The sequence below is a fragment of the Pseudomonas sp. XK-1 genome, assembly GCF_038069885.1.
In the GTDB taxonomy this organism is placed as follows: domain Bacteria; phylum Pseudomonadota; class Gammaproteobacteria; order Pseudomonadales; family Pseudomonadaceae; genus Aquipseudomonas.
Genome location: NZ_JBBPES010000001.1, coordinates 169,202 through 226,872 on the forward strand (window position 1 = coordinate 169,202; position 57,671 = coordinate 226,872).

General features: G+C 64.8%; 43 protein-coding genes (2 of these 43 running past the window's edge). 19 read left to right on the top strand and 24 right to left on the bottom strand.

Annotated features, from left to right (window positions below):
* Window positions 1-1,069: the 3' end of an acetyl-CoA hydrolase/transferase C-terminal domain-containing protein gene (locus WMW70_RS00765; protein ID WP_341435619.1), read on the top strand. It extends 1,079 nt beyond the left edge of the window; only the last 1,069 of its 2,148 coding nucleotides appear in the window; the start codon falls outside the window, past its left edge; its stop codon occupies window positions 1,067-1,069.
* Here WMW70_RS00765 and WMW70_RS00770 read toward each other — a convergent pair.
* Together WMW70_RS00770 and rep are read right to left on the bottom strand one after the other, a co-directional pair.
* A complete protein-coding gene (locus tag WMW70_RS00770) occupies window positions 1,053-1,625 on the bottom strand; it encodes a xanthine phosphoribosyltransferase (protein ID WP_341435620.1) in 573 nt (190 codons plus the stop codon). The two genes, WMW70_RS00765 and WMW70_RS00770, sit on opposite strands and share 17 nt — an antisense overlap.
* Window positions 1,626-1,682: 57 nt before the next feature.
* A complete protein-coding gene (gene rep / locus WMW70_RS00775) occupies window positions 1,683-3,692 on the bottom strand; it encodes a DNA helicase Rep (protein WP_341435621.1) in 2,010 nt (669 codons plus the stop codon).
* Between the two features lie 174 nt (window positions 3,693-3,866).
* On the opposite strand from rep, the gene WMW70_RS00780 reads away from it, so the two are divergent.
* Entirely contained in the window at window positions 3,867-5,528 is a 1,662-nt protein-coding gene (locus tag WMW70_RS00780; protein WP_341435622.1) for a putative bifunctional diguanylate cyclase/phosphodiesterase, read from the top strand.
* Between the two features lie 278 nt (window positions 5,529-5,806).
* Entirely contained in the window at window positions 5,807-7,477 is a 1,671-nt protein-coding gene (locus WMW70_RS00785) for a putative bifunctional diguanylate cyclase/phosphodiesterase (RefSeq protein ID WP_341435623.1), read from the top strand.
* Window positions 7,478-7,487: 10 nt separating this feature from the next.
* Here the strand turns inward: WMW70_RS00785 and pbpG are convergent, their stop codons facing one another.
* Window positions 7,488-8,387, bottom strand: coding sequence for a D-alanyl-D-alanine endopeptidase (pbpG, locus tag WMW70_RS00790; RefSeq protein WP_341435624.1), 900 nt, complete (start codon window positions 8,385-8,387; stop codon window positions 7,488-7,490).
* Window positions 8,388-8,542: 155 nt separating this feature from the next.
* Here pbpG and chrA point away from each other — a divergent pair, with 155 nt between their 5' ends.
* Entirely contained in the window at window positions 8,543-9,901 is a 1,359-nt protein-coding gene (chrA, locus tag WMW70_RS00795) for a chromate efflux transporter (RefSeq protein ID WP_341435625.1), read from the top strand.
* Window positions 9,902-9,904: 3 nt separating this feature from the next.
* Here the strand turns inward: chrA and WMW70_RS00800 are convergent, their stop codons facing one another.
* From WMW70_RS00800 to dibA, 6 genes are all read right to left on the bottom strand, one after another.
* Window positions 9,905-11,566 carry a diguanylate cyclase gene (locus WMW70_RS00800; RefSeq protein ID WP_341435626.1) on the bottom strand — a complete coding sequence of 554 codons (1,662 nt, stop codon included), beginning with the start codon at window positions 11,564-11,566 and terminating at the stop codon, window positions 9,905-9,907.
* Window positions 11,559-11,945: a response regulator gene (locus WMW70_RS00805; RefSeq protein ID WP_341435627.1), complete on the bottom strand. Its 387-nt coding sequence runs from the start codon at window positions 11,943-11,945 to the stop codon at window positions 11,559-11,561. The genes WMW70_RS00800 and WMW70_RS00805 overlap by 8 nt, the downstream gene beginning before the upstream one ends.
* Before the next feature lie 150 nt (window positions 11,946-12,095).
* Window positions 12,096-14,009 carry an ATP-binding protein gene (locus WMW70_RS00810; RefSeq protein WP_341435628.1) on the bottom strand — a complete coding sequence of 638 codons (1,914 nt, stop codon included), beginning with the start codon at window positions 14,007-14,009 and terminating at the stop codon, window positions 12,096-12,098.
* The gene (locus WMW70_RS00815; protein ID WP_341435629.1) at window positions 14,006-19,174 is read right to left on the bottom strand and encodes a PAS domain S-box protein; all 5,169 of its coding nucleotides are present in this window, start codon (window positions 19,172-19,174) and stop codon (window positions 14,006-14,008) included. Before WMW70_RS00815 ends, WMW70_RS00810 begins: the two co-directional genes overlap by 4 nt.
* A 39-nt stretch (window positions 19,175-19,213) precedes the next feature.
* A complete protein-coding gene (locus tag WMW70_RS00820) occupies window positions 19,214-20,341 on the bottom strand; it encodes a response regulator (RefSeq protein WP_341435630.1) in 1,128 nt (375 codons plus the stop codon).
* A 3-nt stretch (window positions 20,342-20,344) separates the two neighbouring features.
* A complete protein-coding gene (gene dibA / locus WMW70_RS00825) occupies window positions 20,345-22,648 on the bottom strand; it encodes a phosphodiesterase DibA (RefSeq protein ID WP_341435631.1) in 2,304 nt (767 codons plus the stop codon).
* 165 nt (window positions 22,649-22,813) lie between these two features.
* Between dibA and desA the strand changes: the two genes are divergently transcribed.
* The 7 genes from desA (at window position 22,814) to WMW70_RS00860 (ending at window position 28,371) form a co-directional block, all read left to right on the top strand.
* Window positions 22,814-24,001 carry a delta-9 fatty acid desaturase DesA gene (gene desA, locus WMW70_RS00830; RefSeq protein WP_341435632.1) on the top strand — a complete coding sequence of 396 codons (1,188 nt, stop codon included), beginning with the start codon at window positions 22,814-22,816 and terminating at the stop codon, window positions 23,999-24,001.
* A gap of 98 nt (window positions 24,002-24,099) precedes the next feature.
* A complete protein-coding gene (locus WMW70_RS00835; protein ID WP_341435633.1) occupies window positions 24,100-25,071 on the top strand; it encodes a GGDEF domain-containing protein in 972 nt (323 codons plus the stop codon).
* 487 nt (window positions 25,072-25,558) lie between these two features.
* Window positions 25,559-26,812, top strand: coding sequence for an OprD family porin (locus WMW70_RS00840; protein WP_341435634.1), 1,254 nt, complete (start codon window positions 25,559-25,561; stop codon window positions 26,810-26,812).
* Window positions 26,813-26,988: 176 nt separating this feature from the next.
* Entirely contained in the window at window positions 26,989-27,315 is a 327-nt protein-coding gene (locus WMW70_RS00845) for an ArsR/SmtB family transcription factor (RefSeq protein WP_341435635.1), read from the top strand.
* Window positions 27,312-27,743: a YeeE/YedE family protein gene (locus WMW70_RS00850; protein WP_341435636.1), complete on the top strand. Its 432-nt coding sequence runs from the start codon at window positions 27,312-27,314 to the stop codon at window positions 27,741-27,743. Before WMW70_RS00845 ends, WMW70_RS00850 begins: the two co-directional genes overlap by 4 nt.
* A 2-nt stretch (window positions 27,744-27,745) precedes the next feature.
* Window positions 27,746-28,165 carry a DUF6691 family protein gene (locus WMW70_RS00855; protein ID WP_341435637.1) on the top strand — a complete coding sequence of 140 codons (420 nt, stop codon included), beginning with the start codon at window positions 27,746-27,748 and terminating at the stop codon, window positions 28,163-28,165.
* A gap of 14 nt (window positions 28,166-28,179) precedes the next feature.
* Window positions 28,180-28,371, top strand: a complete 192-nt coding sequence (locus WMW70_RS00860; protein ID WP_341435638.1) for a YgaP family membrane protein — start codon at window positions 28,180-28,182, stop codon at window positions 28,369-28,371.
* Here WMW70_RS00860 and mgtE read toward each other — a convergent pair.
* Window positions 28,368-30,014: a magnesium transporter gene (gene mgtE / locus WMW70_RS00865; protein ID WP_341435639.1), complete on the bottom strand. Its 1,647-nt coding sequence runs from the start codon at window positions 30,012-30,014 to the stop codon at window positions 28,368-28,370. The genes WMW70_RS00860 and mgtE overlap by 4 nt on opposite strands.
* 87 nt (window positions 30,015-30,101) lie before the next feature.
* Window positions 30,102-31,208: an agmatine deiminase gene (gene aguA, locus WMW70_RS00870; protein WP_341435640.1), complete on the bottom strand. Its 1,107-nt coding sequence runs from the start codon at window positions 31,206-31,208 to the stop codon at window positions 30,102-30,104.
* 440 nt (window positions 31,209-31,648) lie between these two features.
* Here aguA and WMW70_RS00875 point away from each other — a divergent pair, with 440 nt between their 5' ends.
* Window positions 31,649-33,358 (top strand): amidase, encoded by a 1,710-nt coding sequence (locus tag WMW70_RS00875; RefSeq protein WP_341435641.1) that lies wholly within the window; start codon window positions 31,649-31,651, stop codon window positions 33,356-33,358.
* 227 nt (window positions 33,359-33,585) lie between these two features.
* Here WMW70_RS00875 and rmf read toward each other — a convergent pair whose 3' ends face one another.
* From rmf to WMW70_RS00890, 3 genes are all read right to left on the bottom strand, one after another.
* Window positions 33,586-33,792 (bottom strand): ribosome modulation factor, encoded by a 207-nt coding sequence (gene rmf / locus WMW70_RS00880; protein WP_341435642.1) that lies wholly within the window; start codon window positions 33,790-33,792, stop codon window positions 33,586-33,588.
* Between the two features lie 151 nt (window positions 33,793-33,943).
* The gene (gene gshA, locus WMW70_RS00885) at window positions 33,944-35,524 is read right to left on the bottom strand and encodes a glutamate--cysteine ligase (RefSeq protein ID WP_341435643.1); all 1,581 of its coding nucleotides are present in this window, start codon (window positions 35,522-35,524) and stop codon (window positions 33,944-33,946) included.
* Window positions 35,525-35,805: 281 nt separating this feature from the next.
* Window positions 35,806-38,133, bottom strand: coding sequence for a Tex family protein (locus tag WMW70_RS00890; protein WP_341435644.1), 2,328 nt, complete (start codon window positions 38,131-38,133; stop codon window positions 35,806-35,808).
* Window positions 38,134-38,445: 312 nt separating this feature from the next.
* Between WMW70_RS00890 and ompR the strand changes: the two genes are divergently transcribed.
* The 3 genes from ompR to WMW70_RS00905 all read left to right on the top strand — a co-directional run bounded on the left by ompR (window position 38,446) and on the right by WMW70_RS00905 (window position 44,407).
* The gene (ompR, locus tag WMW70_RS00895) at window positions 38,446-39,180 is read left to right on the top strand and encodes an osmolarity response regulator transcription factor OmpR (protein ID WP_341435645.1); all 735 of its coding nucleotides are present in this window, start codon (window positions 38,446-38,448) and stop codon (window positions 39,178-39,180) included.
* 6 nt (window positions 39,181-39,186) lie between these two features.
* Window positions 39,187-40,500: an ATP-binding protein gene (locus tag WMW70_RS00900; RefSeq protein WP_341435646.1), complete on the top strand. Its 1,314-nt coding sequence runs from the start codon at window positions 39,187-39,189 to the stop codon at window positions 40,498-40,500.
* 100 nt (window positions 40,501-40,600) lie between these two features.
* Entirely contained in the window at window positions 40,601-44,407 is a 3,807-nt protein-coding gene (locus WMW70_RS00905) for a bifunctional diguanylate cyclase/phosphodiesterase (protein WP_341435647.1), read from the top strand.
* A 70-nt stretch (window positions 44,408-44,477) separates the two neighbouring features.
* Here WMW70_RS00905 and rimK read toward each other — a convergent pair whose 3' ends face one another.
* Both rimK and rimB read right to left on the bottom strand, forming a co-directional pair.
* A complete protein-coding gene (rimK, locus tag WMW70_RS00910; RefSeq protein WP_341435648.1) occupies window positions 44,478-45,383 on the bottom strand; it encodes a 30S ribosomal protein S6--L-glutamate ligase in 906 nt (301 codons plus the stop codon).
* Window positions 45,380-45,847: a retropepsin-like aspartic endopeptidase RimB gene (gene rimB / locus WMW70_RS00915; protein WP_445942086.1), complete on the bottom strand. Its 468-nt coding sequence runs from the start codon at window positions 45,845-45,847 to the stop codon at window positions 45,380-45,382. The genes rimK and rimB overlap by 4 nt, the downstream gene beginning before the upstream one ends.
* A gap of 99 nt (window positions 45,848-45,946) precedes the next feature.
* Here rimB and WMW70_RS00920 point away from each other — a divergent pair, with 99 nt between their 5' ends.
* Complete coding sequence (locus WMW70_RS00920; protein WP_341435649.1) at window positions 45,947-46,378, top strand: RNA-binding S4 domain-containing protein; 432 nt, start codon at window positions 45,947-45,949, stop codon at window positions 46,376-46,378.
* A 60-nt stretch (window positions 46,379-46,438) separates the two neighbouring features.
* On the opposite strand, the gene WMW70_RS00925 is transcribed toward WMW70_RS00920, so the two are convergent.
* Window positions 46,439-47,233 carry a phosphatase PAP2 family protein gene (locus tag WMW70_RS00925; RefSeq protein ID WP_341435650.1) on the bottom strand — a complete coding sequence of 265 codons (795 nt, stop codon included), beginning with the start codon at window positions 47,231-47,233 and terminating at the stop codon, window positions 46,439-46,441.
* Window positions 47,234-47,451: 218 nt separating this feature from the next.
* On the opposite strand from WMW70_RS00925, the gene hslO reads away from it, so the two are divergent.
* Together hslO and WMW70_RS00935 are read left to right on the top strand one after the other, a co-directional pair.
* Entirely contained in the window at window positions 47,452-48,339 is an 888-nt protein-coding gene (gene hslO / locus WMW70_RS00930; protein WP_341435651.1) for an Hsp33 family molecular chaperone HslO, read from the top strand.
* A gap of 161 nt (window positions 48,340-48,500) precedes the next feature.
* On the top strand, window positions 48,501-50,042 hold the full coding sequence (locus tag WMW70_RS00935) for a phosphoenolpyruvate carboxykinase (protein WP_341435652.1): 1,542 nt from the start codon (window positions 48,501-48,503) through the stop codon (window positions 50,040-50,042).
* Between the two features lie 794 nt (window positions 50,043-50,836).
* On the opposite strand, the gene WMW70_RS00940 is transcribed toward WMW70_RS00935, so the two are convergent.
* From WMW70_RS00940 to WMW70_RS00950, 3 genes are all read right to left on the bottom strand, one after another.
* A complete protein-coding gene (locus WMW70_RS00940) occupies window positions 50,837-51,238 on the bottom strand; it encodes a hypothetical protein (RefSeq protein WP_341435653.1) in 402 nt (133 codons plus the stop codon).
* Window positions 51,235-52,311, bottom strand: coding sequence for a flavin-containing monooxygenase (locus WMW70_RS00945; RefSeq protein WP_341435654.1), 1,077 nt, complete (start codon window positions 52,309-52,311; stop codon window positions 51,235-51,237). The genes WMW70_RS00940 and WMW70_RS00945 overlap by 4 nt, the downstream gene beginning before the upstream one ends.
* 135 nt (window positions 52,312-52,446) lie before the next feature.
* Window positions 52,447-52,797 (bottom strand): ArsR/SmtB family transcription factor, encoded by a 351-nt coding sequence (locus WMW70_RS00950; protein WP_341435655.1) that lies wholly within the window; start codon window positions 52,795-52,797, stop codon window positions 52,447-52,449.
* Between the two features lie 417 nt (window positions 52,798-53,214).
* Here WMW70_RS00950 and WMW70_RS00955 point away from each other — a divergent pair, with 417 nt between their 5' ends.
* The gene (locus tag WMW70_RS00955; RefSeq protein WP_341435656.1) at window positions 53,215-55,143 is read left to right on the top strand and encodes a RecQ family ATP-dependent DNA helicase; all 1,929 of its coding nucleotides are present in this window, start codon (window positions 53,215-53,217) and stop codon (window positions 55,141-55,143) included.
* A gap of 55 nt (window positions 55,144-55,198) precedes the next feature.
* Here WMW70_RS00955 and WMW70_RS00960 read toward each other — a convergent pair whose 3' ends face one another.
* The 4 genes in view from WMW70_RS00960 to WMW70_RS00975 are tightly spaced (at most 39 nt apart) and all read right to left on the bottom strand, a layout consistent with a single transcriptional unit that may run on beyond the window.
* Complete coding sequence (locus WMW70_RS00960; RefSeq protein ID WP_341435657.1) at window positions 55,199-55,636, bottom strand: nucleoside deaminase; 438 nt, start codon at window positions 55,634-55,636, stop codon at window positions 55,199-55,201.
* 39 nt (window positions 55,637-55,675) lie between these two features.
* The gene (locus WMW70_RS00965; protein ID WP_341435658.1) at window positions 55,676-56,293 is read right to left on the bottom strand and encodes an ABC-type transport auxiliary lipoprotein family protein; all 618 of its coding nucleotides are present in this window, start codon (window positions 56,291-56,293) and stop codon (window positions 55,676-55,678) included.
* A complete protein-coding gene (locus WMW70_RS00970) occupies window positions 56,290-57,207 on the bottom strand; it encodes an MlaD family protein (RefSeq protein WP_341435659.1) in 918 nt (305 codons plus the stop codon). Before WMW70_RS00970 ends, WMW70_RS00965 begins: the two co-directional genes overlap by 4 nt.
* Window positions 57,208-57,671: the 3' portion of an ABC transporter ATP-binding protein gene (locus tag WMW70_RS00975; RefSeq protein ID WP_341435660.1), read on the bottom strand. 325 nt of this gene lie beyond the right edge of the window; the window shows 464 of its 789 coding nt (coding positions 326-789); the start codon falls outside the window, past its right edge — the gene reads right to left on this strand; its stop codon occupies window positions 57,208-57,210.

Sequence of the window (57,671 nt, forward strand, 5' to 3'; positions counted from 1 at the left end):
CCTGGCTCCGCAGCTCGACTCCGCAACGCTGCACTGGCTGCAGGGTTGCGGGGTGCTGGCCGAGTCGATCGGCTGGGGTCAGGGACGCTTGTTGCTGCCTGAAGGCGAGTCGATTTCGGCCGATCTGCGCGATCCACACAGCCAGGCCGGTTTGCAGCCGTATCTCGGCCCGGCGCGCGGCGGCGTGGTGGTGCATGGCGGCTTCTTTCTCGGCCCGCAAGCCTTCTACCAGCGCCTGCGCGAACTGAGCGCGGAGCAGTTGGCCCGCTTCGCCATGACCGGCATCGGCTTTATCAACGAGCTGTACGGCGACGCAACGCTCAAGCGCCTGCAACGCCGCGATGCGCGCTTTATCAACACGGCCTTTACCATGACCCTGATGGGGGCCGGGGTGGCCGATCAGCTGGAGGATGGTCGGGTGCTCAGCGGCGTCGGCGGGCAGTACAACTTCGTCGTCCAGGGCCACGCGCTGCCCGGTGCACGCTCAATTCTGTTGCTGCGCAGCTGGCGTGAGGCGGGTGGCAAGGTCAGTTCGAATCTGGTCTGGGACTATGGCCATGTGACCATTCCGCGGCACCTACGCGACATGGTGGTGACCGAGTACGGCATCGCCGACCTGCGCGGCAAGACCGATGCCGAGGTGATCGAGGCGCTGCTCAAGATCAGCGATTCGCGCTTCCAGCCCGATCTGATCGCCCAGGCCCAGCGGGCCGGCAAGCTGCCCAGGGATTTTCGCCTCGATGCGCGCTTCAGCGACAACCGCCCCGAGCGTTTGCAGGCCGTGCAGGCGCGGCACCCGGCGCAGTTTGCGAGCTTTCCCCTGGGCAGCGATTTCACCCGGATCGAGCGCGAACTGTTGCCCGCGCTGAGCTGGCTGAAGAGCCGGGTTAAGGTCGCCCATTGCCTGGAGCTGGCCCGCGCCCTGTTGCGCGCCCCCGCGCCGGCGGCCTATCCCGAACATCTTCAGCGCATGGCCCTGGCGCAGCCGCGGGGCCTGGCCGAGAAGCTCTATCGGCGTCTGCTGTTGGCGGCGCTACGGGTAACAGCAGAGGCTAATCGAGAAAGCTGACCTGGCCGTCTTTCAGCGAATCGATACGCGCCAGCGACTCGACCCGGTAACCCTGGGCATCCAGCTCGGCGCGGCCGCGCTGGAAGGACTTCTCGATCACCACGCCAATACCGGCGATGCTCGCGCCGGCCTGGCCGATCAAGTCGATCAGGGCGCGGGCGGCGTGGCCGTTGGCGAGGAAGTCGTCGATCAGCAGCACATGATCCTGGGCGCTCAGGTGCTTGGCCGAGATGGCCAGGGTGCTTTCGGTCTGCTTGGTGAAGGAAAACACCGTGGAGACATACAGGTCGTCCTTGAGCGTCAGCGACTGGTATTTGCGCGCGAAGATCACCGGCACCCCCAGCTCCAGGCCGGCCATCACCGCCGGGGCAATGCCCGAGGCCTCGATGGTGACGATCTTGGTGATGCCCTGGCCGGCGAAGCGCCGGGCGAACTCATGACCGATCTGCTGCATCAGCTTGGGGTCGATCTGGTGATTGAGAAAGGCATCGACCTTGAGTACCTGCTCCGAGAGCACGGTGCCTTCATCGCGAATCTTCTGTTTTAGCGCTTCCACGCGGTTACCCTCATTGAGTGATGTGCTGCCCGCTCTGCGTCGGGCTACTGAACAAACCTACTTCTTCAACATCGCGCGCATATTGGCCAGTGCCGAGTTGCCGGTGGCGGCCTTGACCTCGGGTGGCGCGTCGTCCAGACCTTCCCAGACCAGGTCCTCGGGCGGCAGCTCATCGAGAAAACGGCTTGGCGAACACTCGATGATCTCGCCGTACTGCTTGCGCTTGGCGGCGAAGGTCATGGTCAGGTTGCGCTTGGCGCGGGTGATGCCGACGTAGGCCAGGCGGCGCTCTTCCTCGACCGTGTCGGCCTCGATGCTGGAGCGGTGGGGGAGGATTTCTTCCTCTACGCCGAGGATGTACACCGACGGATATTCCAGGCCCTTGGAGGCATGCAGGGTCATCATCTGCACACCTTCGGCACCTTCCTCTTCCTCCTGCTGACGCTCGAGCATGTCGCGCAAGACCAGCTTGCCGATGGCGTCCTCGATGGTCATCTCGCCGTCTTCGTCGCGCTCCAGGGTGTTCTTCAGCGCCTCAACGAGGAACCAGACGTTGCCCATGCGCGCGTCGGCGACCTTGTCGCTGGAGGCGTTCTGCCGCAGCCAGTTTTCGTAGTCGATATCCATGACCATGCTGCGGATCGCCGCAATCGGGTCGTTCTGCGCGCACTCCTGGCGCACCCGGTCCATCCACTTGGTGAAGCGTGCCAGGCGTTCGGTATAGCGCGCGTCCAGCTGTTCGCCCAGGCCCATCTCGCCGGCGGCAGCGTACATGCTGATCTTGCGTGCGGTGGCGTAGTTGCCGAGCTTTTCCAATGTGGTGGAGCCGATCTCGCGGCGCGGCACGTTGATCACCCGCAGGAAGGCGTTGTCGTCATCCGGGTTGACCAGCAGGCGGAAGTAGCTCATCAGGTCCTTCACCTCCTGGCGGGCGAAGAAGCTGGTGCCGCCGGACAGGCGATAGGGAATCTGGTGGTGCTGCAACTTCAGCTCCATCAGCTTGGCCTGGTAGTTGCCGCGATAGAGGATGGCGTAATCGCTGTAGGGACGCTGGGTGCGCAGGTGCTCGGTAAGAATTTCCAGGGCCACCCGCTCGCACTCGGCGTCTTCGTTCTTGCAGCGGATCACGCGGATCTCGTCGCCCATGCCCATCTCGCTCCACAGCTGTTTCTCGAACTCATGGGGGTTGTTGGCGATCAGGATGTTGGCGCACTTGAGGATGCGGCTGGTGGAGCGGTAGTTCTGCTCGAGCATCACCACCTTCAGCGAGGGGTAATCCTCCTTCAGCAGCATCAGGTTTTCCGGGCGCGCGCCGCGCCAGGCGTAGATCGACTGGTCATCGTCGCCGACCACGGTGAACTGGTTGCGCATGCCCACCAGCAGCTTCACCAGCAGGTACTGGCTGGCATTGGTGTCCTGGTATTCGTCGACCAGCAGATAGCGGATGCGGTTCTGCCACTTTTCCAGGATGGCCGGATTGTCCTGGAACAGCTTCACCGGCATCAGGATCAGGTCGTCGAAGTCCACCGCGTTGTACGCCTTGAGCGTGCGCTGGTAGTGCAGGTAGACGATGGCGGCGGTCTGTTCCTTGGGGCCCCGCGATTCGGCCAGGGCCTGCTCGGGCAGGATCAGGTCGTTTTTCCAGCTGCCGATGTAGTTCTTGATCTCGTCGATGCCGTCGTCGCCGGCATACTCCTTCTGCATGATGTCGCTGAGCAGCGCCTTGATATCGCCCTCGTCGAAGATCGAGAAGCCCGGCTTGTAGCCCAGCGCCGCGTATTCCTTGCGGATGATGTTCATCCCCAGGTTGTGGAAGGTCGACACCGTCAGGCCGCGCGCCTCGGGGCCTTTGAGCAGGGTGCCGACGCGCTCCTTCATCTCGCGGGCGGCCTTGTTGGTAAAGGTCATGGCGACGATATGGCGGGCCTGGATGCCGCAGTTCTGCACCAGGTGGGCGATCTTGCGGGTAATCACGCTGGTCTTGCCGGAGCCTGCGCCGGCGAGCACCAAAAGAGGGCCGCCGACGTAGTTCACGGCTTCTTGTTGCCGGGGGTTGAGTCGGGACATGGGAACATGAACTGGAGAAAAGGCAGGCGATTCTATCAGGGTTGCGCAGGGCTGCTGAGCAGTCACCGACGAGTGCTAGGTAAAACCGGCTGTACAAAAAAATTATTGCAATGTATTAGGTAAGTGCGTCTATAACTTAAAGTAGTTTATTAAATAGCGAGCGCTGGAGGCCGTGTGTCCTGCCCAACTGATTTCTCGCGACTGCTGATCCTGTCCACCGAACCCCATTGGGTGGCGTTGCTGGACAAGCTGCTAGCCGAACAGGACGAACCTGTCTGGCTGTTTGCCGCCGGCAGTTGGAGTGATGCGCAGAGCCTGTATCAGGGCCGCTTGCCCGATCTGGTGTTCGCTACCCCGGAATGCCTGCCTACCGCCAGCCAATGCCCGCTGCCGCCTATCCTGCTGCTCGACAGTGCGCCGAGCCAGCTGCCCGCCGATATCTGCGACTGGCTGGCGCGCGACAGCCTGAATGGCGAGGTTCTGCGTCGCTGCCTGCATTACAGCCAGCAATTGCTGGCCTTGCAGCGCCTGGCCAAGCAGGACCCGCTGACCGGTATCCCCAACCGCCAGGGCTTCCAGGCGCTGTTGCACAAACGTCTGCAGGCCAACCGTGGCCGTGGCCTGCTGCTCGGTTATCTGGATCTGGACAACTTCAATCATGCCAATGACAGCCTCGGCCATCGGGCCGGCGACGAGCTGATCCAGCAGGTGGTGCAGCGTTTGCAGCAGGTGCTGGGGGCGCGTGATGTGCTGGGCCGTATCGGCGGCGACGAGTTCGCCTTGCTGCTGGATATCAGCGAAGCGCCGACGCGGGTCGATGCCGTGGTGCAGGCACTGATGGAGTCGCTGGGCGAGCCCTACTGGCTGCAGGGCGAGAGCCTGTCGCTGGGCTGCAGCCTGGGCCTGGCTTATAGCCGCGCAGGTGAGGATGCCGATCCGCTGCTGTGGCATGCCCATATGGCGATGCAGCAGGCCAAGAGCCGCCAGGGCTGTACCCATCACCTCTATGACGAGCGCATGTCCAGCGACATTCGCAGCCTGGCCGATATCGAGGCCGAACTGCGCCGCGCCCTGCGCCGCGACGAACTCGAGCTGTTCTACCAGCCGCGGCTGGACCTGGCCAGCGGCGAGGTGGTCGGGCTCGAGGGGCTGGTGCGCTGGCGGCATCCGCAGCGGGGGCTGCTCTACCCCCAGGACTTTATTCCCCTGGCCGAGCAGAGCGGCCTGATCGTGCCGCTCGGCTACTGGGTTATCGCCCGTGCCCTGCATGATGCCCGCTGGCTAAGCGAGCGCGGCCTGAGCCTGCACATGGCGATCAACCTGTCGTTCAGCCAGTTTCAGGACAGCCAGTTGCTACCCACCGTGCAGCGCCTGATTGCCGGCTCCGGGGTGGATGCCCGCTGGCTGGAGTTCGAACTGACGGAAACCGCGGTGATGCAGCGCAGCGACTATGTGCTCAATACCATGCAGACCCTGGGCGAACTGGGTGTGCGTTTCTCCCTGGATGACTTCGGCACCGGCTTTTCCTCCTTCGTGCACCTGGCCAGCCTGCCGATTGCCCTGCTCAAGCTGGACAAGAGTTTTGTCAGCGGCATGCACCTGCGCCCTGAGCAGTGCCGGCTGGTCAACGCCATGATCAACCTGGCGCGCAACCTGGGCCTGGAAGTGGTGGCCGAGGGGGTGGAGAGCGAAGAAGACCTCGACCTATTGCAGCAGTTCGGCTGCGACCAGGTGCAAGGCTATCTAATCAGCAAGGCGCTGCCATTGCGCGAGCTAGAGGGCTTTCTTGCCTTGCGCGGGGCTCAGGCACCGGCGCGCGTGGCGTCCTTGCATTAGCAATTACCGGCTGTTTCCCCCCGACCACGGTCGATATCTCGCCCTACTTATGATGCCGCTCACAGGATGCACCGAAGGTGCTGGCCGGCGGCTGGGCTCCTGGTTAATTTGACTGCTGTGCGGGCTGTTGCGCTTGCACCACGGCCGCGGCCATGCGGCTTGCATCGCACCGACAACAGCCCCTAGGCTTGCGGCGGCCGCTACCCCGGAGCGGGGCGCGGGTCGATCGCAGCGGTCCTTGGAGCTGGGCATTTACCATTTGATCCCGGGGAGGTTGTTTGTCCGCACCGTCAGAACCGTTGCGTTTGCTGTTGCTGGCCGCTGACGCCAGTTGGGCCGCGCAGCTGGACGCCTGCCTGGCGCAGTTGGGGCAGGGCGTATCGGTGATCAGCGCGCCGTCCTGGGCGGCGGCCAGCAGCCTGTTCGAGGATTCGCGCAATGCCCTTCTGCTGACTACGCCGGCCTGTCTGCCGGCGGCACAAGACAGCCACTTGCCGATCATCCTGCTGCTCGATGCCGAGCCTGCCGAAGCCCCGCCAGGGGGCTGCGACTGGCTGGTGCGGGGCCACCTGACGCCTGACGGCTTGCGCCGTTGCCTGCGCTATGCCCGTGAACGCCAGCAGCTGCAGGAGGCCCTGCAGCTGCTGGCCGAGCAGGATGCCCTGACCGGGATTGCCAATCGCCAGGGCTTTCAGACCCTGCTGGCGGCCCGCCTGGCCGAGAGCGACGGGCGCGGGGTGACCCTCGGCCACCTGGACCTGGACAATTTCCGCCATGCCAACGACGCCCTCGGTTACCAGGGCGGCGACAGCCTGATCCTGCAGGTGGTGGCGCGGATCAAGGCCGAGCTGCAGGGCAGTGACCAGCTGGCGCGTCTGGGCAGCGACGAGTTCGCCCTGCTGCTGGACACCCGGCGTGATCCGCAGCGTGTCGAACGCCTGTCCGCACGGCTCACCGAGGCCCTGGGCGAACCCTACTGGGTGGAGGGCGAGAGCCTGCTGATCGGTTGCAGCCTGGGCCTGGCCCATGCCCGAGCGGGCAGCACCGCCGACCCGCTGATGTGGCATGCACATATCGCCATGCAGCAGGCCAAAAGCCAGCAGGGCTGCACCTTCCATATCTATGACGAGCGGATCAACCGCAGTGCGCGCAATCGGGCGGACCTGGAAAGTGAACTGCGCCGCGCCCTGCGTCGCGACGAGCTGGAGCTGCACTACCAGCCACGGCTGTGCCTGGAGAGCGGGCGGATTGTCGGCCTGGAGGCGCTGGTACGCTGGCGGCATAGCGAACATGGCCTGCTCTATCCCAACGAATTCGTGCCCCTGGCCGAGGAGAGCGGGCTGATTGTGCCGCTCGGCTATTGGGTGATTTCCCGTGCCCTGCGCGATATGCAGTGGCTGCGCGGCCGCGGCCTGCCGGCGCTGCATATGGCGATCAACCTGTCGTTCCGCCAGTTTCAGGACAGCCAACTGCTGCCGACCCTGCGCCGCCTGATCGACGAGCGTGGAGTTGATGCGCAGTGGCTGGAGTTCGAACTGACCGAGACCGCGGTGATGCGCCGCAGTGACCAGGTGCAGCAGACCATGCTGGCCCTCGCGCGTCTGGGCGTGCGCTTTTCCCTGGACGACTTCGGCACCGGTTTCTCGTCGTTCGTGCACCTCAACAACCTGCCGATCACCCTGCTGAAGATCGACAAGAGCTTTGTCGGCGGCATGGGCGAGCGCGCGGAAAATCGCCAGCTGGTGCGGGCGATGATCAACCTGGCGCACAACCTCAATCTGCAGGTGGTCGGCGAGGGCGTGGAAAACGCCGAGCAGCTGTCGCTGTTGCGCCAGTTCGGCTGCGATCAGGTGCAGGGCTACCTGATCAGCAAAGCCCTGCCGCTGAGGGAGCTGGCGCGTTTCCTGGTAATGGGTCTGCACCAGCCATTGTTGGGTCTCAAGCTCTGAGAGCCAGCGGTTATTGCGCGGCCTGTCGGCGCTGCGCCAGTTTCTGCTCGCGGTAGCTGATGGCCGCGGGCGGCACGGCTGTGACCTTGCCGGTCTCCAGCCAGCGCTTGATACGGTTGGCGTCGGCCATATGGGTGTACTTGCCGAAGGCATCCAGCACCACGAACGCCACCGGGCGCTGTTTCATGACCGTATTCATCACCAGGCAGCGGCCGGCTTCGTCGGTGTAGCCGGTCTTGCTCAGCTGCACGCTCCAGCCGGGCTTGCGCACCAGGTTGTTGGTGTTGCGGAAACCCAGGCTGTAGTTGGGTTTGCGAAACGCCTGGGTCTTTTCCGAGGTGGTGCTGAACTGGCTGATCAGCGGGTACTGGCGTGCGGCCTTGAGCAGTATCACCAGGTCGCGGGCGCTGGAGACGTTTTGTTCCGACAGCCCGGTCGGTTCGGCAAAGCGCGAGTGCTGCATGCCCAGGGCCTTGGCCTTGGCGTTCATGGCCGCGACAAAGGCTGCGTGGCCGCCCGGATAATGGTGCGCCAGGCTGGCCGCGGCGCGGTTTTCCGAGGCCATCAGGGCCAGCAGCAGCATGTCGCGGCGGCTTAGCTCGCTGCCCACGCGCACGCGGGAGAACACCCCGCGCATGTCCGGGTTGTCGCGAATCATGATTGGCAGCTGCTGATCCAGCGGCAGTTTGGCGTCCAGGGTGACCATGGCGGTCATCAGTTTGGTGACCGAGGCGATGGGGACCACCACATCGGCATTGCGCTCATAGAGCACCTGGTTGGTCTGCAGATCGACTACCAGGGCGCTGCCGGCGGCAAGTTCCTGGGGTTTGTTGGCGGCAAGACTGTTCGATGCAACTACAACGCAGCTGCAGATCAGCAGCAGGTTTGCTAACGAGTGACGGATATTCACGGAAGGCTTCACGGACAGGTTGAGGGAGTAGAGGCGGGCTCTGGATCAAGGATATACGCAATTTGGCATGCCAGCTGCAGCGTCGCAGCGGTGAGTGTCATGCGCACGGCGCTATAGTGTCGCCGCCGTTTCCATCTCGATGAGCCCGTACCTCAATGTCCGACCCGCAATCCGCCGATAAAATCCCGCCAGTGGTCAGCCTGTTCGAGGCCTTCTGCTTCTGGCTGAAGCTCGGCCTGATCAGCTTCGGTGGCCCGGCCGGGCAGATCGCCATCATGCATCAGGAGCTGGTGGAGAAGCGCCGCTGGCTATCCGAACGGCGTTTTCTGCATGCCCTGAATTACTGCATGCTGCTGCCCGGGCCGGAGGCGCAGCAGCTGGCCACCTATATCGGCTGGCTGATGCACCGCACCTGGGGCGGGGTGATCGCCGGGGTGCTGTTCGTGCTGCCGTCGCTGTTTATCCTGATCGGCCTGTCCTGGGTTTATATCGCCTTCGGCGATGTGCCCCTGGTGGCGGGGATCTTCTACGGGATCAAGCCAGCGGTCACCGCCATCGTTATGCAGGCGGCCTGGCGCATTGGCTCGCGAGCCTTGAAGAACAACTGGCTGTGGGGCATTGCCGGGGCGTCCTTTGTCGCCATTTTCGCCCTCAATCTGCCCTTTCCGTTGATTGTGCTTGGCGCAGCGCTGCTGGGTTATCTCGGCGGGCGCTTGCTGCCGGCGCAATTCAGCCTGGGCGGCGGCCATGCGCCGGCCGATAAATCCTTCGGCCCGGCGCTGCTCGACGACGACACGCCGACACCCGAACATGCACGCTTTCGCGCCGGCCGGCTGGTCTGGCTGCTGCTGATTGGTGCGTTGCTGTGGCTGCTGCCCATGGGCCTGCTGAGCGCACTGTACGGCTGGGACGGTACCCTGACGCAGATGGCCTGGTTCTTCACCAAGGCGGCGTTGCTGACCTTCGGCGGGGCCTATGCGGTGCTGCCCTATGTCTACCAGGGGGCCGTCGGTCACTATGGCTGGCTGGCTCCGACACAGATGATCGACGGCCTGGCCCTGGGCGAAACTACGCCGGGGCCGCTGATCATGGTGGTGGCTTTCGTGGCCTTTGTCGGGGCTTATCTGCAGCCGATATTCGCTGGCGATTCAGGCTTTGTCAGCGGTGCAGTGGCAGCGGCGCTGGTCACCTGGTTTACCTTTCTGCCGTCCTTCCTGTTTATCCTCGCCGGCGGCCCGCTGGTGGAATCGACCCATGGCGAACTGAAGTTCACCGCACCGCTGACTGCGATTACCGCGGCGGTGGTCGGGGTGATCCTCAACCTGGCGCTGTTCTTCGGCTACCACGTGCTCTGGCCCGAGGGTTTCGCCGGCCGCTTCGACGGGCCTTCGGCGCTGCTGGCCCTGGCCGCTGCGCTGGCGCTGTTCAGGTTCAAGCGCGGGGTGATCGAAGTGATAGGGGCCTGCGCGGTGCTGGGGCTGGCGCTGCATTGGGGCCTGCCGCGTCTGGTGTAGCCGTTATTCGGCCAGGCGCACCTGATTGCGGCCGCTGTGCTTGGCCTGGTACAGGGCGCGGTCAGCCTGCTCCATCAGCTCGCTGGCAGTCAGGTCCGGTGCCCCGGCGATACCGGCGCTGAGGGTGACGTTGAATTCTCTGTCGCCGGCGCTAAAGCAGATGGCCGAGAACTGCTGGCGAATCTCATCGACGATGCGTTCGGCCTGTGCCGCGGAGCAATCGGGCAGTACCGCCAGGAATTCCTCGCCGCCGTAGCGGCCGAGGCTGTCGATGCGCCGTAGGCGTTGGCGCAACAGGTTGGCCAGGGCGCGGATAACGCTGTCGCCGACCACATGGCCATAGTTGTCGTTGACCTGCTTGAAGTGGTCGATATCGAGCATCACCACGCTGGCAGACTTGCCGCTGCGCAGGCCGCGTTCCTGCTCGAGGGCCACCTGCTCCTTGATGTCGGCGTGCTTGAGCAGGCCGGTCAGGCTGTCGCGCGACAGTGCATTGCTCAGCAGACGGGCGCGCTGGGCGCGGGCGAAGACCGTAGTGATCAGGCTGTTGTCGGAGATCGGCTTGGTGATGAAGTCGTCGCCGGCCTTGACCAGTGCGCCCATCTGCCGAGTGATGGCGGTTTCCGCCGACAGGTAGATGATCGGCACGCGCAGCCAGTCGTCATTGAACCGGATGATCTGCGCCAGTTCCGGGCCGCCATAGTTCGGCATGTTGATGTCGAGCAGCAGCACCTCCGGGTTGAAACTGGCCATGGCGGCGAGGATCTGCTCGGGGTTCTGCAGGGTTTCCACCAGCATGTCGGCACCGCGCAGCACCAGGCTGTAACGGCTGGCCAGGTCGCGGTCGTCGTCGACGATCATGACCCGGTAGGGTTCGCCATTTTGCTGGGCGAAACAGCGCTCCAGACGGTTTTCCAGCTTGGTGATATCCAGCGGTTTGGTGAAGAAGCCCTGGGCCCCAGCGCGGACCGCCTGCAACTGGGTGGCGAAATCGTTCTGGGTGGTCAGTACCAGCAGGGGCAGCGGTTCTTCCAGGCGCTGGTTCAGCGCCGCGGCGTAGTCCAGCCCGGTCTGGTTTTCCTCGGGCAGGTTGACGTCGATGATCAGCGCGTCGGGCAGGTGCTTGGCGATGGCTGCATCAAGCGCCTCGATACGGCTGAAATGCTCGGCCTTGTAGCCGAAGGTGTTGAGGGTCAGGCGAATGTTTTCGCCGATGCTGGATTCGTCTTCGAGGATATAGATGACCCGGGCGCAGGTCGTGCTGGCGAGGCTGGCCAGGCGCGCGCTGGTACCTGCGGGGGCGGCTTCTGGCTCGATTAATTGTGGCTGCTCGGCCAGGCGCTCGAGGCCGTGGATAAAGTCCTGCAGGCGCTGCTGTTTCTGTTGCAGGCTGTCCAGCCATTGCTCGGCCTGTTGCTCCAGCTCCCGGGCCTGCTGGCCCAGGCCGTTGAAGCCGAAGGTGCCGGCGCTGCCGGCGAGTTTGTGCAGCTGGTCACGCAGGCTACTGAGCAGGTGCTGCTGGCTCTCGACATCGTCGGCCTGCTGCAGTTGCCGGGCCTTGCCGGCCAGCTCGGGCAGCTCCTGCTGCAGGCGTTGGGCGAATTGCTCGCCGAGCTGTTGCAGGTGGGCCTGCAGCTGTTGCAGTTGTTGCTGGCGTTTATCCATGGGCACGGTCCCAGATGGCGCGGATCTGCGTCGACAGCTGCATGGGGTTGAACGGCTTGATGATCACGTCGGTGGCTCCCAGGCTGCGGTAATGGGCGATCTCGCTGGGCTGCACCTTGGCGGTCATAAAGGCCACGGGGATCAGGCCGATGTCCACCAGTTCGCGGAGTTTTGTCAGGGTTTGCGGGCCATCCATGTCCGGCATCATCACATCCAGCAGGATAAAGTCGGGGGCGAAGCCCAGCACCTGGTCCAGGGCTTCCTGACCGGAGGAGCAGCTGAGCACGCTGAATCCGCCCACGGCCTCCAGGGCAACCTTGGCCACGGCCTGGATCGAGGGGTCATCTTCCACATGCAGAATACGTTTGAGTTCAGGCATCGGGCGTGTCCTTGGTCGGCGGGCTGGCGCGGCGGTGGGCCCAGTGTTGCCCATCGCACCTGCATTTGGCCAGCGCGCTGCGCGGCCGCCGGGGGCCAGTGGTCTGGCCAAAGCCTAGGCCAGAATGGCGGTGGATGAACAGTTATCGGCTTATGGCGGCGTGACCCGGGGCAGCTCGAACCAGAAGGTTGCGCCCTGGCCGGGGACCGAGTCGAAGCCGATCTGCCCGCCCATGTGTTCGATCAGCTGCTTGCTGATGGCCAGGCCCAGGCCGGTGCCGCCCTGGCGCCGGGTGTCGGTGGCGTCGGCCTGGGCGAACTTGGCGAAGATCCGCGTCTTGAAGGCCTCGGCGATACCCGGGCCGTGGTCGCGCACACACACGCGCAGGCAGTCGCTGCCGGGCTGCACGGCGATGTCCACGGTTTGCCCGGCGGGGGAAAACTTCGCCGCATTAGCCAGCAGGTTGCTCAGCACCTGTTCCAGCCGCTGGCGGTCAACGCACACCCAGGCCTCGTCGACCGGCTCGACGAGCTGCAGCTGGACCTGGTACTGGCTGGCATAGGGCTGGTTCTGCGCCACGGCCTGCTCCAGCAGGGGGCGCAGGGGCTGTTCGAGCATCTCGAAGCGCATCTTGCCGGCGATCAGCTTGTCCATGTCGAGCAGGTCGTTGATCAGCGCGCTGAGGCGCTGGCTGTTGTCCTGGGCGATACGCAACATCTGCTGCATGGCCGCCGGTACTTCGCCCAGCGCGCCACCATTGATCAGACCCAGGGCCCCACTGATGGCGGTGAGCGGGGTGCGCAGTTCGTGGCTGACGGTCGAGGTGAACTCGCGCTGCAGGCGTTCCAGGCGCTTGCTTTCGCGGATGTCCTGTACATGCAGGATGCGCACGGAGGTGGCGTCCTGGGCGCTGCTGAGTACGGCGGCGCTGAGTTGCACGTCGATGGCCTGGCCATGGGCGTCGAGCAGGGCCTGGGTCCAGCTGCGGTTCTGCCCCTGAACGGTGGCGGCCAGCTGGGCCTGCAGCAGCGGCTGCTGGGCCGGCGCGCAGAATTGCGCCAGGGGCTGGCGCAGCAGGCTGTCCGCACGACGCTGCAGCAGCTGGCAGAGCGCCTGGTTGCAGGCCAGCAGATGGCCCTGGGCATCGAGCAGGGCCAGGCCCTGGGGGGTCATGTCGAAGGCCTGGAGGAACTGCCGCTGGCTCTGGTTGAGCGCCAGCAGCAGCCGGGTCTGGCGATGCTGGGTGTGCAGGGACAGGCCGATCAGCGCCGCGCAGCCACTCGCCAGGCCCCAGCCGAGCAGGCGCAGCCAGGCCGGCAGTGGCGGGTGCGGACGCAGGTCGCGGGCCTCGAGTTGCCAGTTGGCCCCGGCCAGGGGCACCGACAGGCGTACCAGGGGACTGTCGTGCTGCGCCGTGCTGGGCGTCGGGCCGGCCGGCTGCAGGTTGATGTCGATGCCGCGCTGCAGGGCGACGGCGGCGATTTCGGCATACAGACGGTCATAGTCGATCACGGTGCTGATCAGGCCCCAGTAGCGGCTCTCGTCGAGGTACACCGGGATGCGATAGACCAGCCCGCGGCCCCCCTGGACCAGGGGTAGCGGGCCATCGAGCATGGGCTGGCGGCTGTCGATGATGCGCTGCACCGTGGGCCACTGCCTGGGTTGGTCGGGGTAGTAGAGGCCGAGGGCCGCCTCGTTGCCGAGCAGGGGGTAGATAAAGCTGATGCGGTTGTCCGGGGCCAGGCCGATATTGCGAATATAGCGGCCCTGGCGGAACAGGCCTTCGAGCCAGGGTTGCAGTTCCTGCGGGTCGATCTGCCCGCCTTTGGCCGGTATATAGGACGCCAGCCCGGTGGCCAGGTGCAGGGTGGCGTTGAGTTCGGCCAGCAGCACCGCCCGTATCTCCCCGGCATGGGCGCTGAGACGCTGCTGATCGGCCTGCTCCTGGCGCAGCTTGTACTGCAGCAGCAACAGCTCGACCCCCAGGCCGAGGAGCAGCAGCAAGCCCAGGCTGATGGCCCAGTTGAGCAGGTAGCGCCGTCGCGATGACCCGCGTGCGTTCATTGCGGCGGTACCCTAGGCAGCTCGAACCAGAAGGTCGCGCCCTGGCCTGGCACCGAGTCGAAGCCGATCTGCCCGTCCATGTGTTCGATCAGCTGCTTGCTGATGGCCAGACCCAGGCCGGTGCCGCCCTTGTTTCGGGTGTCGGTGGCATCGGCCTGGGAGAACTTGCCGAAGATCCGCGTCTTGAAGGCCTCGGCGATACCCGGGCCGTGGTCGCGCACGCTGACGCGCAGGCAGTCGCCGCGGCCTTGTACGGCGATTTCCACGGACTCCCCGGCGGGGGAAAACTTGGCGGCATTCGACAGCAGGTTGGCCAGCACCTGGGCCAGGCGCTGGCTATCGACCCTGACCCAGTCGGCGTCGGCAGGTTCGCCTAGCTGCAGGTGCACCTGGTACTGGCTGGCATAGGGCTGGTTCTGCGCCACGGCCTGTTCCAGAAGGGGTTGCAGGGGCTGTTCGAGCAGCTCGAAGCTCATCTTGCCGGCGACCAGCTTGTCCATGTCGAGCAGGTCGTTGATCAGCTCGCTAAGGCGCTGGCTGTTGTCCTGGGCGATGCGCAGCATCTGTTGCATGGTCGCCGGCACCTCGCCCAGCACGCCGCCATTGATCAGCCCGAGGGAACCGGCGATGGCGGTCAGCGGGGTGCGCAGCTCATGGCTGACGGTGGAGATAAATTCGTTTTTCATCTGTTCGATGCGCTTGCGCTCGCTGATGTCGTGGATCACTGCGATAAAGCGCCGCTGGCCCTGGTGGCTGATCTGCGAGACGGCCAGCTCGATGTCGAACAGCTCGCCGTTGCGGCGCAGGCCGGTGAGCTCGCGCACCGTACCGATCAGGCGGGCCTCATTGGTCTGGCGGTAGCGGGTCAGGAAGCCATCGTGGGCCGGGAGCCCCAGCTCGGGCATCAGCAGCTTGACGTTGCGCCCGCTGACTTCGGCCAGGCTGTAGCCGAAAATCCGTTCGGCGGCGTGGTTGAAGGTTTCGATGATGCCCTGCTGGTCGATGGTGACGATGGCGTCGAGGACGTTGTCGAGCAGGGTTCGCAGGTAGTCCTCGCGTTCGCGAATCGCCCGTTCGGCCTCGACCCGCTCGCTGAAATCCTGGATCTGCACCACGAAATGCACCGGCTGGCCCTGGCTATCGCGCACCAGAGCGACACTCAGCAACACCCAGAGCGCGCGGCCCTGGCGGTCCAGGTAGCGTTTTTCCAGCTGGTAGCCGTTGATCCGCCCGGCCAGCAGTTCCTCCAGGCTGTGCAGGTCGCTTTGCAGGTCGTCGGGGTGGGTGAGGCTCTGGAAGTCCAGCTGCAGCAGCTCGGCGCGGCTGTAGCCGAGCATCCGGCAGAGCTCGTCGTTGACCTCCAGCCATTGCCCCCGCGGGGACACCAGGGCCATGCCCTGGGGCGCGGTGCTGAAGGCGCTGCTGAAGCGCTGCTGGCTGACGCTGAGGGCATCCTCCACGGCCTTGCGGTCGCTGATGTCCCAGATAAACCCGGAGATCCACAGCGGCCTGCCATCGGGGGCATATTCGGCCCGGCCTTTTTCCCGCACCCAGACGCTGTGGCCATCGGCATGCTGCAGGCGATAGGTCAGCTCGAAGCTTTGCTGGCGGGCGATGGCCTCGTGGGCCTGGTAGGTGATGGGCAGGTCGTCCGGGTGAATCACGCTGGCAAAGCTGCGCTGGCGGTTGTCGATAAAGTCGCTGGCCGGATAGCCGGTCAGGTTCAGCACCTCGTCGCTCATATAGCGCATGGTCCAGTCGGCATCGTTGTCGCAGCGATAGACCGCCCCTGGCAGGTTGGCCACCAGGCCGCGAAAGCGGCTTTCGCTCTTCTGCAGGGCGCGGGTGGTCTGTTGCAGCTCGGTGATGTCGCTGGCGATACCGAGAAAGCCGCTGATGCTGCGGTCGTTCTCGAAGATGGCGCTGACTGTAAGGTTGACCCGCCGCTGGCTGCCATCCTTGCACACATAGGTCCACTGCTGGGTATCCGGTTCGCCGCTGCGGGCATGGTGGACAAACACCTCGAAACCTTCGACGGGCGTACCGCTGTGCTGACTCAGGGCAGCGCCGCGCGCCTCGATTTCGCTGGCCAGGTGGAAGGCTGCCGGGCTGGTGCGGCCGATCATCTCGGCGGCGCTATAGCCCAGCAGGCGCTCGGCCCCGGTATTGAACAGGCTGATCTGGCCGGCGGTGTCGGTGGCGATAATGCTCACCCCGGTGGCCGAGTCGAGTACCGCCTGGAGGAAGGCGCGGGCCTGGCGGATCTCTTCCTCGCGCTGCTTGGTCTGGCTGATATCGGCATGGGTGCCGTACATCAGCAAGGGCTGGCCGGCCTCACCGCGGCGCTCGACCCGGCCGCGGTCGTGGACCCAGACCCAGTGGCCGTGCTTGTGGCGGATACGGTACTGGCAGTCGTAGTAGGGGGTTTCGCCGCGAAAATGGGCCTGCAGCCGTTCGCTGGACAGCGCCAGGTCATCGGGGTGGATCAGCTGTTGCCAGTGCTGGAAATCGCCGGGAGTCAGTTCGTCCAGGTGGTAGCCGATGATCTGCGCCCAACGCTCGTTGAATACCATGGCCCCGCTTTGCACATCCCATTCCCAGGTGCCGATATGGGTGCCTTCGATAATGCTCGCCAGGCGTTCGCTCTGGGCCTTGATTGCCGCCTCGGTGCTGGCCTGTTCGGTAACATCCTGCACGGTGCCGACCAGGCGCAGCATGTTGCCCTGTGCGTCGGGCTGCAGGTGCGCCCGCTCATGGACCCAGCGCACCTCGCCATTGGGGCAGATGATGCGGTGCACCACGTCGTGCGCGCCACCCGCCATCACCCGTTGTTCGCTGGCGTCGACCAGGGCGACATCCTCGGGGTGCAGCGCACGTCTGAAGTTTTCCACGCTGGGCCGGTAGTGCTGAGGGTCATAGCCGAAGATGCTGTAGATGGTGCTCGACCAATACAACTCGCCGCTTTGCAGGTTGGCTTCCCAGTGGCCGAGGCGGGCGATGCGCTGGGCGTCGTCGAGGCGTTCGAGCAGGACCTGGCGTGCCTGTTCCTGTTGCTGGCGCTCCAGGGTGGCCCCGACCCAGCGGCCGAACAGGCGCAGAAACTCGCGGTCGGCCTCGTCGAAGGGGCTCTGCCGCGCTTCGTGGGCGCAGAACGCCAGGGTGCCGAAGCGTTGCCCGGCCACGCTGATGGCGATGCCGATATAGGTTTCCAGGGCGAACAGGGGGTAGCAGGGGTGGTTGGCATGGACCGACTTGCCCATCTGGTCGATGGCCAGCACGTCGTCGCTGCGCAGGGCGATGCTGCAGTAAGTGTCGCCGAGGGCGAAGCGCTGGCCATCTTCCAGGCCGCCCGGCGGTGAGACCTGGGCCATGACCCGGTAATCCTCGCCGTCGATCTGGCTGATGATCGCCAGGGGCACGGCGTAGAAATCGGCCCCCAGTTGCAGGGCCTGGCGCAGCTGTTGCTGGCTGCTCAGGGTCGGCAGGGCGGCGATCTCGTTGAGCGCGCGCAGGGCGGCCTGCTGGCGTTGCAGGCTGTGCTGGGCCTGTTCGCGCTGGATATCGCGACGCAGGGCCTCGATCAACTGGCCGAGGGTGGCCAGCAGCGGCTGCAGAAATTCGACAAAGGCCTGGTCATAGCCGCCGGCCCGGTTGGCCAGGCCGAGCATGCCGATCAGCTGGCCATTGGCATGGATGGGCAGACCGGCAAAGGCCTGCAGCAGCGGGGAGGGCTCCGCCGGGCCGGCAGGCTGGGGCGCTGCGCTCGGCATATTACGCAGCAGCGGACTGTTGCTGTGCAGCGCCTGTTCGAGCAGTTCGTCGAGGTCCGGCGCAGACTGGTCTGCGCGGCGCAGGTCGCTGGAGGCCTGATAGCTGACGGCATAGGCGCGCAGATAGGGCGCGCCCTGGCCGTCGTGGAGCACTTCGCCGATCAGGCCGAACTGGCTGTCGCTGAGAACGAGGATGCGCTTGAGCAGGGCGTCGAAGGCTTCGCGTTGATTCTGCGCGTTGATATAGGCCGCCTGGGTCTCGGCGATTACCGCCAGCAGCTGGCGCGCCTGCTCGCTCTGCCGATGCTTGGCCTGTAGTTCGTCGCGGTGACGGCTGAGCAGGATCTGGCTGCTGCGCTTGGTCGCCAGCAGCAGCAACAGCAGCAGCGCCGCCGCTCCCAGCCAGGCCAACAGCCATTTGCCGACCAGCTGGCGCTGGTCGCGCCGGTGGATGGCCGCCAGTTCGCTGATATCGCGCCATACCAGGGCGATGGCCTGGGTCGTGGCCGGGCTGCCTGCGTCCTGCGGGTAGCCCGGCAGGACGAACTGGTTGAGCAGGTAGCTGCGCCCCTGGTCCTCCAGCAGCTGTCGGCTATAGCCGGCGGCCGGGGCCGGCAGCAGGCCGGCGGCCTGCCAGGCCTGAACCTGGGGGCGGGAGGAGCCGATCAGCTGCCAGCCGCCGGGCTCCGCTTCCAGGCCGCGCAAGGCCTCGCCATCGCGTACCCGGACGGGCGGTTGCAGCAGCAGGGCAACGCCGGCATTGAGTTCCCGGTCCAGCTGCTGCAGCTCGCCGAGCACCTCGTACACCACTTCGATGGCCCCCACGGTGAGCGGCCCGGCGAGGCTGTCGACCCGTAACGGGGTAACCGCACGCATGCCCAGGCCCTGCAGGCTGAGATCCAGGCCGGCGCGGCTGGTACCGCTGCGCAGGGCGTCGCGCAGTATCGGGTGGCGGTCGCTCAGGTTGTCGCCATGGCGTTCCGGGGCGTGCACGCGCAGGAACACTTCGCCGGCGGGTGCCAGGTGCACCAGCAGGCGGAAGGGATGGCTCGGCTGCAGGTTGCGCCAGCGCGGTACCAGGCGGGTATACAGCTGATTGCGGATGCTCGTCAGGGCAGGGTCGGCAGGCTCCAGAGCGTGGGCCTGGCGCACCAGTTCGACCACCCAGGCATCCGCCGCCAGGGTTTCGCCGAGCAGCTGCGCCTGGGCGGCCTGGCGCTGGCGGGTGCTCAGTAGCGCCAGCTGTTGCAGCTCGCTCTGGCTGGCCAGCTGCAGCTGCCAGAGCGCTTCGCGTTCCTGCAGGGCGCGTGAGCCGAGGGTGAGGAACAACAGCGCCAGGGCCAGGCTACCGAAACCGACAATCCAGCGAATTGCAGCAGAGCTGTGGCTAGCCATTGAGGCCCTCTAAAGGCTGACGGTGATGAGCGCTCGGGTTCAGGGCAGGCCCGCCAGGCGGCGTAGACGGGCGAGTTTGTCGGCATCGGGTACGGCGGCCTGTTCGCTGGCCGCCAGGTGCATGACGATGGCCTCGCGGCGAGTATTGATGGTCGGCAGCGCATAGCAGGCCCCGATCAGGTCGCGCAGCGGGGTGGGCAGGTGCCAGTGGGCTTTCAGGCGGTTGGCCAGCACGCTGCTGGCCTTGTCCATGGCCCGGCTCAACTCTTCCAGGGACAGGCTGTGGCCAGCGTTGCGCCAGAGCTGCGCCTGCTGTAGCAGGCACAGCTCGCCCATGCGGTAGAGCAGGGCGGCGCTGTGCAGCGGCGCGGGGTCGAGGCGGCAGGCCTGGGCCAGTTCGGCCACGCGCGGGTGCAGGTTGTCGATCTGCTGCAGCTGCGCCTCGGCCTGCAGGCGCAGTTCGGCATCATCCAGCTGGCTGGCGGGATTCAGGCCCAGGCCTATGCCGATATTCAGGCTGGTGGTCGGACCGAGGATCTGCAGCGCCTGGCCCAGGCTCAGGCAGGGGGTGGCCGAGGTGTTGTACTGGCGACTGTTGGCGGCGGCCAGCAGGCGACCGGTGAGGGTCGGGTCATCCTGCCAGGCCTGCTGCAGCTGACGCACGTTGGGCTGCTGGCGGCCAAGCGCGTCGAGCTTGGCCTGCATGCCCGTCTGCAGGGGCAGGTCCAACGCACTGTCGGCCTGGCTGTCGAGAAACTCGATAAAGCTGCCGGCGCTGCTGGCGGCGACAGTGGGGGTGTCGCTGAAGGCCGGCAGCAGGCGGTCCAGGCACTCGAGCACCTTGGGCACTTGAAACGGCTTGCTGATAAAGGCGCTGATCCGCAGCGAGCGCACGGCCAGCACGCTGTCGCGGTCGGCGCGGCCTGTGACCATCACCAGCGGGACCTGCTGGTCGTCCTGGCGTACCCGTTCGAGCAGCGTGGTACCCGGGCCGTCGGGCAGGTTCCAGTCGCAGATCAGCAGGTCGGCGGTCTGGCTCTGCCAGTCGTTCATGGCCTTGCCCAGGCTGGCATGGCAAATCACCTGGGTGCCGGGGCGCAGACTGTGGACGATCTGCTTGAGCAGGTCGGCGATCCAGACATCGTCTTCGAGAATCATCACGCGCATGGTCTATTCATGCTCCAGCGGGGCCGTTGCGCAGTGCACCAGGGGCAACTGCGCGAGCAGGGCCTCGGCCGGTTGCGGGCGGCCGAAATAGTAACCCTGGGCATGGTCGCAGCCCAGTTGTTCGAGCAGCTCGACCTGCTCCAGCTGTTCGATCCCCTCGGCCAATACCTTGAGCCCCAGGCTGTGGCCCAGGGCGATGACCGCACGGGTGATGGCGACATCGTCCTGGTCGTGGGGCAGGCCCATGACGAAGCTCTGGTCGAGTTTCAGCTTGTGCACCGGCATGCGCTTGAGGCGGGCCAGGGAGCTGTAGCCGGTACCGAAGTCGTCGATGGCCAGGCGCACGCCCAGGGCGCGCAGGCGCTCGAGCAGGGCCAGGGCCGCGTCGGGGTTGTCCATCACCGCGCTTTCGGTGACCTCCAGTTCGAGGAAGGCCGGGTCGAGGCCGGTGTCGGCCAGTACCTGGGCCACCCGGCTATCCAGCTCGCCGCGGCTGAACAGGCGGCTGGAAACATTCACCGCGACAAAGCGCAGGGCATAGTCGGCGGCCTGCCAGGCGACCATCTGCCGGCAGGCCTTGTCCAGCACCCAGGCGTCGATGGCACCGATCAGCCCGCTTTCCTCGGCGATCGGAATAAATTCCCCCGGCGGCACCAGGCCGCGTTGCGGGTGCTGCCAGCGCACCAGGGCTTCGACCCCGATCATCTGCCGGCTGCGCAGGCACATCAGTGGCTGGTAATACACGCGCAATTCGTCGTGCTCCAGGGCATGGCGCAGGGCGCTGACCAGTTCGACCCGCTGGCGTGCGTATTCGGTCAGCTCCTGGGCGTAGAAGGCATAGCCCTCGCGGCCGCTGCTCTTGGCCTTGAACAGCGCGGAATCGACGTTGCGCAGCACCTGGGCGACATTGTCGGCGTCGCCGGGAAACAGGCTGATGCCGACACTGGCCCCGATAAACAGCTCATGGTTATTGACCACGAAAGGCTGGCTCAGGCAGTTGAGCAGCTGTTGGGCCAGACCGGCCGCCTGCTCGGCCGTGGCGCAGTCTTCACAGAGCAGGCCGAATTCGTCGCCGCCCAGGCGCGCCAGGGTCATGGCACCCTGAAACTGCTGGCGCAGGCGTTCGCCAACCTCCTTGAGCAGCAGGTCGCCGGTGGCGTGGCCGAGGCTTTCATTGATGAGCTTGAAGTGGTCTAGGTCGACCAGCAGCACGGCCCCGCGGCGTTTGTCGCGTTGCCCGCGCTCCAGCGCGGTCTCGACCCGCTCGGTGAACAGCAGGCGGTTGGGCAGGTTGCTCAGGGGGTCGTGATGGGCCAGGTAGTCCAGTTCACTCTGGGAGCGCTTGAGCGCGGTGATATCGGAGAACACCGCGACGTAGTGGCTGATCTCGCCCTCTTCGTCGCGAATGACGCGGATATTCTGCCACTGTGGATAGATCTCGCCGTTCTTGCGCCTGTTCCACACCTCACCGCTCCAGCCGCCGCGGCTTTGCAGAGCATGCCAGAGGCTGTTGTAGAAGTCCTGGTCGTGGCGCCCGGACTTCAGCAGGCTGGGCTGCTGGCCGAGGATTTCCTCCTGGCTATAGCCGGTGATCCGGGTAAAGGCCGGGTTGCAGTGGACGATGTGCTGCTTGGCATCGGTGACCAGTACCCCTTCCTGGGTGGCGTCGAAGACCGCAGCGGCCTGGCGCAGGCTGTCTTCGTCGTTGCGCCGCTGGGTGATGTCGCTGGCCGTGCCGATCATCCGCTCCGGGCGGCCCTGGTCGTCCAGCAGCAGGCGGCCGCGGGATTGAATCCAGCGGTAGGTGTCATCCTTGTGGCGCAGGCGATAGCTGACTTCGTAGGGATCCTGGCTGGCGTTGCTCAGGCGTTGTTCCAGGCTGCGCTGGAAATGCTCACGGTCGTCGGGGTGCAGGCGTTGCAGCCAGTTTTCCTGGTCGTTGCCCAGGCCGCCCGGCGGCAGGCCGAGCAGGTTGGTGTAATCGGGGGAGAAGAACACCGTGCGGGTATGCAGGTCCCATTCCCACATGCCATCCCTGGCCGCACTCAGGGCGCGGCTCAGGCGGGTTTCGCTGTCGCTCAGGACCAGGTTGGCGCGCTGCTGCTGCTGTTGATAGGTGCGCAGCACCCAGTACAGCAGCACGCCGGTTAGCAGGACGAAGAGCAACCCCTTGATCAGCTGTACGGACTCCAGTTGCTCGAGCGAGAGGCCGAGGGCCGCGACCACGGAGTCGCTGAATGCTACCCAGAGGCCGGCAGCCAGGGTGTAGGCGAGGGTCAGACGCCGGGCGCTGTGGGGAACATTCATAGGGAGTAGTCAGTCCTTTTGATCTGCTGGGCAGTATAGGTGCTAACGCGGGGCCGGCATTCTTATCCAAAAGACCAACTGGTTTTCTGATCCGGGTCAGGGATAATGCCGTAGTCTGTCGTAGCAACAGGCTGCGTTCTTCTTTACACGAGGCACTCGATCCCCATGTGGTACAACGGTTTTCTCGACCTGTCGATCTGGCAACTGATTGCGGTCACCCTGCTGATGACGCATGTGACTATCGTCAGCGTCACAGTCTATCTGCATCGTTACTCGGCCCACCGCGCCCTGGAGCTGCATCCTGCGCTCAAGCATTTCTTCCGTTTCTGGCTGTGGCTGACCACGGCGCAGAACACCCGCGAATGGACCGCGATCCACCGCAAGCACCACGCCAAATGCGAGACCGTGGATGACCCGCACAGCCCGGTGATCAAGGGTCTGAGCACCGTGCTGCGCACAGGTGCCGAACTCTACGCCGAAGAGGCGAAAAACCCGGAAACCCTGCGTATCTACGGCAAGAACTGCCCGGAAGACTGGGTCGAGCGCAACCTCTATTCGCGTTTCCCCATGGCCGGTATCAGCCTGATGGCGGTCATCGATCTGGCCCTGTTCGGCGCGGCGGGTATCACCATCTGGGCGGTCCAGATGATGTGGATCCCGGTATGGGCGGCCGGTGTGATCAACGGCCTCGGCCACGCAGTCGGCTATCGCAACTTCGAATGCCGCGATGCCGCGACCAATCTGCTGCCCTGGGGCATCCTGATCGGCGGCGAAGAGCTGCATAACAACCACCACACCTACCCGAACTCGGCCAAGTTGTCGGTGAAGAAGTGGGAATTCGACATGGGCTGGTTCTGGATCAGGCTGTTCAGTCTGCTGGGCCTGGCCAAGGTGCAGCGCGTCGCGCCAATCGCCCACCGGGTGGAAGGCAAGCGCAGCCTCGACATGGACACCGCCATGGCGATTCTCAACAACAGGTTCCAGATCATGGCGCAGTACCGCAAGCTGGTGATCGGACCCCTGGTCAAGCAGGAGCTGGCCAAGGCCGACGCCTCGATGCGCCATCATTTCCACCGCGCCAAGCGCCTGCTGGCCCGCGAGCCGAGCCTGCTCGACGAAGGGCATCAGCTGCGTATCCAGCGCGTGCTGGAGCAAAGCCAGGCGCTCAAGGTGATCTACGAGAAGCGTCTGGCCCTGCAGCAGATCTGGGTCAAGACCAGCGCCAATGGCCACGACATGCTCGAAGCCATCAAGCAATGGGTGCATGAGGCCGAGGCCAGCGGCATTCAGTCGCTGCGCGAATTCGCCGAGCAGCTGAAAACCTATTCGCTGCGGCCGACCGTCAGCGCCTGATAGGGCCTGACGCAAATAACCCGCCTGGCCCGGCGGGTTTTTTGTTTCTGACATATGCTCCTGATATTGCTTAAGCACTGTGCACCCCGGCGGCGTTTATGGATGAAGTGAGCAGACTGCAACTCGAGCATGAGGAGTTGACCCTGGCGCTATTGCACACTCGCGGCGAAGTCGCGCGGCTGCAGGAGCGCGAGCAGCTGTTCAGCACCCTGCTGGGCAGCGTCAATGCCGTGCTCTGGGCCTTCGATTGGGAAGCCCAGCGGGTCGTCTATGTCAGCCCCGCCTACGAGCGCATCTTCGGCCGCTCCGCTGCCCTGCTGCTGGCCAGTTATGACGAGTGGCGCAACAGCATCTACCCGGACGACCTGGACTACGCCGCCGAGAGCCTGGCCCAGGTCCTGGAGGCCGGCGCGGTCGAGGCTCGCGAGTACCGCATCATCCGCAGCGACGGCCAACTGCGCTGGCTCAGCGACAAATGCTTCGTCAGCCGCCAGAGCCCCGCTGGCAGGGCGCAGATCATTGTCGGTATCGCCGAGGACATCACCGAGAAGAAGCAGCTGGAAGGCGAACTGCACCGCCTGGCCACCACCGATGTGCTGACCCAGAGCAGCAATCGCCGACATTTCTTCGAGTGCGCCCAGCGCGAGTTCGAGCAGGCCCGCGAATACGGCAGCCCGCTGGCCTTTCTGCTGGTCGACCTGGACGACTTCAAGCTGATCAATGACCGCTACGGTCACCAGATGGGCGATCAGGTCCTGCAGCGTCTGGCCTACAGCGGTGCTTCCACGCTGCGGCGCGGCGACCTGTTCGGGCGTATTGGCGGCGAAGAGTTCGCCGCGCTCTTCCCCCGTTGCGAGCCGGCCCTGGCCATGCAGATTGCCGAGCGCCTGCAGCGCGAGGTGCGGCGTATACGCTTTAGCCACGAAGGTACCCCGTTCGGCGTCACCCTTAGTCAGGGCCTGACCAGCCTGCGCGTCGAGGACCTGACCCTGGACGCCCTCTACACCCGTGCCGATGCCGCCATGTACCGGGCCAAGCGCCAGGGCAAGAACCAGATAGTGGTCGACTGAGCGGGCGGTTTGCAGCTGTCGCAGGCCGCTGGTGGTTATGGCGAAAAACCGCCTGTTGCCACTCGCCATTCGGCGAAAAACCGCCTGTTGTGCGGCTCCGATAATCCCCCGATCTTTTTTCTCTGTTGCGCTCGAAGCCTGCGCTAGAGCGCTCGGCTGCATTAATGCAGGGACTGGCACAGTATCTGCGTAGGGCTCCGTATAGAACGGCCGTTCCCATCTGCGGCCAATAATAAAAAGACCGAGAGCCGCGCCATGATCCCTACCTGCCCGATGCCCTGTCGCCTGACTTCGATTTGCGCCTCCTGTCTGCGCATGCACGCCTGATTCCGCTTATTGCTCCGTCGCCTGTCCGCTGCGCATCTGCGCGCCGCTGCGTCTGGCTCCGGGTGCAAAAGCCCCTGAATTCGGTGCGTGCCTGCCCCTTCACCTGGTGAAGCCCTGTGCCGTGCCGATGTGCCACCCACACACAACTGGAGCTATCACAATGAGAAAGACCTCCCTGGCCCTGGCCGTCGCCGCCAGCACCCTGGGCTTGTCCCTGAGCCAAGTCGCCACTGCGGCATTTATCGAAGACAGCAAAGCCAGCATTGAAGCGCGCAACTTCTATTACAACAGCGATTTCCGCGAGGATGCCGGCCAGTCCAAGTCAGAAGAATGGGCTCAGGGCTTTCTGCTGCGCATGGAGTCGGGTTACACCGAAGGCACGGTAGGTTTCGGCGTCGATGCGCTAGCCACTTTCGGCTTCAAGCTGGATTCCGGTGACGGCACCGCCGGCAGCGGCCTGCTCAACCCGGATCGTTCCGGTGGCTCCCAGGACAACTACGGTGGTCTGGGCCTGACGGCCAAGGCCAAGGTATCCGAGAGCGTGCTCAAGGTCGGTGCCCTGCAGTTGAAGAACCAGGCCGTCGGCTCCAGCGACAGCCGTCTGCTGCCCCAGGTCTTCCGCGGTGCCAACCTGGTGTCCAAGGATATTGCCGGCCTGACCCTCGACCTGGGTTATCTGGACGAGGTCAACAACCGCAACTCCAGCGACTATCAGGACATGCGCCTGAACACCTTCACCAATAGCGGCATCACCGTCAGCGGTGCCAACCAGGCCAATCAGTTCATCTTTGCCGGCGGCAACTACAAGCTGACCGACAACCTGACCGGCGGCTACTACTACAGCAACCTGGAAGACCTGTACAAGCAGCACTCCTTCAACCTGGTGCATGTGCTGCCGCTGGCCGACAAGCAGTCGCTCAAGAGCGACCTGCGCTATGCGCGCTCCACCGATGACGGTTCGAGCAACGTAGACAACAAGGCCTTCGGTGCCATGTTCACCTACGCCATCAGCGGCCACAGCTTCGGCCTGGGCTACCAGAACATGAGCGGCGATACCGGCTTTGCCTATATTGGCGACAGCGTCGACCCCTTCCTGGTCAACTACGTACAGGTCGGCAACTTCGCTGCCAAGGACGAAACCTCCTGGCAGGCCCGTTACGACTTCAACTTCGCCTCCATTGGCATCCCGGGCCTGACCTTTATGACCCGCTACCTGACCGGCGACAATATCGACCGTGGTGCCAATCCAGAAGGCAAGGAGTGGGAGCGCAACATGGATATCGCCTATGTGGTTCAGGACGGTACCTTCAAGAACCTCGGCATCAAGTGGCGCAACGCGACCATGCGCAACAACTTCAGCCGCGATATCGACCAGAACCGTCTGATCGTCAGCTACACCCTGCCGCTGTTCTGATCGGCGCAGTGCGCGGCTGAGCTGTTGCATCCAGTTCAGCCTGCTTAGCCACCAGAAAACCCGGGACTCTGTTCCGGGTTTTTTATGCCTGCCGATTGTGTGCGGGTCGTTTGGCAGGGCTTGCTATTCAATATACAAAAGAATAAATTGTTTTTGTCTTAATTGAGTGCCGCCCGATGAATGCTTCCGACACCCCCCTCGATATTCAGCAACTGCGCGCCAATGCCGATGCGGCGGGGCAGCTGCTCAAGGCCCTGGGCAATCCCGACCGCCTGCTGCTGCTCTGCCAGCTGTCCCAGGGCGAGCGCAATGTCAGCGAGCTGGAAACCCTGCTGGGCATCCAGCAGCCGACCCTGTCCCAGCAACTGGCGGTGCTGCGCCGCGAGGGCCTGGTGCAGACCCGCCGCGAGGGCAAGCAGATCCATTACCGGATCTGCAGCCCGGCGGCCCTGGCGGTGATCAACACCCTCTATCAACTGTTCTGCGTAGGAGAGCCGCAATGACCATCGACTGGCTTAATTTCACGCCCTGGAGCGCCCTGGGTGGCGGGGCCCTGATCGGCCTGGCGGCGGCGCTGTTCGTGGTTCTCAACGGACGTATCGCCGGCATAAGCGGCCTGCTCGGTGCGGTCGTGGAAGGCGGTGAGGGGCGTGGCGAGAAGGCCCTGTTTCTTCTCGGCCTGCTGCTCGCACCTTTGCTCTGGGGGCTGTTCGCTGCCCTGCCGCCGATCGAGTTCCAAGGCGGCTGGCTGAGCCTGACTCTGGCCGGCTTGCTGGTGGGGGTCGGCACCCGCTATGGAGCAGGCTGCACCAGCGGCCACGGGGTGTGCGGGATTTCCCGGCTGTCGCCCCGTTCGCTGGCGGCGACCCTGGCCTTTATGGCCGCGGGTTTCGCCACGGTATTTGTCCTACGTCATCTGTTGGGAGGCTGATCATGCGCAAACTGACTGCATTACTGGCCGGGCTGATCTTCGGCGTCGGTCTGTTGCTGGCCGGCATGGCCAACCCGGCCAAGGTGTTGGGCTTTCTCGACCTGGCCGGGGCCTGGGATCCATCCCTGGCACTGGTGATGCTGGCGGCCATCGCCGTGGCCGTGCTGCCCTTTCGCTGGGCCCGTCAGCAAAGCCTGACGCTGCTGGACGCGCCCATGCAGCTGCCGAACAAGCGCAACCTGGATCGACGGCTGATCGGCGGCAGCCTGCTGTTCGGCGTCGGCTGGGGGATTGCGGGTATCTGCCCGGGGCCGGCGCTGGCGATTCTGCTTAGCGGGCACTGGCAGGTGTTGTTGTTCGTTCTGGCCATGCTGGCCGGGATGTTGTTGTTCAGCGTGCTGGAGAACCGGCGCGCAGCATGACCGAGGAGGTCACCATGAAAGCAAACGTTGGCACCATCGACCGCAGCCTGCGCATCGCCGCAGGCCTGATTCTGATTGGCCTGAGCCTCAGTGGCGCGATCGGCCTGTGGGGCTGGATCGGCGTCGTGCCCCTGGCGACCGGCCTGTTTCGCTTCTGTCCGGCCTATCCGCTGCTGGGGATCAATACCTGCAAGCGTAAAACCTAAAGCAGCAACAGGGTGGCCAGGCCAAGGAAGGCGAAAAACCCGACCACATCGGTCACTGTGGTGAGGATCACGCTGCCTGCCAGCGCCGGGTCGATGCCCATGCGTTGGAGCAGCAGCGGGATGCCCCAGCCGGCCAGGGCCGCGCACAGCAGGTTGACCAGGATGGCAACGCCGAGCACCGCGCCTATGCCCCAGTCGCCGAACCACAGGACGGCGAGCAGGGCGATCACCACCGACCAGAGCAGGCCGTTGAGGATGGAGATGCCCAGCTCGCGGTTGAGCAGGATGCGAATATTGCCTTTCTGCACCTGACCCAGGGCCAGGCCGCGGATCACCAGGGTCAGGGTCTGGCTGCCGGCGATACCGCCCATACTGGCCACGATGGGCATCAGCACGGCGAGGGCCACCAGCTGTTCCAGGGTGGCCTGGAACAGGCCGATGACCCAGGCCGCGCTAAAGGCGGTGATCAGGTTGATGCCCAGCCAGACCGCGCGCCGCCGCGAACTGACCAGCACCGGGGCGAAGATGTCGGCTTCGTCGTCGAGGCCGGCCATCTGCATCAGCGCCCGCTCGGAGTCTTCACGTATCAGGTCGACCACGTCGTCGACGGTGATGCGTCCGAGCAGCGTGTTGTGTTCGTCGACCACGGGGGCGGACAGCAGGTCGAGATCCTGGAACAGTCGGGCGACCTCGCGGCTGCTGGTGTTCACGGCAATCCCGGCGATATCGCTGTGCATCAGCTCGTCCACACGCTGGCCGAGGTCGGCGGTGACCAGGCTGCTCAGGCGCAGCGCGCCCTGATAATGGCCCTTGCGGTCCACCACCATCAGCATATCGGTTTGCGGCGGCAGCTTTTCCAGCAGGCGCAGGTAGCGCAGCACGGTGCTGGCCTTAACGTCGGCCCGGACCAGGATCGGGTCGGCGTTCATCAGGCCGCCGGCCGAGTCCTCGGGGTAGCTCAGCATTGACTCGAGCTGCTGGCGCTGCGCCGCGTTGCTGGCATGCAGCAGTTTGCTGCCGAGCTCGCCGGGCAGGGTCTGGATCAGGTCGACGCGGTCATCCAGCTCCAGGTGCTCGGCCGAGGCGATCAGGTCTTCCAGGTCCAGCTCCAGCGCCAGTGCGCCGCGGATTTCGTCGTGCAGGTAGGTCAGCACTTTGCCGCTGCGTTCGGTCTCGAGCATGCTCCAGGCGGCACGCCGCTCGACGGGGGGCAGGGCTTCGAGCAGGCCGGCGACCTTGGCCGGATGCATGCTCTGGAGCAGTTTGCCAACCCGCTTGAGTTTGCCCAGGGCCAGGGCCTGGCGCACGGCTTCCAGGTGGTTGACGCTGGCCCCAGGGCGATCGCCGTCCGGGCGCGGCGGCAGCGGGTCGTTGGCGTCGCCGGCGAGCTGGGCAATCAGCTCCAGGCTGAGGTGGGGCAGGATGCGGCCTTCCAGGCTCGATTCGATCTGCTGCCAGAGGCTTTGGCGCTGGCGCGTGTCGAGCATCTCCAGCATGGCGGCGATCTTGGCCGGGTGCATGCGCCCCAGCAGTTTGCGCACGCGCTTGTTCTTGCCGGCCTTGAGCGCCTGCAGGATAGGGTCGCCTTCGGTACGGCTATGGGGCTCGGCGTGCGGGTCGGGGCTGGGCTTGCTCGAATTCATGGGCGTCAGGGTAACACCAGAGGTGGCTGACGGGGCCGGCTGCGTTAAACGCCGGCGAGGGCTGCAGACCCTCGCCGGCGGTCAGCCTCAGGCCTGCTGCGCAGCTGGCTGCTGCTGGGTGATGCAGTGGATATTGCCGCCGCCGAGGAGGATCTCGCGTCCCGGCACCATGACCACGCGGTGCTCGGGGAACAGGCGCTGGAGAATGGCGCGGGCGGCTGCATCCTGCGGGTCGTCGAAGCTCGGCGCGATGATGCCGCCGTTGACGATCAGGAAGTTGACGTAGGAGCCGGCCAGGCGGATCGACGGATCGCGCTCCTGGCTGCCGGCCACCAGGTCGACCCCGGCGCACTCTTCGTCGCTGGCATAGAGCGGGCCGGGGATCGGCATCTTGTGCACGATCAGCTGGCGGCCCTTGGCATCGCGTGCCTGTTCCAGCACCGCCATGGCGGCCTGGCAGCGCGGGTAGTTAGGGTTCTGCGGATCGTCGGTCCAGGCCAGCAGTACTTCACCGGGGCGCACGTAGCAGCAGAAGTTGTCGACGTGGCCGTCGGTTTCGTCGTTGTACAGGCCGTCCGGCAGCCAGATCACGCTGTCGATGGCCAGATGCTCGTGCAGCATCTGCTCGATCTCGGCGCGGCCCAGGTGCGGGTTGCGGTTGCGGTTGAGCAGGCATTCCTCGGTGGTGATCAGGGTGCCTTCACCGTCCACATGGATGGAGCCGCCTTCCAGCACGAAGCCTTCGGTGCGATAGCGGGCGCAGCGCTCGATCTCGAGGATCTTGCGCGCCACCTGGTCGTCGCGCACCCAGTTGGCATACAGGCCGCCATCGAGGCCGCCCCAGGCGTTGAACACCCAGTCCACGCCGCGCACTTCGCCACTGCTGTTGGTGACAAAGGTCGGCCCGGTGTCGCGTACCCAGGCGTCGTCGGTGCTGATTTCCACCACGCGAATATTGTCGTGGGCCAGGCGCTGGCGGGCATTCTCGTACTGCCCGGCCGAGGCGCAGACGGTGACCGGTTCGAATTCGGCGATCGCCATGGCCACGGCACTAAAGGCCGCCTGCGCCGGCTTGCCGCCCAGGCGCCAGTTGTCCGGGCGCTCGGGCCAGACCATCCAGGTCTGGCTGTGGGGTTCCCACTCGGCCGGCATGCGGAAGCCATCGGCGCGTGGAGTCGTGGTCAGTGTGGTCATGGTTCACCTGTAGCCGGATGCAGTCCGGGATGTTGTGACGGAAAATCCCCGGCTTTTATCCGGGTTACGCGCAAGTCGTAGGATGGGTTGAGCGAAGCGATACCCATCATGAGACGTCTGCTTTACTCGAAATTCGCGGGTCATCTGACCCTAGCAGAGCGCCGTTGCGCTGCCATGGCACGCCATGACATTGCAGTGGATGGTCTATTTATATCCGATAAAAATCGGCTTTTAAAGCGTATTCGGCCTTCATTTTGGATTTTTAATCGATTAGTATCGAATAAAAATCTGTAATGGCTATCCTTCACCTTGTCGTGTGATGCAGTGCAGCGAGGTGCGGTACTAAGAGCCGTTTTTGCCATCAGTGATGTCCCCGAGCCGAAGGTGCGGCGTGATGGCGACATTTATGGCACAACCCATCAGCAGCCAGGGGCGACAAGATGATCGAAGTAACCGAGGTTTCCATTGCCGAACTGCGTGCCGCGCTCGAGTCCGGGCGTACCACGGCGGTCGAGCTGGTCCAGGCCTATCGCGCCAGGATCGAGGCCTACGATGGCCCCGATACGCCCACCGCGCTCAATGCAGTCGTGGTGCACAACCCCGATGCGCTCAAGGAAGCCCAGGCCTCCGATGCCCGCCGTGCCCGCGGCGAGACCCTTGGTCCGCTGGATGGCATCCCCTATACGGCCAAGGACAGCTATCTGGTCAAGGGCCTGACCGCCGCCTCCGGCAGCCCGGCCTTCAAGGACCTGATCGCCTACCGCGACGCCTTCACCGTCGAACGCCTGCGCGCCGCCGGGGCGATCTGCCTGGGCAAGACCAATATGCCGCCCATGGCCAACGGCGGCATGCAGCGCGGCGTCTATGGCCGCGCGGAAAGCCCGTACAACGCCGCCTACCTCACCGCGCCCTTCGCTTCGGGCTCCTCCAACGGGGCCGGAACGGCCACCGCGGCCAGCTTCGCCGCCTTCGGCCTGGCCGAGGAAACCTGGTCGAGCGGCCGCGGGCCGGCGTCGAACAACGGCCTGTGCGCCTATACGCCGTCCCGTGGGGTGATCTCGGTACGTGGCAACTGGCCGCTGACGCCGACCATGGACGTGGTGGTGCCCTATGCGCGGACCATGGCCGACCTGCTCGAAGTGCTTGACGTGGTGGTGGCGGAAGACGCCGATAAACGTGGTGACCTGTGGCGGCTGCAGCCTTGGGTGCCGATTCCCAGCGTCGCCGCGGTGCGCCCGGCTTCCTACCTGCAACTCGCCGCCGCGCGTGATGCCCTCGCCGGCAAGCGCTTCGGCGTGCCGCGCATGTTTATCAACAAGGACGAAGCGGCTGGCACCAGCGAAAAACCGGGTATCGGCGGCCCGACCGGGCAGCGTATCCATACCCGTGCCTCGGTGATCGAGCTGTGGGAGCAGGCGCGGCAGACGCTGGAAGCCGCGGGCGCGGAAGTGATCGAGGTGGATTTCCCCCTGGTGTCCAATTGCGAGGGCGACCGTCCCGGTGCGCCGACGGTGTTCACCCGCGGCCTGGTGTCCAGGGAGTTCCTCCACGACGAGCTGTGGGAACTGTCAGCCTGGGGCTTCGATGACTTCCTCCAGGCCAACGGTGATCCCAAGCTGAACCGCCTGGTCGACGTTGATGGCCCACTGATTTTCCCCCATGACCCGGGCACGCTGCCCAACCGCGAAGACGACCTGGCCGCCGGCATGGACGAATACGTGCGCATGGCCGAGCGCGGCATCACCCCCTGGGACCAGATAGCTACGCTGCCCGATGGCCTGCGCGGCCTGGAACAGACCCGCAAGCTCGACCTGGAAGACTGGATGGATGGGCTGCGGCTCGACGCGGTGCTTTTCCCCACCGTCGCCGACGTAGGCCCGGCCGATGCCGATGTGAACCCTGCGTCTGCGGATATCGCCTGGAGCAACGGGGTCTGGGTCGCCAATGGCAATCTCGCCATCCGCCACCTGGGCGTGCCCACCGTCACCGTGCCGATGGGGGTGATGGCGGATATCGGCATGCCGATGGGGCTGACCTTCGCCGGCCGCGCCTACGACGATTCGGCGTTGCTGCGCCTGGCGGCGGCCTATGAGTCGACAGGGAGCAAGCGCGTGATCCCGCCGCGTACTCCGGCATTGTCGCGCGGCTAGCAGGTCGTTGAAAAACTACCTGCGTTGCCGATACGGCGTTAAAAACAGGCTCAAAATGCTCATTTACAGCACGTAAACTGCGCTTTTTCGCCTGTTTTTGCCTTGTCTCGCCTGCCTCGCCTACGTTTCTCAACGGCCTGCTAACGGTGGGTTCGGTGGGATTGGGGCGATGCCAGCCCCGATTCCGATCAGTCTCGGCGTTCAGGGCGAATCAATAGCGAGGAGAGTCAGGCGCTGCGGCGTTTGTGCTGTTCGAACTGCTCGTTGCCATCATCCCAGCCGGCTTCCCAGGCTGCCGTGAGCACTTCGGCACTCTGGCCCTGGGGGGTGTTGGGCTGTCCGGTGAGGCCGGCCATGTAGCCCTGCTGATAAGCCTTGTTGAGGCTTTCCAGGCTCCAGTGCTGATCTTCCGTGGTCGAGGTGGCGGACGCCATGGGGCAAGCTCGCATTAGATGTTCAAGGCTAATGCTAGCCGGATAAGTCCGCGAGTGTTGAGCCGTAGGTCCTGGTTTTTGCGCCGCTCACTGGTTTTGTGAAGCAGTTGACGACATGCCGGCCGCTGGTGGGCCGGCAGTTAGTCTGGGCTCAGTTGGCGATTGCCAGGATGCTGGCCTGATAGGCCGCGGCAAAGCTGTCGAAATCGCCTTCCTCGTGGGCTTCCAGCTCGGCCTGGTCTTGCAGCGACTGGGCCGCACTGGCCTCGAAGGCGGCCTGCTGTTCGGCGCTCAAGGGCTGGCTGCGGAAGTACTCGGCATGCAGCTTGCTCTGGCGCAGGGCGAACTCGGTAAAGCTGACACCTTGTTGCAACTGCGCCAGCACCTGGGCGGAGGGCGTCAGGCTGACGTCTTCGACCTTGGCCTGTTGCGCCTGCAGGGCCGCTACGTGCTGGCTGTGGCCCTGGCTCTGGTCGAGCAGCTCGGCCAGCGGCAGGATCTGTTCCAGTAACTCGCTGGCCCAGGCCTGCAAGACCACCGGCTGACCATGGCGCTGCAGTTGCAGCCCCGGACGCCGACCTTCCTTGACCACGGCCAGGAAGTTGTCGGTGCAGGCATGGCATTCGCCGCTTTCCAGCAGCGGGCTGTCGGCCAGCGCGCAGAACAGCAGGAAGGCATCGAGGAAGCGCGATTCGGTCAGGTCGATGCCCAGCGGCAGGAAGGGGTTGATGTCCAGGCAGCGCACTTCAACGTACTGCACGCCGCGGGCCATCAGCGCCTGGATCGGCCGCTCGCCGCTGTAGGTCACGCGCTTGGGACGGATATTGGAGTAGTACTCGTTTTCGATCTGCAGAATGTTGGTGTTCAGCTGCAGCCACTGGCCATCCTTCTTCGCGCCGATTTCCACATAGGGCGGGTAGGGCGTGCCGACGGCCTGGCGCAGGCTGTCGGTGTAGCTGGCCAGATCGTTGTAACAGGGCGTCAGGCCGGATTGGGCGGTGCTCTGGTAGCCCAGGTCGCTCATGCGCAGGCTGGTGGCGTAGGGCAGGTAGAGGGTTTCGTCGTCCAGCTCCTGCAACTGGTGCGGGCGGCCGCGCATAAAGCCCTTGTGCAGCGCCGGCGAGGCACCGAACAGGTACATCAGCAGCCAGCTGTAGCGGCGGAAGTTGCGGATCAGCGCGATATAGCGCGCCGACTGGTAATCCCGCGCGCTGCGCGTGTCGCCTTCGGCCTGTTGCTGCAGCTGCCACAGCGCGTCGGGCAGGGAGAAGTTGTAATGGATGCCGGCGATGCATTGCATGGTCTTGCCGTAACGCAGGGCCAGGCCCTTGCGGTACACGTACTTGAGTTCGCCGATATGCGAGCTGCCGTAACGGGCGATCGGGATCGTCTCTTCGTCCGGCAGGGCGCAGGGCATGGACGGGCTCCACAGGTATTCGCCGTCCAGCTTGCTGTAGGCGAAACGGTGGATGCGCTCCAGATCGTCCAGGGTCGTTTGCGGATCAGGCTCGGCCGGAGTGATAAATTCCAGCAGTGACTCGGAATAGTCGGTGGTGATCTGCGAGTGGGTCAGCGCCGAGCCGAGGGCAGCCGGGTGCGGGGTCAGCGCGAGCTGGCCATCGCCATCGACGCGCAGGCATTCGCGCTCGATACCGTGCAGGCACTGGGAAAGCAGGGAGAGGTTGGCGCGCTCGCCAAGCTGGGCCAGGCGGCGGGGTAACAGGTCGCTCAAGATTGCATTCCTTCACGCATCGGTTGCCCCAATATGGGGACGCCAGGCGTGCTCTACAAGGGGCGAGAATTGCGGCATGGCCGCTCAGTGCCGTCTTATAACCCGGCACGGGTGAAGAATGTTATAGCTGGGCGCTGTGCTTTTGCGTCAGGGCGACGTTGCAGGCCGTAGGATGGGTCGGGCCGCGCAGGTTGAGCAGCGCGATACCCATCTGGGGCGATGGGTATCGGTGCGGCACCTGCTTATAGGTGGTGCGCACGGCGCACCCTACGGGGCGTACCTTACTTTTTCAGCTGCTTGGCATTGGCAAACAGCGCCGCCATGCCGCCGCTGGCCGGTGCCGGTTTGTCCTGGCTGGAATGGCGCTCGCTGCGCGGCGCATTGCCGGCCGGCTTGCTGCTGCCGCGCGAGCCGCCACGAGGGCCATCGACCTTCTCGCCGGGGGTGTCGCCCATGCGCATCGACAGGGCGATGCGATTGCGCGGGATGTCCACTTCCATAACCTTGACCTTGACCACGTCGCCGGCCTTGACCGCCTCGTGCGGGTCCTTGATGAACTTCTCCGACAGCGCCGAGATATGCACCAGGCCGTCCTGGTGTACGCCGATGTCGACGAAGGCACCGAAGTTGGTCACGTTGGTCACCACGCCTTCCAGCATCATGCCCAGCTCGAGGTCCTTGAGGGTTTCCACGCCTTCCTGGAACTCGGCAGTCTTGAATTCCGGGCGCGGGTCGCGGCCGGGTTTCTCCAGCTCGCTCAAGATATCGCCGATGGTCACCAGGCCGAATTTATCGTCGGTGAACTGCTTGGGATCGAGGCGCTTGAGGAAGCCCGAATCACCGATCAGCGAGCGGATATCGCGGCCGGTGTCGGCAGCGATGCGCTGCACCAGCGGGTAGGTTTCCGGGTGCACGGCGGAGGCGTCCAGCGGGTTGCTGCCGTTCATCACACGCAGGAAGCCGGCGGCCTGTTCGAAGGTCTTGTCGCCCAGACGCGGCACCTTGAGCAGGTCGGCGCGGCTGTTGAATGCGCCGTTGGCGTCGCGGAAGGCGACGATATTCTGCGCAAGCGTAGTGTTAAGCCCGGAGATGCGCGCCAGCAGCGCGGCGGAGGCGGTGTTCACATCCACGCCGACGGCGTTCACGCAGTCCTCGACCACCGCATCCAGCGAGCGCGCCAGCTTGAGCTGGGACACATCGTGCTGGTACTGGCCGACGCCGATGGATTTCGGGTCGATCTTCACCAGTTCGGCCAGGGGGTCCTGCAGGCGGCGGGCGATGGATACCGCGCCGCGCAGCGACACGTCCATGTCCGGGAATTCCTTGGCCGCCAGCTCCGAGGCCGAATACACCGAGGCACCGGCCTCGGACACCATGACCTTGGTCAGCTTCAGCCCCGGCAGCTTCTTGATCAGCTCGGCGGCCAGCTTGTCGGTCTCGCGGCTGGCGGTGCCGTTGCCGATGGAGATCAGGTCGACCGCGTGCTTGGCGCACAGCTTGGCCAGGATCGCCAGGGTGCCGTCCCAGTCATTGCGCGGCGCATGGGGGTAAACGGTAGAGGTTTCCAGCACCTTGCCGGTGGCATCGACCACCGCCACCTTGCAGCCGGTGCGCAGGCCCGGGTCGAGCGCCAAAGTGGCACGCGGGCCAGCGGGGGCGGCCAGCAGCAGGTCGTGCAGATTGCGGGCGAAGACGTTGATCGCCTCGTTCTCCGCGGCCTCGCGCAGCTCGCCGAACAGGTCGGTTTCCAGGTGGGTGTAGAGCTTGACCTTCCAGGTCCAGCGCACCACCTCACCGAGCCACTTGTCGGCGGCACGGCCGCGGGCGCTGATGCCGAAACGCTCGCCGATCATGCCTTCGCAGGGGTGCATGGTGCCTGGGGCTTCATCGCCGACCTTGAGGCTGGCGCTGAGTACGCCTTCATTGCGGCCACGGAAGATCGCCAGGGCGCGGTGCGACGGTGCGCCCTTGAGCTTTTCGTCGTGCTCGAAGTAATCGCGGAACTTGGCCCCTTCGGCCTCTTTGCCTGCCACCACGCGGGCGCTGAGGATGGCGTTGTCCTTCAGGTAGCTGCGCAGGCTGGCCAGCAGGTTGGCGTCCTCGGCGAAGCGCTCCATCAGGATGTACTTGGCCCCTTCGAGCACCGCCTTGATATCGGCAAAGCCTTTTTCGGCGTCGATAAAGCGCTCGGCTTCGTTCTCGGGATTCAGCGTCGGATCGTTGAACAGTGCGTCGGCCAGCTCGCCGAGGCCAGCTTCCAGGGCAATCTGGCCCTTGGTGCGGCGCTTCTGTTTGAACGGCAGGTAGAGGTCTTCCAGGCGGGTCTTGGTCTCGGCCAGGTTGATTTCGCGGGTCAGTTCAGGGGTCAGCTTGCCTTGCTCTTCGATGCTGGCGAGGATGCTGGCGCGGCGCTCGTCCAGTTCGCGCAGGTAGCGCAGGCGCTCTTCCAGGTTGCGCAGCTGGGTGTCGTCGAGGCTGCCGGTGACCTCTTTACGGTAGCGCGCGATAAACGGCACGGTGGAGCCTTCATCGAGCAGCGCCACGGCGGCGGCGACCTGTTGCGGGCGTACGCCCAGTTCTTCGGCGATGCGGTTGTTGATGCTGAGCATTAGACGCTATCCACACTGAAACGAAAAACCGGCCACGCAGACCACGGGCCAGGCACGAAAGCCGCGCATTATACCCAAGAGGTAGGTGGTGAGCGGCAAGTGAGGCATCAGGTGAGCCTTTGTAGGGTGCGCCATGCGCACCAAGGCCCGCCAGGCGGTGCGCGTGGCGCACCCTGCGGACGTATCGGTCGGCTGGGGAAAAATCTGCTAACAATGGGCTGCACGTCAGTTGCGGCTCCTGAGCCATAATGCTGGCAATTGCACACTGCCAGCGCGCCCGCGCCCGGCGGAAGCCTGGTCAAGGAGCCCTGAATGAGCAGCACTGCACTTCCCGTTGAAGGCGAAAAGATCCTCATCGTCGATGACGACGCCCGTTTGCGCCGCCTGCTCGAACGCTTCTTCGAGGAGCAGGGCTACCGCGTGCGCGCGGTGGAAAACGTCGAGCAGATGGACCGCCTGCTGGCCCGCGAGCTGTTCAATCTGGTGGTGCTCGACCTGATGCTGCCGGGCGAGGACGGCCTGTCCGCCTGCCGCCGTCTGCGCGAAGGCAACAATCAGGTGCCGATCATCATGCTCACCGCCAAGGGCGACGAAGCCAGCCGTATCCAGGGCCTGGAGCTGGGTGCCGACGATTACCTGGCCAAGCCGTTCAACCCGCGCGAGCTGCTGGCGCGGATCAAGGCGGTGCTGCGTCGCCAGGCTCCGCTGGTACCGGGCGCGCCGGGCAGCGAAGACGAAAGCGTGAGTTTCGGCGAGTACGAACTGAGCCTGGCCACTCGCGAGCTGAAGAAGGGTGACGAGGTGCATATGCTCACCACCGGCGAGTTCGCCGTGCTCAAGGCCCTGGTGCAGCACGCCCGCGAGCCGCTGACCCGCGACAAGCTGATGAACCTGGCCCGGGGCCGCGAGTGGGATGCTCTGGAGCGCTCCATTGACGTACAGATATCCCGTCTGCGCCGGCTGATCGAGCCGGACCCGTCCAAACCGCGCTATATCCAGACGGTCTGGGGCGTGGGTTATGTGTTTGTGCCGGACGGTAATAAATAAGCCTCGATGAAAACCCCGCTCTGGTTCCCGCAAAGCTTCTTCTCCCGCACCCTCTGGCTGGTGCTGGTGGTGGTGCTGTTTTCCAAGGCCCTGACCCTGGTTTATCTGATGATGAACGAGGACGTGCTGGTCGACCGTCAGTACAGCCACGGCGCGGCCCTGACCCTGCGCGCCTACTGGGCGGCGGACCCGGAGGACCGCGCCACCATCGCCGAAGCGGCCGGGCTCAAGCCGGTGCCTCGCGAGCTGGTGCCGACCACCGAGCAGCACTGGCCCTACAGCGAGATCTTCCAGCGGCAGATGCAGACCGAGCTGGGCCCGAACACCGAAGTGCGGGTGCGCGCCAAGAGCCCGCCGGCCCTCTGGGTGCACGCGCCGACTCTGGGCGACCAGTGGCTGCGGGTGCCGCTGTATCCGCATCCGCTGCGCGGCCAGCGGATCTGGAACGTGCTCGGCTGGTTTCTGGCCATCGGTCTGCTGTCCACCGCGGCGGCGTGGATTTTCGTCCGTCAGCTCAGTGCGCCGCTCAAGCGCCTGGTGTTCGCCGCCCGTCAGGTCGGCAAGGGGCGCAGCGTGCGCCTGCCGGTCAGCGATACGCCGAGCGAGATGGCCGAGGTCTATCGCGCCTTCAACCAGATGGCCGAGGACGTTGAACAGGCGGCCCGCGAGCGCGAGCTGATGCTGGCCGGGGTGTCCCATGACCTGCGCACGCCGCTGACCCGCCTGCGCCTGTCCCTGGAGTTCCTCCACAACGATTCCGAGCTGACCGAGGATATGGTCCGCGATATCGAGGACATGGACGCCATTCTTGACCAGTTCCTCGCCTTTATCCGCGATGGCCGCGACGAGCCGGTGGAACAGCTCGACCTGCTCAACCTGATCCGCGAGGTGGTCGCGCCCTATAACCAGAAGCAGGAAGTGGTGCGCCTGTGCCTGGAGCCGGTGCCGGCCTTTCCCCTGCGCCGGGTGTCGATCAAGCGCCTGCTGGTCAACCTGATCGAGAATGCCCTGCGCTACGGCGGCAATGCGGTCGAGGTGGCCGTTTCGGTGTCCGGCGACTGCAGCGCACCCTATGTGGTGCTCAGCGTGCTGGACCGCGGTACCGGCATCGACCCGGCGGAGCTGGGCAGCATCTTCAACCCCTTTATCCGTGGCGACCGCGCCCGCGGCGGCAAGGGGGCGGGTCTCGGCCTGGCCATCGTGCGGCGTATCGCCGCCCTGCATGGCGGCAGTGTCGAGTTGCGCAACCGCTCTGGCGGTGGTCTGGAAGCCCGCGTCTGTTTACCATTGGGTCTGCTGCTGCCGCGCGATGCGGTATAGCCCCTAGGGCGCAGGCGCGCCCGCGGGTGCGCGGGCTTACCGATCTGACCGCTGCGCCGCGCTGAACTATGCTCAACCTGCGTCATGACATGAGGTCAGCATGCCTGCAGCTCCCGATCGCCTACCGACATGGACCTGGTGGCTGCCGCTGCCATTGCTCCATCTGGCCACCTGGCTATCTCTCGGCACCCAGTTCAGCGAAGGGGCGGCGCTCTGGCACCTGCCTTTTGCCCTGGGGCTGGTGATGACCCTGTGGTGGGGGCCGCGGGTGCTGCCGTTGCTCTACCTGAACAGCCTGCTGAGCATCCCGCTGTGGGGCCTGGACTGGCGCTGGGCCCCGCTCTACGCGGTGCCTGAGACCTTGGGTGTGGCCCTGGCCTGGTGGCTGTGTCGCCTGCGCCCGGTCGACCCGGCCTTGCCCTTCTTGCGTCATCTGGTGCGGTTTATGCTGTACGGCGTGCTGCTGGCGCTGGTTCCGGTGGCCATCGGCGTGCAATTCAATCTCTGGCTGAGCGGCCACCTGCCGACCCACAGCCTGCTTTCGGCGACCCTGACCCTGTGGCTGGCCGACAGCCTGATGACCCTGGCCGTCGCCGTGCCGCTAATGACCTACCTGACGCCCTGGCTGCAACGTCGCGGCTGGCTGAATTCGCCCCTGGCCAAGCGCCGCGAGCCGGTACCCGCAGCCTTGCGCCAGTGGCCCGCCTGGCCCTTGCTGCTGGCCCTGCTGCTGGGCATGCCCTGGCTGCTGGAACTGCTGCCCCTGAGCCTGAACCTGCCGCTGATCGGCGTGATGATGCTCTGCCTGGCGCTGGTCTGGGGCTATGTCGGAGCCATTTGCGGGGCGACCCTGAGCGCCCTGATGGTGCTGATCCTGCCGCTGTTGCGCGGCCTCACCGATACCGCGACCTGGCTTGATCCGCAGCGTCTGGAACTGCACTTCGGCGTGTTGCTGTTTATGCTGGCCAGCCTGATGGTGGGGCGCGCCCTGAGCGATCTGCGCCAGTCCCTGGCACGCAGCGCCCAGGTGCAGCAGCAGCTGGCCCTGGCCAACCTGGCGCTGGAGGCCAGCTCGCTGGGGGTGATCATTGCCGATGCGCGGCAGGCTGAACTGCCGCTGATCTACTGCAACCCCTCGTTCGAGCGCATCACCGGCTACAGCCGTAAGGAAAGCCTGGGGCGCAACTGGAGCTTTCTGCTCGGTGGCGATCATCGTCAGCAGGGCCTGGCCCGTTTGCAGCATGCGGTTCAAGAGGGCCAGGCCTGCGATGTGGTGCTGCGCAATTACCGCAAGGACGGCGAGCAGTTCTGGAACGAATTCATTCTTGCGCCGATGCGCGATGACCAGGGCATCAGCCATTTCGTCGCCCTGCTGCATGATGTCAGCGCCCGCGAACACATGGCCCAACAGGTGCGCAGCCAGAGTGATGAGCTGCTCAGGCAGAGCTACCTGTTCAGCCAGACCGAACATATCGCCAACCTCGGAGGCTGGGTGCTCAATCTGCCGGCCCAGGATATGAACTGGAGCGAGGGCTGTTTCCGCATCTACGAGCTGGACCCGAAGAACGGCACGCCCAACCTGGACGAGGCCCTGAACTACATGGACGCCGGCGGTCGGGCGCTGGCCGAGCAGACCCTGCAGCAACTGTATGAAGGTCTCGACCAGTTCGACTTGGAAGTGCGCCTGCTGACCGCCAAGGGCGAGAGCCGCTGGGTGCGCATTCGTGGCGTTACCCAGCGCGACGGGGCCGAGCTGGTGCGGGTGTATGGCGCTCTGCAGGATGTCAGCGCGCGCAAGTACGCCGAACAGCAGTTGCGCGAGCGTGATGAGCGCCTGCGCCTGTTCTTCGATGCCCCGTTGATCGGCATGGCCCTGACCGGTCCTGGCTTTGCGTGGGAGGAGGTCAACCTCAAGCTGTGCAGCATTCTTGGCCGTAGCCGTGAGCAACTGCAGGGCTGCAGCTGGGCCGAACTGTCCTTCGCCGATGACCTGGCCGCCGAGCAGCGGCTGCTCGATCAGGTGCTGGCAGGGGAGCGTGAAGGCTATGAGCTGGAGAAGCGCTTTCTGCGCCCCGACAACAGCCTGGTGTATGCCCGTCTGAGCCTGCGCGCGGTGCGTCACAGCACCGGGCGGGTGCGCATGTTCCTGTTGCTGGTGGAGGACATCAGCGAGCGGCTCGAGGCCGAAGCACGCTACCGCACCATAGTGGAAAACGCCCCCGAGGCGATCATGCTGTTTACCGCCCAGGGCAATATGGTCGACTTCAACGACAACGCCCTGCGCCTGCTGCGCTACTCCCGCGAGGCCATGCTGGGCCGCAATGTCCTCGACCTGAGCCCGCCCAAGCAGGCCAGCGGTCAAGCTTCGGCGGATATCGGTCGCGACTATCTGCGCCAGGCGGTCGCCGGCAAGGCTCCGGTATTCGAATGGCTGCACCGCGACAGCGGTGGCCGGCAGATTCCCTGCGAGGTTCGCCTGGTACGCATGCCCGGTGAGCCGGTGCTGATTCGCGGCAGCGTCACCGATATTTCCGAGCGTCAGCGCTATCAGCGCGAGATCGAGCGGCTGGCCTTCAGCGACGAACTGACCGGGCTGCCCAATCGGCGCCTGCTGCTCGATCGTCTGCAGCATGCGATGGACCGCGAATTGCGCGAGAACACCCTGGGCGCATTGCTGTTTATCGATCTGGATCACTTCAAGACGGTCAACGACAGCCTCGGCCATCTGGTCGGCGACGGCCTGCTGCGTGAAGTCACCGCGCGCCTGGCCGGTAGCCTGCGCGCCGAAGACACCCTGGCGCGGATGGGCGGCGACGAGTTCGTGGTGCTGCTCGAAGGGCTCGACAGCAATCCGCAGCTGGCCGCCGAAGCGGCGGCGGCGGCGGCGGAGAAATTGCTCAAGAGCCTGACCGGCACCTGCTGGATCGATGGTCACGAGCTGTCGATCAGCGCCAGTATCGGTATCGCCCTGCACCCCTTCGGGGCCCAGGTGGCGGCCGATGTACTCAAGCAGGCCGACACCGCCATGTACCGGGCCAAGCATGCCGGGCGCAACGGCCTGCACTTCTTCGCCCCGGAAATGCAGGCCGCCATCGACCAGCGCCTGCAACTACAGGGCGAGCTGCGCCAGGCGATCCAGCGCAACCAGCTGCACCTGGTATTCCAGCCACAGCTGGCGTTGGCGACCGGGCGGGTGGCCGGGGCCGAAGTGCTGTTGCGCTGGGTGCACCCCGAGCGCGGCGAGATCATGCCCAGCGACTTTATCCCCCTGGCCGAGGAAACCGGGCTGATCGAGGAGCTCGGCGACTGGGTTCTGGAGCAGGCCTGCATGGCCCTGGCGCGCTGGCTGCCAAGCTGGCCGCAGATGGTCCTGGCGGTCAACCTGAGCCCTCGCGAGCTGCGTCAGCCCAGGTGTGTCGAACGGGTGCATGACTGCCTGCAGCGCCACCGCCTACCGGCCACGGCCCTGGAACTGGAAATCACCGAAGGGGTGCTGCTTGAAGACGTCGAGCGTTGCATCGCCAATATGGACGCGCTGAAACGGCTCGGCGTGCGCTTCGCCATCGACGATTTCGGCACCGGCTATTCTTCCCTGACCTACCTCAAGCGCCTGCCGCTGGACCGCCTGAAAATCGACCGCAGCTTTACCTGGGACATGCACGGCGAAGACGGCAGCGGCCTGATGCTGGTGCAGACCATCCTGGTGATTGCCCGCAATCTTGGCCTGGAATGCGTCGCCGAGGGCATCGAGAACGAGGCGCAACTCGATTGCCTGCGCGAGCATGGCTGTTCGCTGGGCCAGGGCTACCACTTCAGTCGGCCGCTGCGGGAGGCCGCGTTTCTCGACTGGATGGCCGATCAGGCGGGCGTGGGGGCTGGGAAGTCGGCGCTTGTGCGACCGCTGTAGCAGCCTGTTGGGCTTTTGCGCAGTAGGGCAGCGTTAAGTCCGACAGGCTCCTAGGCCCTCGGCTAGCGGCTCAGCCTTTGCCCTTGGTGCGAGTCAGGTGCGGGCCGCTGTTTTTCTCCAGATACTGGATCACCAGGCTGGCCACATCCTTGCCGGTGGTGGTTTCGATGCCTTCCAGGCCCGGCGATGAGTTCACCTCCATCACCAGCGGGCCATGGTTGGAGCGCAGGATATCCACCCCGGCCACCGACAGGCCCATGACCTTGGCCGCGCGAATGGCGGTCATGCGCTCTTCCGGGGTGATCTTGATCAGGCTGGCTGAGCCGCCACGGTGCAGGTTGGAGCGGAACTCGCCGGGCTTGGCCTGGCGCTTCATCGCGGCGATTACCTTGTCGCCGACCACGAAGCAGCGGATATCCGCGCCGCCGGCTTCCTTGATGTATTCCTGCACCATGATGTCCTGCTTGAGGCCCATAAAGGCCTCGATCACCGACTCGGCCGCCGTTGCCGTTTCACACAGCACCACGCCGATGCCCTGGGTGCCTTCCAGCACCTTGATCACCAGCGGCGCGCCATTGACCATGTCGATCAGGTCGGCGATGTCATCCGGGGAGTGGGCGAAACCGGTCACCGGCAGGCCGATGCCACGACGCGACAGCAGTTGCAGCGAACGCAGCTTGTCGCGCGAGCGGGCGATGGCCACCGATTCGTTAAGTGGGAATACGCCCATCATCTCGAACTGGCGCAGCACCGCGCAGCCGTAAAACGTCACCGACGCGCCAATCCGCGGGATTACCGCATCAAAGCCTTCCAGCGGCTTGCCGCGGTAGTGAATCTGCGGCTTGTGGCTGGCAATGTTCATATAGGCACGCAGGGTGTCGATCACCACCATCTCGTGGCCTCGCAGCTGGCCGGCTTCGACCAGGCGGCGGGTGGAATACAGGCGCGGGTTGCGCGACAGCACGGCGATCTTCATTGGGCACCAGGGGAGTCAGCGAGGGTGGGTTTGTTCTGTACATAAGTCAGCGCCGGATTGACCAGCAACTGTCCATCAATCAGTGCCTTGGAACCGAGCAGTACGCGGTAACGCATGGTCTTGCGGCAGGTCAGGGTGAACTCCACCGGCCACTGGCGCTGGCCCAGGGTCAGGCTGGTGCGGATCACATAGCGCGACTGGCTGTGGCCGTTGGAGCTTTTGATGGTCTTCACCGACACCAGCTGCGCTTCGCAGCGATGGCGGCGCTGCACCAGCGTGCCGAGATGGGCGGTAAAACGCACCCAGGGCTGGCCCTCGCGGTCGAACGGCTGGATATCGCTGGCATGCAGGCAGGAGGTGCTGGCCCCGGTGTCGATCTTGGCGCGCAGGCCGATCATGCCCAGGTCCGGCAGGTTGATCCATTCACGCAGGCCGATCACGCCGAGTTGGTCAAAAGTCTTCAAAGGGGCAGCCCGCAAGATTTCCCGGCATTCTAGTAGGCCCTTATGACAACTGCATCAGGCAAAATGTCCACCTGCACGGTGGGTATGAGTGGAGAGCGGATGAACGATAAAGACGACGGCAGGATCCGCCTGGACAAATGGCTATGGGCGGCGCGTTTCTTCAAGACCCGCGCCCTGGCCAAGGCGGCGATAGAGGGCGGCAAGGTGCATTGTCGGGGCGAGCGCTGCAAGCCGGGAAAGGAACCCCGGGTGGGTGACGAGTATGTGATTCGCATCGGCTTCGATGAGCGCAGTGTGGTGGTGCAGGCGCTGTCGGCGGTACGCCGCGGCGCGCCCGAGGCCCAGGCGCTGTATGCCGAAACGCCGGCCAGCATCGAGCGTCGCGAGCAGGCCGCCGCGCAGCGCAAGGCCGGGGCCCTGGGCATGCAGACCGATGGCCGGCCGAGCAAGAAGCAGCGTCGGCAGATGCACGACTTCAATGATCGGCAAGACGGCGGCCTGCGCCACCCCTGGGCGGATCAAGACGAGTAGGATGCGCTGTGCGCACCGCCTTGTTTATCGGCCATGCACGGCGGCACCACTCCGGTCAGGCTAGCGGCCGCTGATGACGCTCAGGTGGCCGAGCAGTGGTAGCTTGGCGAGCTGGCGGGTCAGTGGCAGGGTGCTCTTCTCCAGCCATTCGCTGGCCTTGTAGGCGAACGGGGTAAAGCAGGCCCAGGCCAGGCCCAGCAGGCTGAGGAATACGCCACCGACCAGGGCGTCCGAGCCCCAGTGCGCGCCCGCCACCAGGCGCGGCAGCATAAAGATCACGGCCATGATCCAGACCAGCAGCAAGCGCCAGGTACGGGCGAAGAAGCTCATAAACATCGCCCAGATCAACAGCACCGAGGCGTGATCGCCAGGAAAGCTGCGGGTGGCGCTGTCCTTCATGTCCCAGCGCTCTTCCCAGTCGGGGAACAGTTCGGTCAGGCGCGCTGCGCCTTCCACCACCAGGGAGGCGCTCGGGCGCTGCCAGTCCATCAGCTTGACCAGCTCGGCGAAACCGACGCGAAACAGCAGCATCACGATCAGCGCCGCGAGAAAGGCAAACAGCGCCTTGCGCACCTGCGGCCCGCTGAAGACGAAATCAGCCTTGAGCATCACCGCCAGCATCAACAGGCCGACACTCATGTCCACCGGGCGCATGCTGCCGATGGCCCAGGTCTGCGCCCACAGGCCGGCGCTGTGCACGGGCTCGTTGAGCAGGGCAAACAGTTGCAGGTCGAACTGGTCCCACAGCGCGCGGCTGGGCGTCCATAGCCAGCTGGCGAGCAGCAGCAGGGCGACAATATGACAGGCCAGCAGTGGGCGGATGCGCCAGCGCGGGTTGATAAAGGGTGGGTTCATGCAGTGGCGTCCTTGTCATTTATAAGGGCTTTAAGGGCGGCCGGCATGCTAGGGGCTCGACTCCTCGAATGCAAAGTTTCTGCCTGCCTTTTGTCGCCAACTGTGAACAGGGGCGGCGGCGATAGCCTGTGTTGGCCGCGTCGATAGATAAGAGTCGCTTGGTCGGATGGGCATTTGCGCCTAAAATCACGGGCCGAGTCACATTCAGTGAAGTTGGCATGTCTGATTTTTCCCAGCGATTCTTGTTCGACAACAGCGACATTCGCGGTGAGCTGGTCGGTCTGACCGACAGTTACAGCCATGTGCTGGCCAAACACACCTACCCGCAACCGGTCGCCCAGCTGCTGGGTGAACTGCTGGCTGCTGCCTCGCTGCTGATCGGCACCCTGAAGTTCGAGGGCCTGCTGATCCTCCAGGCACAGTCCTCCGGTGCTGTGCCCTTGCTGATGGTCGAGTGCTCCAGCGAAGGCGAGTTGCGCGGTATCGCCCGCTATCACGCCGAGCAGATCACCGCCGAGGCCAATCTGCGTGAACTGATGCCCGATGGTGTGCTGGCGATGACCGTCGACCCGAAATCCGGGCAGCGTTACCAGGGCATTGTCGATCTGGAAGGGGAAACCCTGGCCGACTGCCTGACCAATTACTTCGCCACATCCGAGCAGCTGCCCACCCGCTTCTGGCTCTGCGCCGATGGTCAGCGTGCCCGCGGCCTGCTGCTGCAGCAGTTGCCGGCCGATCGGCTTAAGGAGGCCGATGAGCGTGAAGCCAGCTGGCAGCACGCCATGGCCCTGGCCGACACCCTGAAGGCCGAAGAACTGCTGGGCCTGGATAACGAAACCCTGCTGCATCGCCTGTATCACGAAGAGCCGCTGCGCCTGTTCGAGCCGCGCGCGCTGCAGTTCCGCTGCAGCTGCTCGCGTGAGCGCTCCAGCCGGGCACTGATCAGCCTCGGCCAGGCCGATGCCGAGGCGCTGGTGCAGGAGCATGGCGGCAGCGTGGAGATCGATTGCCAGTTCTGCAATGAGCGTTATCTCTTCGATGCCGCCGATGTATTGCAACTGTTTCTGGATGGGAGCATCGAAGCTCCATCGGATACGCGCCATTAGGCAAGTAGCACGTAAACCGTGCCGGCATGATCTGATCAGAGGCTGCACCCGCAGCCGAGTTTTTCTGGCATAATCCGGCGCACTTTTTTCGCTGTAGTAGTGCCTCCATTTCTACTACAAAACGTTCGGAAGACTCGGCCGCTTGGCCGACGGGGACCCACATGACGCAAGCCAACAACGCCGTGTACACCGACATCAGTGCCGCCCAACTGGCCGAAGAAGCCATTCGCCGCGGCGAGGGCGAACTGGCCGCCAGCGGCGCCCTGGTCGTCCGTACCGGTCACCGCACTGGCCGTTCGCCGGCTGATCGCTTTATCGTTCGTGAACCGAGCACCGAGGCGCAAATCGCCTGGGGCGCGATCAATCGCCCGTTCCCGGCCGACAAGTTCGACGCCCTCTGGGATCGCGTCGAGGCGTTCAATCGCGATCAGGACTTCTTTGTTTCCCACGTCCATGTAGGTTCCGCCGAGGAGCACTACCTGCCGGTCAAGATGACCACCGCAACGGCCTGGCAGAACCTGTTCGGCCGTCAGTTGTTCATCAATCCCGAGACCTACAACCCGGCCGGCAAGGACGAGTGGAAGGTGCTCAACGTGGCCAACTTCGAGTGCGTGCCCGAGCGTGATGGCACCAACTCCGACGGCTGCGTGATCATCAACTTCGCCGCCAAGAAGGTTCTGCTGGCTGGCATGCGTTACGCCGGTGAAATGAAAAAGGCCATGTTCTCGGTGCAGAACTTCCTGCTCCCGGAAAAAGACGTGTTGCCTATGCACTGCGCCGCCAACATCGGTGAAGAAGGCGATGTGACCCTGTTCTTCGGTCTGTCCGGCACCGGCAAGACCACCCTGTCGGCCGACGAGTCGCGTTATCTGATCGGTGATGACGAACACGGCTGGGGCGAAGGCGTGGTCTTCAACATCGAGGGCGGTTGCTATGCCAAGTGCATCGACCTGTCCGAGAAGAACGAGCCGGTGATCTGGAAGGCCATCCAGTTCGGCACCGTGCTGGAAAACGTCATCCTCGACGAACAGCGCGTGCCGGATTACACCGATGACAGCCTGACCCAGAACAGCCGCGCCGCCTACCCGCTGGAGTTCGTCGAGAAGCGCAGCGAGAAGAACCTCGGCGGCGAGCCGAACGCGGTGATCTTCCTGACCTGCGACCTGACCGGCGTGCTGCCGCCCGTTTCGATCCTCAACGAAGAGCAGGCGGCCTACCACTTCCTCTCGGGTTACACCGCGCTGGTTGGTTCCACCGAAATGGGCAGTGGCAGCGGCATCAAGTCGACCTTCTCCACCTGCTTCGGTGCGCCGTTCTTCCCGCGCCCGGCTGGCGAGTACGCCGAGTTGCTGATCAAGCGCATCCGCGGCTTCAACTCCAAGGTCTACCTAGTCAACACCGGCTGGACCGGCGGTGGCTATGGTGTGGGCAAACGCTTCAATATCCCCACCACCCGTGGCGTGATAGCTGCAATCCAGAGCGGCGCGCTGATCGGTGCTGAAACCGAGCAACTGCCGATCATCAACCTGAGCGTGCCGAAGTCGGTACCGGGCGTTGAAACCAACCTGCTCAACCCGCGCAACACCTGGGAAGACAAGAACGCCTACGACGAAGCCGCCAAGGCCCTGGCCAAGCTGTTTATCGACAACTTCCAGAAGTTCGATGTGAGCGATGCCATCAAGAACGCCGGCCCGCAGCTCTAAGAACCTGTTTAAGATCTGCTGCGCGTCGGCCCTGCGGCGTTAGAAACAGGCTCTAGCTCGCGAGATCGTAAACAGGCTCTAGGCTGTAATCGTCGCGTTGAAAAAACCGCCTTAATCGGCGGTTTTTTTATGCATGGAAATCACCGCAATAACCTGTGGGAGGCGCTTTAGCGGCGAGCTTTTAAGGTGCCTGTCGCGGCCAAAGCTTCACCCACAACGCTCTGTAATGCAGCCAGAAACGGAAAAGCCGCCCGGAGGCGGCTTTGGGTGCGTATCTGCGAGCAGACCTGGCACATTTTTCGCGTTGCATTGCAATCCAGCTCGGGTGGCCGCTCTGCACGGCCTCGGGTGTTGCCTATGGGGCTGACTCGAACCTCAGGCCTAACGGGTTGGCAACTCAGGCGATTTCCAGTGCCTTTGCCTTGGCGACTGTCGACTTCAGCATGGCTGGCTACTGCCAGATAGTTGTCGATATGTCGCTGGCGGCCGCTGGCGCTTTCGAGTTGTATGGCGGCGTTAGGTCCAGGGTGTGGCACAGTTCACGGCGAACTTGAGTACGACCAAAGCGCTCATCTTTAAGCCTGGCGTTCGCGGCAGCCACTCCGGGATTGCCCGGGGTCTTTGCTGCGCGGCCATCCGGCCTGGTGAGCGATTTAGTGGGTAACCGGCAAGCTGCCGCTGAAACCGCATGGCTGCATACTCATCTCCTTATATCGCCTGCGATAAATTCAATGTACTCCAGCGCCCGAGGGGCCGTTAGTTGGATTGGTAATAGCCGGCGGGCTGCTAGGAAGTTAATTCTCGATGGGTGGGTGCAACCCCTGGCGGTAGCACAGCAGGCCCAGCAGGGCCGCCATATACATCGGTACGCCGAAGGCGGTCATGGCCAGCAGCACCTTCCCGGATTCCGGCAGTACCCGCGCCAACAGAATGGCCCCACCGAGGTTGCGTACCAGCAGGGGCATCTGCGCCGCCGACCCCAGGGCGACAGCCACCAGCAAGAACATCAGCGGCGGTGCCAGCAGACTGCTGCCGATCACCAGGCGTGCAGCCTGCTGCGCATCGCCGCCGGCCAGGCGATGCCGGGCCGCGCCCGAGGTGCCGAAACCGGCCGCAATGCACAGGGTCAGACCCAGCAAATGGGGCGACGGGAGCCCAAAAGCGGCCAGGGCGAGCAGGCCCAGCGCGGTGTTCACGCCAGGCCCTGCTCGATCACCTGCGCCTGGCGCAGGTGATCGAGCAGGGCCGGCAGCAGGTATGCGGCGTCTGGGCCGACCCCGCGCAGGGTGGCGGAGGCGAAGTTGCGCTGCCTGGGCAGGCCGACGAAGAATAGGCCCGGAACCTGGCTGGCGCGGCCGTTGCGCTGCAGCACCTGGCCCTGCGGGTCTTGCACGGGCAAGCCGGCAAGAAAGGCCAGGTTGGGCCTGAAACCGGTGGCGAAGAGCAGCGCATCGATCGGTTCGCGGCTGCCATCCGTCCAGGTCACGGCATCCGGCTCGACCCGCTGGAATACTCTGCGCTGGCGGTAGCGGCCCGCCTGCAGGGCGCGTTTATAGCGGCCGTCGTCCAGCACCGGGGTGCCTTGGTCGCTGAGCCAGCGGGTGTGTGCCAGGCCGCTCCAATGTACCCAAGCATGAAAGTCGATGCCGAGCATGCGTTGAGGGAAGAAGCGCAGGTTTTCCCGGGTGGCCAGGGTCACCTCGGCCACTGCAGCCAGTTCATGGGCGATCTGCACCGCCGAGTTGGCCGCGCCGACCACCACCACGCGCTGGCCGGCAAAGGCCTCTGGTGTGCGGTAGGCGCTGCTGTGCAGCAGGGTGCCGTTGAAGTCCGCGAGCCCGGCGCAGTCGGGTATATAGGGCTGGTTGAAGGCCCCGGAAGCCACCACAAGGGCCTCGCAGCGATAGTCCAGGCCATCCGCGCCGTGCAACTGGAAGCCCGTGCCCTGGCGGCTGACCTCGTCAATGCGGCTGTTGTAGCGGATCGGCAGCTGAAAGTGCGCGGCATATCGCTCCAGATACTCCACCACCTCGTCGCGCTGCGGGTAGTGCCCGGGGCTGGCGGGGAAGGGCAGGCCCGGCAGGGCGGAGTAGGCCGCCGGGGAAAACAGCCTGAGGCTGTCATAGTAATGCCGCCAATTGCCGCCCGGGCGTTCGCCGGCTTCGACGATCAGAAAATCCACGCCCTGGCGCTGCAGGTGCCAGCCCATGGCCAGTCCGGCCTGGCCGGCTCCGATGACGATCACCGCGTGTTGCCTGGAAGAGTTCATGTGTGCGCACCTATACACGTATTTGGAGTTTAAAAAAATTGCCCGGAGCAATTCTTGGCGTCACGTAGCGACGGCTCAGCGGCTGGCCGCCAGGGCTGGCGGGCCATAAAAATGCGGCCGTGACCGCCTTGTGGTTTAACCGGGTGCGCCGGGACAGCAGTAGGGTGCGATGGCCTTGCATTGCTGCAGTATGGCTTCCAGGCGGCTGACGATGGCCGGGCCGTCGACCTCGTAGAAGACCTGGCGACCCTCCTTGGCGGTGCGCAGGATGCCGGCATCCTGCAGGGTCTGCAGGTGGCGTGAAACCACCGAGCGTTCCTGAGGCAGATCGGCGGCGATCGCGCTGATATCGGCGCGGCCCAGCAGCATCACGCGCTTGAGCACGCCGATCCGCGAGGGCTCGCAGAGGGCCTTGAAGAAGGTACTGTCGAAGGTGGCGATGGCGGCTTCGACGGCTTGCTGTTTGCGCGGTATCGGGTTATCCATGGCTGGCAATTTATGTGCATGTGTGTGCACGTGTCAATCGCGATTTACCGCCGTCTGGCCTGGCATGGCTGACCCGGGTCGGCCGGGCTGCCTACAATGGTGGCCTAGGGTCTGTTGCCGTTTCGTCGCGAGCCGCGTTGCTGCGAAAAATCTCGCCATGGCCGGGCGGCGCTCCGCTAGGCGGAGGACGCAGGTAATGGTGTTCCCTTGCCAAGTCCTCCAACACCGCATGGCGAGATTTTGCGCGCAACCCGAAGGGCCGGGCCTGTTTTAGCGCGATACTGCGTTTCTCGACACTCATTTGGAACAACCAAACTTCGTGTCTCGTGCCTTGCCTCGCGCTAAAACAGGCTCCGGCGCGGCCGCGAACGAAACGGCAACAGACCCTAGCGTCTATTCGTGCCAAGGAATGCCCTTATGTATCAGCAGAGTCTCGCCGCAGTGTTCGGTTTTCAGCAATTGCGTCCCGGCCAGCAGCGGGTGGTCGAGGCCGTGTTGGCCGGGCGCTCGGCGGCGGCGATCTTTCCCACGGGTTCGGGCAAGTCGCTTTGCTATCAGTTGCCGGCCCTGCATTTACCGCATCTGACCCTGGTGGTCTCGCCGCTGCTGGCGCTGATGCAGGACCAGCTGGCGTTTCTGCATGCCCGCGGCATCAGCGCCGCCAGCATTGATTCGGCGCAGAGCCGCGAGGATGCCAGTGCGGTGATGACGCGGGCGAAGTCCGGCGAACTGAAGATTCTGATGATCTCGGTGGAGCGGCTGAAGAACGAGCGTTTTCGCAACTTTATCGCCCAGGTGCCGATCTCTCTGCTGGTGATCGACGAGGCCCACTGCATCTCCGAGTGGGGCCATAACTTCCGCCCGGATTACCTCAAACTGCCGGACTACCAGCGCCAGTTCCGCATTCCCCAGGTACTATTGCTCACCGCCACGGCAACGCCGCCGGTGATTGCCGACATGCAGCAGAAGTTCGCCATCGCCGCCGAGGATGTGGTCACCACCGGCTTCTATCGCGCCAACCTCAACCTGCTGGTGGTGCCGGTCGGCGGTACCGGCAAGCAGCGCCGTCTGGAGCAGTGGCTGGGGGCCAAGGCCGGGCAGCCGAGCATCGTCTACGTGACCCAGCAGAAAACCGCCGAGCAGGTGGCCGAACGCCTGAGCCAGCGCGGCATCCCCGCCAGCGCCTACCATGCCGGCATGGCCCATGAGGCGCGCGAGGCGATCCAGCGCCAGTTCATGGCGGGGCGGATCAACTGCATCGTCGCCACCATCGCCTTCGGCATGGGCATCGACAAGGCGGATATCCGCAATGTGGTGCACTTCGACCTGCCCAAATCCATCGAGAATTACAGCCAGGAAATTGGCCGCGCCGGCCGTGACGGTCAGCCGTCCGACTGCCTGGTGCTGGCCAATCGCGACAGCCTCAATGTGCTGGAAAACTTCGTTTACGGCGATACGCCGGAGCTGGACGGCATTCGCTGCGTGCTGGATGAGTTGCTGAAAAGCAGCCAGAACGGCGAATGGGAGCTGATGCTCAACGCCTTGAGCGAGCAGAGCAATATTCGCCAGCTACCACTAAAAACCCTGCTGGTGCAGCTGGAGCTGCGCGGCATTATCGCCCCGCGTTACGCCTACTTCGCCGAATATCGCTTCAAATACCTGCTGGAGCCCGAGGCGCTGGTCGCCAAGTTCGACGGCGAGCGGCGGCAGTTTGTCGAGGCGTTGATCAGTACCTCGCAGCGCGCACGCACCTGGTGCACGGTGGATTTCGACCTGCTCTATCAACAGCATCAGGCCGAGCGCGGCCGGGTGATCAAGGCCCTGGATTACTTCCAGGAAAAGGGCTGGATCGAGCTGGAAAGCAAGCAGATGACCGAGGTCTACGCGCTGCTCGACCCAGGGTTCGACCCGGCAGCCCTGAGCGCCGAGCTGCATGGCTATTTCAGCCAGCAGGAGGCCAGCGAGATCCGCCGGATTCACGCCATGCTCGCCCTGTTTGCCAGCGAGCAGTGCCTGAGCCAGCGTCTGGCGGCCTATTTCGGCGATGCCAATGCGCCGCTGCAGTGCGGCCATTGCTCGGTGTGCCAGGGGCAAGTCGCCCATCTGCCCGAGCCGCCGGCCTTGCCGCCGCTGGCGGGGCAGGATGTCCGCGGCCTATGCGACGGATTTATGCGCAAATATCAGGAACTCAAAGGCGGCGAACCCAGCGTCGAATGCCTGACGCGCTTTCTCTGCGGCATCAGCGTGCCGCTGTTTACCAAGCTCAAGGCCCGGCAGCTCAGCGGCTTTGCCGCGCTGGAAGATTATCCCTACGCCGAGGTGCGCAGCTGGCTGACGGGGAGGTAGGGCCGGCATTGGATAGGCGGACAGGCCTTGGGCATGTCCGCCCTACCAGTGATGCTTACTCGCCTATATCCTCGTTCCACAGCGTCGGCTGGTCGGCGATAAAGCCCTGCATCATGTGCAGGCATTCGCTGTTGTGCAGCACGTCGAGCTGCACGCCACGCTCGCGCAGCAGCGCTTCTTCGCCAACAAAGCTCTGATTCTCGCCGATGATCACCCTGGGGATGCCATACAGCAGGATCGCCCCGCTGCACATGGCGCAGGGCGAGAGGGTGGTGTAGAGCACCGACTCGCGGTAGGTCTGCGCGCTCTGCCGGCCGGCGTTTTCCAGGGCATCCATTTCGCCATGGCGGATGGCGCTGCCCTGTTGCACCCGGCGGTTGTGACCGCGGCCGATAATCTCGCCGTTGTGCACCAGCACCGAGCCGATCGGGATGCCGCCTTCGGCCAGGCTCTGGCGGGCTTCGTCGATGGCTGCCTGCATAAATATGTCCATACTCGCTGCTCCTTCTGCGGGTTGCCCCAGTCTGTGGCGTTATGGCGCGCGGGAGGCCTGGCCTCGCTCCAGTGTCCAGTCCAGCAGCTCACGGGTCAGCTGGTCGCCGGCCTGGCCGAAGGCGTTGACCACCGCAGCCACCGAGGTATCGCTGGCCGCCTGGCTGACCTCGAAGCGTCGGCTGGCGAGGATGCGCAGGCTGCCGCTCTGCACCAGACGGGCCTCCAGCAGGATTCGCGCCACCGGGCGACCGTCCCGGTATTCGCTATGGAAGGCGCGCAGGTCGCTGTCCAGCTCCAGGTCGGCGTGCAGGCGGCTTTCATCGCTGCTGATGGCGGCGATCCGGCCGTCATCGATAAACCCGGCGATCAGCCGATCACGCAGCAGCAGTGGTGCGCGGTCGCTCCAGCGCACGCCCTGGTAGGCGCTGATCTGATCGCCCGGCGGCAGCACGGCGATGCGCGTGCTGTCGAGCAGCTGGTTGCTGTAGGGCTTGTTCACCCGCAAGGCCCAGTCGCTGCGCGGGCTGGCGTTGTGTGCGGGCAGGGCGCTGGCCGGCAGGCGGTAGAAGCTCAGCACTTCGCTTTTCGGCAGGATCGAGCAGGCTCCGAGCAGTCCGGCCAGGAACAGAACGGCGAGGGGGCGAAGGCGACTCATGGTTGAAACTCCTTGATGCTGTCGCTGCGCAGCAGGTAACCGGCGGGGTCTTCTTCCAGGCGGCGGGAGAAGGAGCGCAGGGCGCTAAGGGTTTCGCGCAGTTCGATAATGGTCGGGCCGAGTTCGCTGACGCCTTGCATGCCGCCATGGAGGGCGTCGCGGTTGTCGCTCAGCAGGCTCTCGACCGTGGCGCTGCTGCGTTCCAGGGAGGCCAGCATGCGGTTGGCGTTGGCAAAGGCAGCACGCCCCTCGGTGTTGACCAGCTGGTTGGCGTTACGCATCAGCTCGGCGGCTTCGCGGCTGGCGCTGCTGATCTGCTGCAGGGCCAGGCGTAGCTCGTCGCGCTGTTCGGCGACGCTGGCGCTGGTCTGTTCGATGTTTTCCAGGGTGCGCGTGATGCTTTTCACGTTGTCCCGGGAAAACAGCTGGTTGGCGCGGCTGAGCAGGCGGGTGACGCTGATCACCAGATCCTCGCCATTGGCCATCAGCCTTGAGAGCGGTGAGCGGTCGGCGATGATCTGCGCCCGCTGTCCGTCCTTGCTCCTGAGCAGCGGGCTGTCCGGGGTGCCACTGTGCAGCTGGATCAGCGCCGCGCCGGTAATCCCGGTGATCGACAGGCGCGCGCGGGTGTCTTCCTTGATCGGTGTGTTGGCGCTGACGCGGATATGCGCATGAACCTTGCGCGGGTCGTTGACGTCCAGGGTCAGGCTGATCACGTCGCCGACCTTGATCCCGCTGTACTGCACCGCGCTGCCCTGGGACAGGCCACTGACCGCCTCGTTGAAGATCACCTCGTAGTCGTTGAATTCCTTGTCCGAGCTGGATTTTCCCAGCCACAGGGCGAAGCCCAGGGCGGTGGTGACCATCAGCACGGTAAACAGGCCAATCAACACATGATGGGCACGGGGTTCCATTCAAACACTCCCTGGCACGCGGGTGGCGGCCTGTGCGGCGGCGCGTCCACGCGGGCCGTGAAAATAGTCGTGAATCCAGGGGTTGTCGGTGGCAGCCACCACGTCCAGGCGGTCGGCCACCAGTACGCGTTTTTCCGCCAGCACCGCGACCCGGTCGCAGATGGTGTAGAGGGTGTCGAGATCGTGGGTAACCAGAAACACGCTGAGGCCCAGGGCGTCGCGCAGGGTCAGGATCAACTGGTCGAAGGCCGCCGCGCCGATCGGGTCGAGGCCGGCGGTGGGCTCGTCGAGAAACAGGATATCCGGCTCCAGGGCCAGGGCCCGCCCCAGGGCGGCGCGCTTGATCATGCCGCCGGACAGTTCGGTGGGGTATTTGTCGCCGGCTTCGCGCGGTAGACCGACCAGCGCCAACTTGACCAGGGCCAGGCGTTCGGCGGCGGCCCGGCTGAGCCCGGCATGTTCGA

Bases quoted from the DNA above. Each gene is read 5' to 3' on its own strand.
- WMW70_RS00970 (WP_341435659.1), bottom strand. From the start codon at position 57,207: ATGGAACCCCGTGCCCATCATGTGTTGATTGGCCTGTTTACCGTGCTG.
- WMW70_RS00890 (WP_341435644.1), bottom strand. From the start codon at position 38,133: ATGCTCAGCATCAACAACCGCATCGCCGAAGAACTGGGCGTACGCCCG.
- WMW70_RS00945 (WP_341435654.1), bottom strand. From the start codon at position 52,311: ATGAACTCTTCCAGGCAACACGCGGTGATCGTCATCGGAGCCGGCCAG.
- WMW70_RS00965 (WP_341435658.1), bottom strand. From the start codon at position 56,293: ATGAGTCGCCTTCGCCCCCTCGCCGTTCTGTTCCTGGCCGGACTGCTC.
- WMW70_RS00935 (WP_341435652.1), top strand. From the start codon at position 48,501: ATGACGCAAGCCAACAACGCCGTGTACACCGACATCAGTGCCGCCCAA.
- WMW70_RS00955 (WP_341435656.1), top strand. From the start codon at position 53,215: ATGTATCAGCAGAGTCTCGCCGCAGTGTTCGGTTTTCAGCAATTGCGT.
- WMW70_RS00900 (WP_341435646.1), top strand. From the start codon at position 39,187: ATGAAAACCCCGCTCTGGTTCCCGCAAAGCTTCTTCTCCCGCACCCTC.
- WMW70_RS00815 (WP_341435629.1), bottom strand. From the start codon at position 19,174: ATGGCTAGCCACAGCTCTGCTGCAATTCGCTGGATTGTCGGTTTCGGT.
- WMW70_RS00920 (WP_341435649.1), top strand. From the start codon at position 45,947: ATGAACGATAAAGACGACGGCAGGATCCGCCTGGACAAATGGCTATGG.
- WMW70_RS00925 (WP_341435650.1), bottom strand. From the start codon at position 47,233: ATGAACCCACCCTTTATCAACCCGCGCTGGCGCATCCGCCCACTGCTG.
- WMW70_RS00960 (WP_341435657.1), bottom strand. From the start codon at position 55,636: ATGGACATATTTATGCAGGCAGCCATCGACGAAGCCCGCCAGAGCCTG.
- rep (WP_341435621.1), bottom strand. From the start codon at position 3,692: ATGTCCCGACTCAACCCCCGGCAACAAGAAGCCGTGAACTACGTCGGC.
- dibA (WP_341435631.1), bottom strand. From the start codon at position 22,648: ATGAATGTTCCCCACAGCGCCCGGCGTCTGACCCTCGCCTACACCCTG.
- WMW70_RS00860 (WP_341435638.1), top strand. From the start codon at position 28,180: ATGAAAGCAAACGTTGGCACCATCGACCGCAGCCTGCGCATCGCCGCA.
- hslO (WP_341435651.1), top strand. From the start codon at position 47,452: ATGTCTGATTTTTCCCAGCGATTCTTGTTCGACAACAGCGACATTCGC.
- rimK (WP_341435648.1), bottom strand. From the start codon at position 45,383: ATGAAGATCGCCGTGCTGTCGCGCAACCCGCGCCTGTATTCCACCCGC.
- WMW70_RS00905 (WP_341435647.1), top strand. From the start codon at position 40,601: ATGCCTGCAGCTCCCGATCGCCTACCGACATGGACCTGGTGGCTGCCG.
- WMW70_RS00855 (WP_341435637.1), top strand. From the start codon at position 27,746: ATGCGCAAACTGACTGCATTACTGGCCGGGCTGATCTTCGGCGTCGGT.
- aguA (WP_341435640.1), bottom strand. From the start codon at position 31,208: ATGACCACACTGACCACGACTCCACGCGCCGATGGCTTCCGCATGCCG.
- desA (WP_341435632.1), top strand. From the start codon at position 22,814: ATGTGGTACAACGGTTTTCTCGACCTGTCGATCTGGCAACTGATTGCG.
- WMW70_RS00805 (WP_341435627.1), bottom strand. From the start codon at position 11,945: ATGCCTGAACTCAAACGTATTCTGCATGTGGAAGATGACCCCTCGATC.
- WMW70_RS00800 (WP_341435626.1), bottom strand. From the start codon at position 11,566: ATGGATAAACGCCAGCAACAACTGCAACAGCTGCAGGCCCACCTGCAA.
- ompR (WP_341435645.1), top strand. From the start codon at position 38,446: ATGAGCAGCACTGCACTTCCCGTTGAAGGCGAAAAGATCCTCATCGTC.
- rmf (WP_341435642.1), bottom strand. From the start codon at position 33,792: ATGGCGTCCGCCACCTCGACCACGGAAGATCAGCACTGGAGCCTGGAA.
- WMW70_RS00850 (WP_341435636.1), top strand. From the start codon at position 27,312: ATGACCATCGACTGGCTTAATTTCACGCCCTGGAGCGCCCTGGGTGGC.
- WMW70_RS00840 (WP_341435634.1), top strand. From the start codon at position 25,559: ATGAGAAAGACCTCCCTGGCCCTGGCCGTCGCCGCCAGCACCCTGGGC.
- WMW70_RS00875 (WP_341435641.1), top strand. From the start codon at position 31,649: ATGATCGAAGTAACCGAGGTTTCCATTGCCGAACTGCGTGCCGCGCTC.
- WMW70_RS00950 (WP_341435655.1), bottom strand. From the start codon at position 52,797: ATGGATAACCCGATACCGCGCAAACAGCAAGCCGTCGAAGCCGCCATC.
- chrA (WP_341435625.1), top strand. From the start codon at position 8,543: ATGTCCGACCCGCAATCCGCCGATAAAATCCCGCCAGTGGTCAGCCTG.
- WMW70_RS00820 (WP_341435630.1), bottom strand. From the start codon at position 20,341: ATGCGCGTGATGATTCTCGAAGACGATGTCTGGATCGCCGACCTGCTC.
- WMW70_RS00845 (WP_341435635.1), top strand. From the start codon at position 26,989: ATGAATGCTTCCGACACCCCCCTCGATATTCAGCAACTGCGCGCCAAT.
- mgtE (WP_341435639.1), bottom strand. From the start codon at position 30,014: ATGAATTCGAGCAAGCCCAGCCCCGACCCGCACGCCGAGCCCCATAGC.
- WMW70_RS00835 (WP_341435633.1), top strand. From the start codon at position 24,100: ATGGATGAAGTGAGCAGACTGCAACTCGAGCATGAGGAGTTGACCCTG.
- WMW70_RS00810 (WP_341435628.1), bottom strand. From the start codon at position 14,009: ATGAACGCACGCGGGTCATCGCGACGGCGCTACCTGCTCAACTGGGCC.